Source organism: Streptomyces flaveolus (genome assembly GCF_044765825.1).
Classification (GTDB): domain Bacteria; phylum Actinomycetota; class Actinomycetes; order Streptomycetales; family Streptomycetaceae; genus Streptomyces; species Streptomyces flaveolus.
The window spans coordinates 1-56340 of sequence record NZ_JBIWKU010000016.1 but is presented as its reverse complement, the minus strand read 5'-3'; the positions used below and the strand labels follow the sequence as shown (position 1 = coordinate 56340).

48 protein-coding genes (1 of these 48 only partly in view) are annotated in these 56340 nt (G+C 72.6%); 17 read left to right on the top strand and 31 right to left on the bottom strand.

Annotated features, from left to right (window positions below):
* The 3 genes in view from ACIRG6_RS34575 to ACIRG6_RS34565 are tightly spaced (at most 1 nt apart) and all read right to left on the bottom strand, a layout consistent with a single transcriptional unit that may run on beyond the window.
* Positions 1-416, bottom strand: partial view of a succinate dehydrogenase/fumarate reductase iron-sulfur subunit gene (locus ACIRG6_RS34575; RefSeq protein WP_239764826.1) — the 5' portion only. The gene continues 334 nt to the left of window position 1, outside the view; only the first 416 of its 750 coding nucleotides appear in the window; it begins with the start codon at positions 414-416; its stop codon lies off the left edge, out of view.
* Positions 413-2362, bottom strand: a complete 1950-nt coding sequence (locus ACIRG6_RS34570; RefSeq protein ID WP_364682321.1) for a fumarate reductase/succinate dehydrogenase flavoprotein subunit — start codon at positions 2360-2362, stop codon at positions 413-415. The genes ACIRG6_RS34575 and ACIRG6_RS34570 overlap by 4 nt, the downstream gene beginning before the upstream one ends.
* A gap of 1 nt (position 2363) precedes the next feature.
* Positions 2364-3035 (bottom strand): succinate dehydrogenase, encoded by a 672-nt coding sequence (locus tag ACIRG6_RS34565; protein ID WP_403325879.1) that lies wholly within the window; start codon positions 3033-3035, stop codon positions 2364-2366.
* Between the two features lie 130 nt (positions 3036-3165).
* Here ACIRG6_RS34565 and ACIRG6_RS34560 point away from each other — a divergent pair, with 130 nt between their 5' ends.
* The gene (locus ACIRG6_RS34560; RefSeq protein ID WP_239764824.1) at positions 3166-4050 is read left to right on the top strand and encodes a LysR family transcriptional regulator; all 885 of its coding nucleotides are present in this window, start codon (positions 3166-3168) and stop codon (positions 4048-4050) included.
* A 184-nt stretch (positions 4051-4234) separates the two neighbouring features.
* Here the strand turns inward: ACIRG6_RS34560 and ACIRG6_RS34555 are convergent, their stop codons facing one another.
* From ACIRG6_RS34555 to ACIRG6_RS34545, 3 genes are all read right to left on the bottom strand, one after another.
* The gene (locus ACIRG6_RS34555; protein WP_364682319.1) at positions 4235-4768 is read right to left on the bottom strand and encodes a 2'-5' RNA ligase family protein; all 534 of its coding nucleotides are present in this window, start codon (positions 4766-4768) and stop codon (positions 4235-4237) included.
* A gap of 153 nt (positions 4769-4921) precedes the next feature.
* A complete protein-coding gene (locus ACIRG6_RS34550) occupies positions 4922-5566 on the bottom strand; it encodes a GAP family protein (RefSeq protein WP_365023245.1) in 645 nt (214 codons plus the stop codon).
* Between the two features lie 213 nt (positions 5567-5779).
* Positions 5780-6670 carry an NAD(P)H-binding protein gene (locus ACIRG6_RS34545; RefSeq protein WP_364824521.1) on the bottom strand — a complete coding sequence of 297 codons (891 nt, stop codon included), beginning with the start codon at positions 6668-6670 and terminating at the stop codon, positions 5780-5782.
* 172 nt (positions 6671-6842) lie between these two features.
* Here ACIRG6_RS34545 and ACIRG6_RS34540 point away from each other — a divergent pair, with 172 nt between their 5' ends.
* Positions 6843-7679 (top strand): LysR family transcriptional regulator, encoded by an 837-nt coding sequence (locus ACIRG6_RS34540; RefSeq protein ID WP_403325660.1) that lies wholly within the window; start codon positions 6843-6845, stop codon positions 7677-7679.
* Positions 7680-7717: 38 nt separating this feature from the next.
* Here ACIRG6_RS34540 and rmdA read toward each other — a convergent pair whose 3' ends face one another.
* The 3 genes from rmdA to ACIRG6_RS34525 all read right to left on the bottom strand — a co-directional run bounded on the left by rmdA (position 7718) and on the right by ACIRG6_RS34525 (position 11819).
* Entirely contained in the window at positions 7718-9862 is a 2145-nt protein-coding gene (gene rmdA, locus ACIRG6_RS34535) for a cyclic Di-GMP phosphodiesterase RmdA (protein ID WP_364824523.1), read from the bottom strand.
* Positions 9859-10671 (bottom strand): SAM-dependent methyltransferase, encoded by an 813-nt coding sequence (locus ACIRG6_RS34530; protein WP_318215567.1) that lies wholly within the window; start codon positions 10669-10671, stop codon positions 9859-9861. The genes rmdA and ACIRG6_RS34530 overlap by 4 nt, the downstream gene beginning before the upstream one ends.
* Positions 10672-10874: 203 nt before the next feature.
* Positions 10875-11819 (bottom strand): SCO0930 family lipoprotein, encoded by a 945-nt coding sequence (locus ACIRG6_RS34525; protein WP_350721796.1) that lies wholly within the window; start codon positions 11817-11819, stop codon positions 10875-10877.
* 775 nt (positions 11820-12594) lie between these two features.
* Between ACIRG6_RS34525 and ACIRG6_RS34520 the strand changes: the two genes are divergently transcribed.
* Complete coding sequence (locus tag ACIRG6_RS34520) at positions 12595-12726, top strand: hypothetical protein (RefSeq protein ID WP_290439796.1); 132 nt, start codon at positions 12595-12597, stop codon at positions 12724-12726.
* 16 nt (positions 12727-12742) lie between these two features.
* Positions 12743-13507, top strand: coding sequence for a bestrophin-like domain (locus ACIRG6_RS34515; protein WP_364682310.1), 765 nt, complete (start codon positions 12743-12745; stop codon positions 13505-13507).
* Positions 13508-13764: 257 nt separating this feature from the next.
* Here ACIRG6_RS34515 and ACIRG6_RS34510 read toward each other — a convergent pair whose 3' ends face one another.
* Positions 13765-14211 (bottom strand): hypothetical protein, encoded by a 447-nt coding sequence (locus tag ACIRG6_RS34510; protein WP_364682308.1) that lies wholly within the window; start codon positions 14209-14211, stop codon positions 13765-13767.
* A gap of 330 nt (positions 14212-14541) precedes the next feature.
* Between ACIRG6_RS34510 and ACIRG6_RS34505 the strand changes: the two genes are divergently transcribed.
* Positions 14542-15210, top strand: a complete 669-nt coding sequence (locus tag ACIRG6_RS34505; RefSeq protein WP_364682306.1) for a class F sortase — start codon at positions 14542-14544, stop codon at positions 15208-15210.
* A gap of 30 nt (positions 15211-15240) precedes the next feature.
* On the opposite strand, the gene ACIRG6_RS34500 is transcribed toward ACIRG6_RS34505, so the two are convergent.
* On the bottom strand, positions 15241-16077 hold the full coding sequence (locus tag ACIRG6_RS34500) for a polysaccharide deacetylase family protein (protein ID WP_403325655.1): 837 nt from the start codon (positions 16075-16077) through the stop codon (positions 15241-15243).
* A gap of 164 nt (positions 16078-16241) precedes the next feature.
* Here ACIRG6_RS34500 and ACIRG6_RS34495 point away from each other — a divergent pair, with 164 nt between their 5' ends.
* Entirely contained in the window at positions 16242-16703 is a 462-nt protein-coding gene (locus ACIRG6_RS34495; protein WP_161166106.1) for a universal stress protein, read from the top strand.
* Between the two features lie 102 nt (positions 16704-16805).
* A complete protein-coding gene (locus tag ACIRG6_RS34490) occupies positions 16806-18218 on the top strand; it encodes an amino acid permease (protein ID WP_364682302.1) in 1413 nt (470 codons plus the stop codon).
* On the opposite strand, the gene ACIRG6_RS34485 is transcribed toward ACIRG6_RS34490, so the two are convergent.
* Entirely contained in the window at positions 18215-19030 is an 816-nt protein-coding gene (locus ACIRG6_RS34485) for an alpha/beta fold hydrolase (protein ID WP_318215561.1), read from the bottom strand. The two genes, ACIRG6_RS34490 and ACIRG6_RS34485, sit on opposite strands and share 4 nt — an antisense overlap.
* Before the next feature lie 57 nt (positions 19031-19087).
* On the opposite strand from ACIRG6_RS34485, the gene ACIRG6_RS34480 reads away from it, so the two are divergent.
* Positions 19088-19561 (top strand): MarR family winged helix-turn-helix transcriptional regulator, encoded by a 474-nt coding sequence (locus tag ACIRG6_RS34480; RefSeq protein WP_318215560.1) that lies wholly within the window; start codon positions 19088-19090, stop codon positions 19559-19561.
* Positions 19562-19585: 24 nt separating this feature from the next.
* On the opposite strand, the gene ACIRG6_RS34475 is transcribed toward ACIRG6_RS34480, so the two are convergent.
* Positions 19586-20740: a CapA family protein gene (locus ACIRG6_RS34475; protein ID WP_403325650.1), complete on the bottom strand. Its 1155-nt coding sequence runs from the start codon at positions 20738-20740 to the stop codon at positions 19586-19588.
* A gap of 243 nt (positions 20741-20983) precedes the next feature.
* Between ACIRG6_RS34475 and ACIRG6_RS34470 the strand changes: the two genes are divergently transcribed.
* From ACIRG6_RS34470 to ACIRG6_RS34460, 3 genes are all read left to right on the top strand, one after another.
* Positions 20984-21529, top strand: coding sequence for a sigma-70 family RNA polymerase sigma factor (locus ACIRG6_RS34470; RefSeq protein WP_318216402.1), 546 nt, complete (start codon positions 20984-20986; stop codon positions 21527-21529).
* A gap of 141 nt (positions 21530-21670) precedes the next feature.
* Positions 21671-22186: a hypothetical protein gene (locus ACIRG6_RS34465; protein WP_364682297.1), complete on the top strand. Its 516-nt coding sequence runs from the start codon at positions 21671-21673 to the stop codon at positions 22184-22186.
* A gap of 166 nt (positions 22187-22352) precedes the next feature.
* On the top strand, positions 22353-23003 hold the full coding sequence (locus ACIRG6_RS34460; RefSeq protein WP_364682295.1) for a zf-HC2 domain-containing protein: 651 nt from the start codon (positions 22353-22355) through the stop codon (positions 23001-23003).
* Between the two features lie 268 nt (positions 23004-23271).
* On the opposite strand, the gene ACIRG6_RS34455 is transcribed toward ACIRG6_RS34460, so the two are convergent.
* Positions 23272-24135 (bottom strand): Fpg/Nei family DNA glycosylase, encoded by an 864-nt coding sequence (locus ACIRG6_RS34455; protein WP_318215555.1) that lies wholly within the window; start codon positions 24133-24135, stop codon positions 23272-23274.
* A gap of 64 nt (positions 24136-24199) precedes the next feature.
* Positions 24200-26311 carry a SpoIIE family protein phosphatase gene (locus ACIRG6_RS34450; protein WP_365023254.1) on the bottom strand — a complete coding sequence of 704 codons (2112 nt, stop codon included), beginning with the start codon at positions 26309-26311 and terminating at the stop codon, positions 24200-24202.
* A gap of 117 nt (positions 26312-26428) precedes the next feature.
* Between ACIRG6_RS34450 and ACIRG6_RS34445 the strand changes: the two genes are divergently transcribed.
* Both ACIRG6_RS34445 and ACIRG6_RS34440 read left to right on the top strand, forming a co-directional pair.
* On the top strand, positions 26429-27850 hold the full coding sequence (locus ACIRG6_RS34445; RefSeq protein ID WP_364824533.1) for a lipase maturation factor family protein: 1422 nt from the start codon (positions 26429-26431) through the stop codon (positions 27848-27850).
* A 288-nt stretch (positions 27851-28138) separates the two neighbouring features.
* Complete coding sequence (locus ACIRG6_RS34440) at positions 28139-28840, top strand: FadR/GntR family transcriptional regulator (protein ID WP_364682288.1); 702 nt, start codon at positions 28139-28141, stop codon at positions 28838-28840.
* 19 nt (positions 28841-28859) lie between these two features.
* Here ACIRG6_RS34440 and ACIRG6_RS34435 read toward each other — a convergent pair whose 3' ends face one another.
* The 6 genes from ACIRG6_RS34435 to ACIRG6_RS34410 are packed head-to-tail and all read right to left on the bottom strand — an operon-like array spanning position 28860 to position 38422.
* Positions 28860-31880 (bottom strand): alpha-mannosidase, encoded by a 3021-nt coding sequence (locus tag ACIRG6_RS34435; protein WP_403325644.1) that lies wholly within the window; start codon positions 31878-31880, stop codon positions 28860-28862.
* A 32-nt stretch (positions 31881-31912) separates the two neighbouring features.
* Positions 31913-33949, bottom strand: a complete 2037-nt coding sequence (locus tag ACIRG6_RS34430) for an endo-beta-N-acetylglucosaminidase (RefSeq protein ID WP_403325641.1) — start codon at positions 33947-33949, stop codon at positions 31913-31915.
* Positions 33946-35232 carry a glycoside hydrolase 5 family protein gene (locus ACIRG6_RS34425; protein ID WP_364682282.1) on the bottom strand — a complete coding sequence of 429 codons (1287 nt, stop codon included), beginning with the start codon at positions 35230-35232 and terminating at the stop codon, positions 33946-33948. Before ACIRG6_RS34425 ends, ACIRG6_RS34430 begins: the two co-directional genes overlap by 4 nt.
* A gap of 59 nt (positions 35233-35291) precedes the next feature.
* Entirely contained in the window at positions 35292-36212 is a 921-nt protein-coding gene (locus ACIRG6_RS34420) for a carbohydrate ABC transporter permease (RefSeq protein ID WP_364682280.1), read from the bottom strand.
* A complete protein-coding gene (locus tag ACIRG6_RS34415) occupies positions 36209-37123 on the bottom strand; it encodes a carbohydrate ABC transporter permease (RefSeq protein ID WP_403325638.1) in 915 nt (304 codons plus the stop codon). Before ACIRG6_RS34415 ends, ACIRG6_RS34420 begins: the two co-directional genes overlap by 4 nt.
* 6 nt (positions 37124-37129) lie before the next feature.
* Positions 37130-38422, bottom strand: coding sequence for an ABC transporter substrate-binding protein (locus tag ACIRG6_RS34410; RefSeq protein ID WP_364682276.1), 1293 nt, complete (start codon positions 38420-38422; stop codon positions 37130-37132).
* 243 nt (positions 38423-38665) lie between these two features.
* On the opposite strand from ACIRG6_RS34410, the gene ACIRG6_RS34405 reads away from it, so the two are divergent.
* Together ACIRG6_RS34405 and ACIRG6_RS34400 are read left to right on the top strand one after the other, a co-directional pair.
* Positions 38666-39712, top strand: coding sequence for a LacI family DNA-binding transcriptional regulator (locus ACIRG6_RS34405; protein WP_351135540.1), 1047 nt, complete (start codon positions 38666-38668; stop codon positions 39710-39712).
* A 110-nt stretch (positions 39713-39822) separates the two neighbouring features.
* Positions 39823-41190 (top strand): amidase, encoded by a 1368-nt coding sequence (locus ACIRG6_RS34400; RefSeq protein WP_364682274.1) that lies wholly within the window; start codon positions 39823-39825, stop codon positions 41188-41190.
* A 28-nt stretch (positions 41191-41218) separates the two neighbouring features.
* Here ACIRG6_RS34400 and ACIRG6_RS34395 read toward each other — a convergent pair whose 3' ends face one another.
* A complete protein-coding gene (locus ACIRG6_RS34395) occupies positions 41219-41701 on the bottom strand; it encodes a GNAT family N-acetyltransferase (RefSeq protein WP_403325633.1) in 483 nt (160 codons plus the stop codon).
* Positions 41702-41739: 38 nt separating this feature from the next.
* Positions 41740-41916 (bottom strand): hypothetical protein, encoded by a 177-nt coding sequence (locus ACIRG6_RS34390; protein WP_239764780.1) that lies wholly within the window; start codon positions 41914-41916, stop codon positions 41740-41742.
* A gap of 475 nt (positions 41917-42391) precedes the next feature.
* Between ACIRG6_RS34390 and ACIRG6_RS34385 the strand changes: the two genes are divergently transcribed.
* Entirely contained in the window at positions 42392-42835 is a 444-nt protein-coding gene (locus ACIRG6_RS34385; RefSeq protein ID WP_364682272.1) for a hypothetical protein, read from the top strand.
* 214 nt (positions 42836-43049) lie between these two features.
* On the opposite strand, the gene ACIRG6_RS34380 is transcribed toward ACIRG6_RS34385, so the two are convergent.
* From ACIRG6_RS34380 to ACIRG6_RS34355, 6 genes are all read right to left on the bottom strand, one after another.
* Positions 43050-44552: an SDR family NAD(P)-dependent oxidoreductase gene (locus ACIRG6_RS34380; RefSeq protein ID WP_364824547.1), complete on the bottom strand. Its 1503-nt coding sequence runs from the start codon at positions 44550-44552 to the stop codon at positions 43050-43052.
* A gap of 288 nt (positions 44553-44840) precedes the next feature.
* Positions 44841-46181 carry a wax ester/triacylglycerol synthase family O-acyltransferase gene (locus ACIRG6_RS34375; protein WP_350721725.1) on the bottom strand — a complete coding sequence of 447 codons (1341 nt, stop codon included), beginning with the start codon at positions 46179-46181 and terminating at the stop codon, positions 44841-44843.
* 237 nt (positions 46182-46418) lie between these two features.
* Positions 46419-49028 carry a PA14 domain-containing protein gene (locus tag ACIRG6_RS34370; RefSeq protein ID WP_403325628.1) on the bottom strand — a complete coding sequence of 870 codons (2610 nt, stop codon included), beginning with the start codon at positions 49026-49028 and terminating at the stop codon, positions 46419-46421.
* Between the two features lie 165 nt (positions 49029-49193).
* Entirely contained in the window at positions 49194-50414 is a 1221-nt protein-coding gene (gene glgC, locus ACIRG6_RS34365; RefSeq protein WP_318215539.1) for a glucose-1-phosphate adenylyltransferase, read from the bottom strand.
* Positions 50415-50468: 54 nt separating this feature from the next.
* Positions 50469-51650, bottom strand: a complete 1182-nt coding sequence (gene glgA, locus ACIRG6_RS34360; protein WP_403325625.1) for a glycogen synthase — start codon at positions 51648-51650, stop codon at positions 50469-50471.
* A 38-nt stretch (positions 51651-51688) separates the two neighbouring features.
* Positions 51689-52486 carry a (2Fe-2S)-binding protein gene (locus ACIRG6_RS34355; protein ID WP_403325622.1) on the bottom strand — a complete coding sequence of 266 codons (798 nt, stop codon included), beginning with the start codon at positions 52484-52486 and terminating at the stop codon, positions 51689-51691.
* A gap of 227 nt (positions 52487-52713) precedes the next feature.
* Here ACIRG6_RS34355 and ACIRG6_RS34350 point away from each other — a divergent pair, with 227 nt between their 5' ends.
* Positions 52714-54042 (top strand): DMT family transporter, encoded by a 1329-nt coding sequence (locus tag ACIRG6_RS34350; RefSeq protein ID WP_403325619.1) that lies wholly within the window; start codon positions 52714-52716, stop codon positions 54040-54042.
* Here the strand turns inward: ACIRG6_RS34350 and ACIRG6_RS34345 are convergent.
* Together ACIRG6_RS34345 and ACIRG6_RS34340 are read right to left on the bottom strand one after the other, a co-directional pair.
* Positions 54032-55300: a transglycosylase family protein gene (locus ACIRG6_RS34345; protein WP_403325616.1), complete on the bottom strand. Its 1269-nt coding sequence runs from the start codon at positions 55298-55300 to the stop codon at positions 54032-54034. The genes ACIRG6_RS34350 and ACIRG6_RS34345 overlap by 11 nt on opposite strands.
* Before the next feature lie 218 nt (positions 55301-55518).
* On the bottom strand, positions 55519-56340 hold an 822-nt coding region (locus tag ACIRG6_RS34340; RefSeq protein ID WP_403325613.1), incomplete at its 5' end, for a 2-oxoacid:ferredoxin oxidoreductase subunit beta.

Genomic DNA, 56340 nt, shown 5'->3' with positions numbered 1-56340 from the left:
GCCTCCGGCGCGGCACCGGTCGGCGCGGTGATGTAGCCGCCGGCCTGGATGATGCGGTCGAAGGCCGAGCGGTCGACGACCAGGTCCTTCACGACCGGGAAGGCGGCGGCCCGCCACGGCTCGACGTCGATGGTGTCGCCGTCCTTGAAGGACCGCATGTGCAGCTGGCAGGTGGTGGTGCGCTCGGGGCCGTGGGCGTCGCCGTTGATGACCAGCGAGCAGGCGCCGCAGATGCCCTCGCGGCAGTCGTGGTCGAAGGCGACCGGGTCCTCGCCCTTGAGGATGAGTTCCTCGTTGAGGGTGTCGAGCATCTCCAGGAACGACATGTCCTGCGAGATCCCGTCCACCTCGTACGTGGACATGGCGCCTTCGGCGTCGGCGTTCTTCTGGCGCCAGACGCGCAGGGTGAGCTTCATGCGTAGCTCCGCTGGGTGGGGTGGACGTACTCGAAGACCAGGTCTTCCTTGTGCAGGGTGGGAGCCTCGCCGGTGCCGGTGAACTCCCAGGCGGCGGCGTACGCGAACTCGTCGTCCTTGCGGGCGGCCTCGCCGTCCGGGGTCTGGGACTCCTCACGGAAGTGGCCGCCGCAGGACTCGGACCGGTGCAGCGCGTCGAGGCACATCAGCTCGGCGAGCTCCAGGTAGTCGACGATGCGGTTGGCCTTCTCCAGCGACTGGTTGAACTCCTCGCCGGTGCCGGGGACCTTGATGCGCCGCCAGAACTCCTCGCGGATCTGCGGGATGCGCTCCAGGGCCTTGCGCAGTCCGGAGTCCGTGCGGGCCATGCCGCAGAACTCCCACATCAGCTCGCCGAGTTCGCGGTGGAAGGAGTCCGGGGTGCGGTCGCCGTCGACGGACAGCAGCAGGTTGAGCCGGTCCTCGGTCTCGGCCAGCACCTCCTGCACCACCGGGTGCCCGTTGTCGACCTCGTCCTTGTGCGGGTTGCGGGCGAGGTAGTCGTTGATGGTGGCCGGCAGGACGAAGTAGCCGTCCGCCAGGCCCTGCATCAGCGCCGAGGCGCCGAGCCGGTTGGCGCCGTGGTCGGAGAAGTTGGCCTCGCCGATCGCGAAGAGGCCCGGGACGGTGGTCTGGAGGTCGTAGTCGACCCACAGGCCGCCCATCGTGTAGTGCACGGCCGGGTAGATCCGCATGGGCACCCGGTACGGATCCTCGTCGGTGATCCGCTGGTACATGTCGAAGAGGTTGCCGTACTTGGCCTCGACGGCCTTGCGGCCCATGCGCTTGATCGCGTCGGCGAAGTCCAGGTACACGCCCTGCCCGCCGGGGCCCACACCCCTGCCCTCGTCGCAGACGTTCTTCGCGGCGCGGGAGGCGATGTCACGGGGCACGAGGTTGCCGAAGGACGGGTAGATGCGCTCCAGGTAGTAGTCGCGCTCGTCCTCGGGGATCTTGTTCGGCGGCCGGTCGTCGCCCTTGGCCTTCGGCACCCAGATCCGGCCGTCGTTGCGCAGCGACTCGCTCATCAGCGTCAGCTTGGACTGGTGGTCGCCGGTGCGCGGGATGCAGGTGGGGTGGATCTGCGTGAAGCAGGGGTTGGCGAAGTAGGCGCCGCGCCGGTGCGCCCGCCACACGGCGGTCGCGTTGGAGTTCATGGCGTTGGTCGACAGGTAGAAGACGTTGCCGTACCCGCCGCTGGCCAGGACCACGGCGTCCGCGAAGTAGGTGTCGATCTTCCCGGTGATCAGGTCCCGGGCGACGATGCCGCGCGCCCGGCCGTCCACGACGATCAGGTCGAGCATCTCGGTGCGCGGGTGCATCTCGATGTTGCCGGCCGCGATCTGCCTGCTGAGCGCCTGGTAGGCGCCGAGCAGCAACTGCTGGCCCGTCTGGCCGCGGGCGTAGAACGTGCGGGAGACCTGGACGCCGCCGAAGGAGCGGGTGTCGAGCAGACCGCCGTACTCGCGGGCGAAGGGCACGCCCTGGGCCACGCACTGGTCGATGATCTCGACGGAGATCTGCGCGAGCCGGTGCACGTTGGACTCGCGGGAGCGGAAGTCGCCGCCCTTGACGGTGTCGTAGAACAGCCGGTGGACGGAGTCCCCGTCGTTGCGGTAGTTCTTCGCCGCGTTGATGCCGCCCTGCGCGGCGATGGAGTGGGCGCGGCGCGGCGAGTCCTGGTAGCAGAACTGGACGACGCGGTAGCCCTGTTCGGCGAGGGTCGCGCCGGCCGAGCCGCCCGCGAGGCCGGTGCCGACGACGATGACGGTCTGCTTGCGCCGGTTGGCGGGGTTGACCAGCTTCGCCTCGAAACGGCGCGTGTCCCAGCGCTCGTGGACCGGCCCGGCGGGGGCCTTGGTGTCGGCGACCGGCTCTCCGGTCGTGTAGTCGGCGTAGGTTGTCATGTCAGCTCACCACTCCGGTCATGACGCCCACGGGTACGGCGACGAAGCCGACCGTGAGCAGCAGCGCGAGGACGTTCGCGGTCGTCTTCAGGGCGCGGTCGCGGGTACGGCTGCCGGCGCCGAGGGTCTGGGCGGCGGACCAGAAGCCGTGCCGGACGTGCAGGCCGAGGGCGAGCATCGCGACGATGTAGATGACGTTGCCGTACCAGGTGGAGAAGGTGTCCACGACGTTCTGGTAGGGCTTGCCGCTCTCGAAGCCGCCGGAGTGCACGGTGCCGGTGGTCAGGTCCAGGATGTGCCAGACGATGAACAGGCCGAGGATGATCCCGCCCCAGCGCATGGTGCGGGTCGCGTAGCTCGCCCGGGGCTTCTTGTGCACGTACTTGCTGGGCCGCGCCTTGATGTCGCGGCGGCTGAGCTGGTACGCGGACGTGGCGTGGGCGACGACGGCGACGACCAGCACGACGCGGATCAGCCACAGCGTCCACTCGTAGTGCATGAACGGCTCGCCGACCGTGCGCAGCCAGTGGGCGTAGTGGTTGAACTCGCTCGTCCCGAAGAAGATCTTCAGGTTACCGATCATGTGGGCGACCAGGTAGAGCAGCATGACGAGACCACTGATCGCCATCACTGTCTTCTTGCCGACGGACGAGTCCCACACGGTGCGCGCCATGGACGGCCGTCGGTCCGTCCGCGTTGCCAGAGCCATGTCACAGGACGCTACGCGGGCGAGGGGTCATCGGTCCAAGACATGGTCCGCCTCGTTTCCATAGGGTCTGCCTATCGCCGAGTATGCTTGCGGTATGCAGTTCCAGCAGCTCCAGTACTTCGTGGCGGTCGCCGAGACCAGGCACTTCACCCGGGCCGCCGAGACCGTCCACGTGGCGCAGCCGTCGCTGTCGCAGCAGATCAAGGCGCTGGAGCGGGAGCTGGGCGCGGATCTGTTCCTGCGGGCGCGGGGCAACATCACGCTGACGGACGCCGGGGAGGCGCTGCTGCCGCTGGCCCGGCGCATCCTGGCCGACGCGGACACCGCGCGGCACGAGGTGCTGGAGCTGGTGCAGCTGCGCAGCGGGCGGGTCCGGCTGGGCGCCACGCCGAGCCTGTGCACCGGCCTGCTCCCCGACGTGCTGCGCGCCTTCCACGACCGCTACCCCGGTGTCCGGCTGCTCATCGAGGAGGGCGGCTCGCACGACCTGGTGCGGGGGCTGGCCCGCGGCGCGCTCGATCTGGCGCTGGTGGTTTTGCCGCTGCCCACTGCGTCGCCGGCGCTGACCACGGTGGAGCTGCTGCGGGAGGACCTGGTGGTGGTGTCGTCGCCGGAGGCGCCCCGCCCGGGCGGCGGGCGGCGGGCGGTGCGGATCTCCGACCTGGAGGGTGAGCGGCTGGTGATGTTCCGGCACGGGTACGACCTGCGGGAACTGACGGTGGCCGCGTGCCGCTCCGCGGGGTTCGAGCCGGACTTCGCGGTGGAGGGCGGGGAGATGGACGCGGTGCTGGGGTTCGTGCGGGCGGGACTGGGCATGGCGGTCGTCCCCCGGATGGTCGCGGCCCGCTCCGGCCGCGGGCTGCGGGTGACACCCCTGTCCCGCCCGGGCCTGCACCGGACCATCGCCCTGGCCCACCGCAGCGACGTGGCTCCGCCGAGGGCCGCACGGGAGCTGCAGCGGATGCTGCTGGAGCGGTGAGGACTCGCGCGGCGGCGTCCCGGGTACCGGCCGGAGGAGAGGGGCGGCTTCCTGGGGACGGTCGGGCCTTTGCGCCGGGCGACGTCGACGGGCGTCGGTGCCGGCTTCCGTCCGTTCGGCACGTCCTGACGGCCACCACTGGCATGGCGGACGGCGCCGCCGGGCAGGTCGGGTCAGGGGCCTCTCAGGGGCGGGGCTCCAGTACCTCCAGGGCGCCGGTCTCGGTGTCGTAGCTGCGCAGGGTGATGAGCCGGGCCGACAGCGGCGGCGCCGGCAGCAGTCCGGGGACCCGCCGTCCGGCGAAGGCACCTGCCCGCCGGGTGCGGCCGAGGGTGACGTGCGGGCTCCAGCGCCCAGGTTCGTGAAACGGGCTGAGGGCCTGGGGCGGGCTGTCCGAGGCCACCGCCTCCCACACCCGGCGGTGCACGCCGGCCAGCGCGAGGTCGCAGTCCAGCGCCCAGGCCAGCACGGAGGTGGGCCGCTCGAAGCGGACCAGGCCGGTGAACCGCACCGGCAGCGGCAGGGCTGCGGCCACCTCGGCGAGCTCCCAGCGGATCGGCGCGGTCAGCTCCGGGCAGGCGGCCAGGGTGAGGTGCGGGCGGTTGGTCGGTGAGCGGTGACGCGCCTGACTGGGCAGCCCCGCGTCCGCGAGCCGTCGCCAGGCCTCCCGAACCGCCAGCTCCGCCGTCTCGTCCAACAGAAGCTCGACCGTGCGCACCACCGCAGCCTACCGGCGGCCGGTCCGGCGCGTCCGCGCCGCCCGTTCGGCGGACTCGTCGCGCTCACCGGCGGCTGGACCCCGCCGGCCGGCGCTGCGACGCACCGGCTGCGCCCAGCGGTCCCCGGAGCCCTTCCCGAAGGGTCCGCTGCCTCAGGCGACCAGCTCGACGACGCTCCGGGCCGTCAGCCACAGGCCGACCACCAGGGAGAGCCCGACGACCAGCCGTTCCTGGTGCTGCTCCAGCCGGCGCCGCAGGGCGTTCAAGCGGGCGTGCGCGACCGCGGGCGCCCGGACCGCGTAGATCTCCATGACGATGAGGCTGAGGGTGGCCAGCAGACAGTAGCCGCTCAGTGCGATCCAGGCGTCGAGGGCGGAGAGGTCCGCGTCGATGACGGTCGCGGCGCCGGCCGCGACCAGTCCCCAGGACTGCAGCAGCCATGCGAGCCCGGCTGCCGTGGCCGGGGACGCGTTGTCGATCCGGGCGGCCCAGCGCGGCGGGCCGTGCGGGCGGGGCGGCCGGCGGTGCCGGTGGGCGCCGTACAGCACCAGTGCCAGACCGATGGCGAGTTTCACGTCGAGCACGGCGGTCGAGGGCACGGTGTGACGGGCCGGGGGCCGGCCGCCGGTCAACAGCATGACGCAGGCGATCACCACGACCAGGTTGACCAGCCACGACACCAGGAAGGCCAGTCCCTGACGAACGCCGTGCCGCGAGGAGAGCAGCAGGATGAAGGCGCTGTTGTGCAAGGGCCCCAGGGAGATGGCGACACCGATCACGATCAGGTCGAGGACCATGGATCAGTCGCTCCTGGGTCTGGGACTGTCCGCCACCTGTCGTCGAGCGACCGGCCCGCAGGGGGGAAGGAGGCGTTGCTACGGCGCCGCAACCCGACTCTGCAAGCGGTGGTCCGGCCGGTCAAGCGGGCCACGCCCGTGAGCCTCGTCGGACCGTTCGGAAGGCGCATCGTCGGCGCTCATGTGCGTATCGGTTCCGACGAGGCCACGGAGTCAGGCGAGCACGGCCGGCCTGAGTGTCTCCTCGCACCAGCGGCGGAAGCTCGTGGGCGCCGTGTCCGGTGTGCTGGGTGCGGACGAGCCGTAGAAGCCCTGGGTGTCCATCGCGGAGGCCATGTCCGCCAGGCCCCGGGCGCCGTCCTCGCTCGCCCCGAAGCGCAGGGCCGCCGCCTCGTACTCCGCCGGGGTGGTCTCCCGCACCCGCACCGGGCGGTCCAGTACGTCGGACATGACCTTCGCCATGCCCTCCGGTGTGAGGTCGTCGGGGCCGACCAGCGGCACGTCGGCCCGGCCGGTCCAGGTGTCGTCGAGCAGCAGCCGGGCCGCCGTCGCGGCGATGTCGGCGGTGGCGCAGGTCCGCAGGACCCGGTCCGCGGCGTACGCCACCCGGAACTCGCCCGTGGAGCGGAGGGCAGCCGCCTGACCGAGCAGGTTCTCCATCAGGAAGGGCGGGCACAGCGCCCGGTAGTGCACGCCGGTGGCCGCGACGCGGTCGTCCATGGCGAGCGACGCGGAGATCGGCCCGGCGTTCTTCGCGACACCGCGCCCCAGGCTGGAGACGGCGACGACCCGCCGGACACCGTGCCGCCCGGTCACCTCGCACAGCGGCAGCGTGAAGTCGCGGAAGTGGCCCTCGACGCTGTCGGCGCCCGGCGCGGGCGGCACCAGCCAGAACACCTGGTCGGCGCCGTCGCAGGCCGCGCCGAGGAGTTCGGGGTCGGCGTGCGAGCCCTGGAACACCTCGGCCCTCTCACGTGCCCGGGGAGTCAGGCGGCCGGGGTCGCGGGCGATCACCCGGACCGAGGTCGCCCCGTCCAGGGCGTCGAGAACGTTGTCGAGGACCTGTCGGCCGATACCGCCGGTCGGGGTGGTGATGACGATCACGGAACACAACTCCGGTTCGGGGGAGGGAGGATGAAGGACCGCGCCGGGTCGCGGACCCGTCCCGTACGGGGCTCCGGCGCATGTTCATCCTGTGCCGCGGCCGGGCGGAACTGAAGGACCGTTCGGATCCCGGTTGTTACCCTGAGGGCAATACCGAAGGGAGGCGGAGAGCATGGAGTCCCGTTCCCTGCGCTATTTCGTCGCGGTCGCCGAGGAACTCAACTTCGCCCGCGCCGCCGAGCGGCTGGGCATCTCCCCGCCGCCCCTGTCCCGGGCGATCCGCCGGCTGGAGGCCGAGCTGGGCGTCACCCTGTTCGAGCGGACCACGCACCACGTGACCAGGACCCCGGCCGGGGACGTCCTGCTCACCGAGGCCCGGGTCGCGCTGGACGCCCTGGAGGCGGCCGGGCGCCGAGCCCGGCGCGCGGCGGAGGGACCGAAGCTGGTGCTGGCCGTGAAGGCCGACGGGGACGCGGGCCTGCTCGAACCGATCCTGACGCGCTACGCGTCCGAACCGGGGTCCGTACCGGTCGCCGTCCGGCTGTGCGGCTGGCAGGAACAGCCGGGGCTGCTGCGCGGCGGCGAGGCGGACGTCGCCCTGGTGCACGCGCCGTTCGACGGCACCGGCCTCGACAGCGAGACGCTGGTCGTCGAACCGCGCGTCGCCGTCCTCGCCTCGGACCACCCGCTGGCCGCACGCGACCGGTTGGAGCTGGCCGACCTCGGCTGGAGCTCCGGCACCGTGGAGCGGCACATCGACGAGGCCCGGCGCGGCCGGGGCGACCTGGCCCAGGTGCTCACGGCCGTCTCGCTCGGGGAGGTCGTCACCCTGCTGCCCGCCTCGGTCGCCGTACGCTATCCGCGCCCGGGCGTCGCCTACCGCCCGGTGACCGACGCGCCGCCGGTCGTCCTCGCCCTCGCCTGGCCCCAGGAGTCCCGCTCGACGGCCACCGCCGCACTCGTACGCGTGGCGGCCGAGATCGCCGGGACCGCCCGCGACGGAGCGTAGGCGGGCCGGGCAGCAGGCCCCAGGGCTTGGTGCCCCGCTCAGCCCGTGGCGTCCACCAGGGCCAGTTCGTGCAGGCGTTCCGGCGGGCCCGGGCGGGCGTAGTACCAGCCCTGGGCCGTGTCGCAGCCCAGGATGCGCAGTTGCTCGGCCTGCGCGCCGGTCTCCACGCCCTCCACGGTCACCGTGAGGTCCAGGCTGTGGGCCAGGGCCACGATACCCTCGACGATCTTGAGGTCGACGGGGTCCGCCGGGAACTGCTGCATGCTCTGGGTGAAGGAACGGTCCAGCTTGAGGACGCTCACCGGCAGCCGGCGCAGGTTGGCGAGGTTGGAGTAGCCGGTGCCGAAGTCGTCCAGGGCGATGTCCACGCCCATCTCGGCCAGCCGGCGCAGCGGCTTCAGCAGGTCGTCGTCCGCGCCGATCAGCGCGGACTCCGTCACCTCCAGGCAGAGTGCGTCGGGGGCGACGCCGGTGCGTTCCAGGATCTCGATGGTGTCCTGGACCAGCCCGGGGTGGGTGAGTTGGCAGGGCGAGAGGTTGACGTTGATCCGCAGCGGCCCCGCGGCGGTCGTCTCGCCGTAGCGCTCCCGCCACGCGCGGGCCTGCCGCACGGACTGCTCGAGCACCCAGCGGCCCAGCGGAACGATCAGCCCGGTGTGCTCGGCGAGCGGGATGAAACGGTCCGGGCCGAGCACACCGTGCTGCGGGTGCAGCCAGCGCACCAGGGCCTCGGCGCCGTGCACGCTGCCGTCGCCGAGGTGCACCAGCGGCTGGTACTCGATGAAGAACTCGCCCCGCTCCAGGGCCGCCGGCAGCGCGGTCGTCAGCCCGTGCCGGGTGATGACCCGGGCGTCGGCCTCCGGGTCGGCGAGCTCGAAGCGGTTGCCGCCCGCCGACTTGGCCCGGTACATGGTGATGTCGGCGCTGCGCAGCACCTCCGCCGGGCTGCGTTCGCCCGCCGGTCCCTCGACGATGCCGATGCTGCCGCGCACGGTCAGTTCACGGCCGTCGATGCTGATGGGCGCGAGCAGCGCGTTCATGATGCGCCCGGCGAGCTCGTCCACCTCGTGCCGGGTGTCCGGGCCGGTGGTCAGCGCCACGAACTCGTCGCCGCCGAGCCGGGCGACCATCTCACCGGGCGCGGTGGCGCAGGCCTGGAGCCGGTCGGCGACCTCCACGAGCAGCCGGTCGCCGGCCGCGTGGCCGAGGCTGTCGTTGACGGTCTTGAAGCCGTCGAGGTCGAGGTAGCACAGGCCGAACCGCTGGCCGGGGCCCGCGCCGAGTGCCTTCTCCAGGCGCTCGAAGAAGAAGCTGCGGTTGGGCAGACCGGTGAGCGCGTCGTGGGTGGCCTCGTAGCGCAGCCGCAGATTGAGCAGGCGGCGCTCGGTGGTGTCCTCCATCAGCGCGAGCTGGTACTGCGGGCTGCCGTCGGCGTCGCGCAGCAGGGAGACGGTCAGGTTGGTCCACAGGACCGTGCCGTCGGGGCGGTAGAAGGCCTTCTCGCAGTGGTAGGCCTCGCGTTCGCCGCGCACCAGCTCCTGGTAGAGCCGCCAGGTCTGGGGCGCGTCGTCGGGGTGCGTCCACTCCATGACGTTGCGGCCGCGCAGCGAGGGGTCGGTCAGGCCGAACATGCGGGTCAGGGCACCGTTGACCTGGAGGATGTTGCCCTCGAGGTCCGCGATGCCGATGCCTATGGCGGCGCCCTCGAAGACCGCGCGGAAGCGGGCCTCGCTGGCGTGCAGCGCCTCGGCCACCACGCCCTGCGCCTTCAGGGCGGCCTGCGCGATGGCCTCCTGCTCGGCGAGCGTCCGGCCGCGCAGCGCCCCGGCGAACCCGGCCGCCATGGCGTGCTGGATCCGTGCCGAACGCGCCCGCAGGGCCTCGGCGTCGCCGTCCTCGCCGCAGTACAGCACCAGGTAGGCGTCCACGCAGTCCAGCGTGCGGGCGAGCGCGTCGGGGTCGGTGCAGTGCACGTCGACGAGTGCCGCGCCGACCGCCTTCGCCTCCTCGGTGTCGAGGCTCCGGGCCCGCAGCAGCCCGCTCAGCCGGCGGGCCAGCGGCATCAGTTCTTCCTCGAACTCGGGCCGGGTCGACGACGTCGAAGTCACCGGGAACACCGCGCGGCTCCAGATCGTCGCGAATCGTCGGAGTCTGTCCTCCGGCCCGCCCGGCTCCGCGGTCACGCCGTACGCCCCACGCCCGCGAAGCCGGAGAAGGCATACGGGTCCTCGTCCTCCGGCGCCGTCTCGGGCCGCCAGCGCGGCATAGGAACCAGTCCGGGTTCCACCATGTCGTACCCCTCGAAGAACCGGGCGATCTCGTCGCGCGAACGCATGATCAGCGGATTGCGGATGTCCTTGTACACGTCCACCGCGCCCCCGGCCCGCTCGGCGGGCAGCGGGATCCCCTCGTACGAGGCGTGCGTGAGGACGAGGAGGCTGCCGGGTGCGAGCGCGTCGCTCAGCTCGGCCACCGCCGCGTAGGGGTCGTCCGCGTCTTCCACGAAGTGCAGTATGGCAACGAGCAGGAGGGCCACCGGCCGATTCAGGTCGATCAGCCGCTCCACCTGGGGGCTGGTGAGGATGTCCTGCGGCTTGAGCAGGTCGGCGGCCACGACGTCCGCGTCCTCGGCGCCCTCCAGGACCGCCTGGCTGTGCGCCACCGCGACCGGGTCGTGGTCGACGTACACCACGCGGGCGCCGGGCCGGGCCGCCCGGGCCACCTCGTGGACGTTGCCGTAGGTGGGGATGCCGGAGCCGATGTCCAGGAACTGGTCGATGCCCTCCTGGGCCGCGAAGCGCACGGCGCGGCGCATGAACGCCCGGTTCGCCTGCATGATCTTGGGGAGCCCCGGCAGGAACTCCAAGGCCCTGCGGGCCGCTTCGCGGTCGACCTCGAAGTTGTGCGAACCGCCCAGGTAGAAGTCGTAGATGCGGGACACGCTCGGCACCGAGATGTCGATGCTCCGTGGGGCCCAGGCGGGACGCTCCATCTATCTCTCCAAGGCTCGGGCGATCCGGTGTTCGAGCTGAGGCTACTGATCGCCCGCCGAACGGGCGAGCCCGAGCGGAGATTGACCGTCCGTTCCCGGTCACTGCCTGCGGCACGTGCCGGGCGCCAAGGCACGCCAAAGCGCGCGAATGGGGCCGCCCCCTCCGCCTGGACACGGAGGGGACGGCCCTGGGGAGGGTGCCGTCACTTCTCGGGCGCGCCGACCGGCTTTCCGTCGGGTGCGACGGCGTACCAGGTGCCGCCGACGCCCTGGCCATTGGTGTCGCCGGCCTTCTTGTCACCCGCGAAGGTGTAGATCGGCCAGCAGTTGACCGTCTGCTGCGCGGCGCCGTCGGGCCGGGTGAAGCTCATCAGGCCCTTCTTCACGACGCCCTTGGTGTCGTTCGCCTCCACGGGGGCCACGACCGGCCACTTCTCCAGGCAGGCCCCGGTGCACGCGGAGACCGGCTTCGGCCACGCCTCGTCCTTCATGAAGCGGTAGACGGTCATGCCGTTCTTGTCGACGACGATCTCGCCGAGCTGGGGATCGTTGCGGGTGGACAGTCCCGCCAGGTCGGCGGCCTTGGCCTTCTTGCCGTCGGGGGCGAGCGCGTACCACTTGCCGCCGACGCCCTGACCCTTGACCTCCCCGACGGCGTCCTTGGCGTAGCGGTACGCCGGCCAGCCGCCGATGGTCAGCTGCTTGGTGCCGTCGGCGCGGGTGACCTCGCCGAGCAGCGACTTGTCGATGCCCTCGCCGGCGATGGCGTCGTCCGCGGCCACCGGCGGCCAGGCCGTGGCGCAGTCGGCCTCGCACGTCGTCTTGGGCGGCTGGGCGGTGTCCTGGTCGAACCGGTAGAGGGTGCGGCCGCTGCCGTCGGTCACGAGCTCGCCGAGTTCGGCGTTCGCGGAGACGGACAACTTGCCGGCGGAGACGGGCGGAGCCGCGGAGGCCTGGCCGCCCTTCGCGCCGAGGCCGTCGCCGAGCCCGGCTCCGGCGCCGATGGTGCTGAGGTCTCCGGGGGCGGCCGTGGCACCCACGTTCTGGCTGCCCGTGGCGCTGCCGCCGTCCTGACCGCAGGCCGTCGTCAGCGCCAGCACCGCCGCAGCGCTCGCCACGAGTGAGGCGCTCCGCCAGGAGGTCTTCATCGTCAATCCCCGATCATCGCAAAGGTGTTGCGGCGCCCTGCTGCGCCGCCGCACGACACTGGGTACGCACGCCGACGCGGGTTGTGTTCAACCGGGGCGCGGAATTCTTTCCGGCCAGGGCCCGGCCGTCGTGGGAGAGGACAGTCCGCCCCACGCCTCCTCGTACTCGCGTACGGATCCGCGTGCGGGCGACGTGCCGCTGGTCAAACCGCCTGCCGGCCCATATCCCTCGTTCGGGGCAATCACCGGCTTCTCCCGCGTGGCACCGCGCGCCAAGCCCGATGATCTCGTCGTGCATGGACCCGAACCGACCCGATCCGCCGTAGCCGGCCGGGTGTTGGCCCTGGTGACGCTGACGTTCACCCTCGTCGGCACACCAGTAGGCACGGCACAGGCCGACGCCTGTGCGTGGGCCTCGACCGGCCCGGACGGCACCGAGGCGGTGGCGGTCGCCGGGAGCGTCTCCTGGACCGACTTCCCACCGTGCCCGGAGCCCACGCCCCCGCCTCCGCCTCCACCCACGCCCGCCCCGACGCCACCGCCGCCTCCCCCACCGCCACCGCCTCCGAAGCCCACGCCCCCACCACCGCCCGCGCCGAAACCCCCGCCACCACCCGCCCCGAAACCCGAGCCGCCGCCTCCGCCGCCCCCGCGCCCGGCACCGGCCCGTCCGACGCCCGCACCGACGCCCACACCGACGCCGCCGCCGGTCCGGCCCGCGGCTCCCGCGCCGGCCCCGTCGGCGACTCCGGCGCCCCGCCCGTCACTGACCCCGGTGCACTACCCGCGGTACCGCACCGCCCGGGTGCAGCAGCGGTCCTCCCGCGGGGCCACCTCACCCCTCGTCTTCGTCCTGCTCATCACGGTGCCCGCGGTGGTGGCCGTCGCCGCGCTGCGCGCGCGCTGATCCCTGGAGGCTTCCCTTGCCGGAATGGCTTGTTCTCATCCTCGCGATGCTGGCCGCGTGCGCCGTCGTCGTCATCGTCACCCTCCTGCGGCACCGCACAGCGTCCGACGACGAGGACCCCAGCGAGACACCGGACGTCATCGAGTACATGACGATGTGGATCGGTGTGGTGTACGCCATCGTCCTGGGCCTGGCCATCGCCGGTGTCTGGGAGGCGCGCAGCGCCGCCCAGGACCACGTGCAGGCGGAGGCCGTCGCGCTGCACGAGGTCTCCGAGCGTGTCCGGGTCTATCCGCCCGATGTCCGCGACCGCATCCGGGAGGATGTCAACGCCTATGTCGGACACGTCGTCACGACCGAGTGGAAGTCCATGGCCGACGACGGCCAGGTCACCGAGCGCGGCACCGAGCTCCTCGACAAGGTCCGCGCGGACGTCACCGACTACGAACCGAGGTCGGACTTCGAGGCCCAGGCCTACCAGCCGCTCGTCGACCAGGTGGCCGCCGCGGACCAGGCCCGTACCTCCCGGGCGGAGTCGACGGGGGCCACGATGCCGGGCGTGGTGTGGTTCGGGCTCATCGCCGGTGCCGTCGTCACCATCGGCATGGTCTTCGCCCTGCAGATCCGGCGCACCACACGGGAACTGGTCCTCGCCGGGCTGTTCTCCGCGCTGATCGCCTTCCTGCTCTTCCTGATCTGGGACTTCGACGCGCCCTACAGCCGCGGGGTCGCGGCGTCGACGGAGCCGTTCCTGAGCCTCTTCCCGGGTATCAAGGGCTGACGGGCCCCGCACGGGCCGCCCCCGCCGCCGGTACACGGGGGCGGCCCTCGTCCGTGCCGACACGCCGTCACCGTTTCCCGGCCGCCGCGGCGCCGTCCCCCGGGCGGCCCACACCCCCCCATTTCGCGCGACTGAGATCGCGCCCACGAGCAGGGCCTCCGGTCCCGGTCGACCCGCGCCTGCGCCGACAGGTGCGTGCGCGAGCAGGCCCGGCACGGTGTACCAGGTGTCGTTCACCTGTGCTCGGTGGAGGCGGGTCAGATCCGGCGCTCGGACCGGCGGCGCATCCAGAACAGGCCTGCGCCGGTGACGGCCGCGGTCACGAGCCCGCTGCCGATCGCGGTGTCCGTCGGCGTGGCCCCGCTCGAGCTGCTGCCGCCGAGACCGCCGTGGACACCGCCGATGGGGCGGGTCGGCGTCCGGCCCGAGCAGGTGTCCGTGATGTCGCAGGACCCGGGCCGGGCGTGGTTCCCGCTGGTGGCGGTGCCCCTGGAGGTCTCGCCGAACTCGTCCGAGGTCGTCGTCCCGTCCTGCGGGCAGCCGTCGACCGTGACGGTCATCTGCCCGCCGCGCGCGATGACGCTGGGCAGGGCGCCGATGTTGCTCAGCGTGTTGTGGTCGCCGCCGGCGGTGGCCGCGGGGGCGGCCATCCCGAGAACGGCGACCGCGGCACCCGCGGCCGCCAGGGCACGAAAGTTGCGCATGTCATCCTCCGCGGAAGACGCCCCGGGACCCGTGCCCGGTCGATCGGCGAGAAAGCGCCTCCCTGAAAGACCATCAGTTACCGTGCCCACAAGCGCATTTCGGGAATGGTCCGTCCTGGTGAGAGGGCATACCGGGCCGGAACCGGCGAGTGGACGTCGCCGCAGGTCACGGACCGTCAGAAAATTCGGCCCGGCGTGTCCCGGATGGCTCACCGACGGGTGCGGGCGCCACCCGTTCGCATGCGCCCCGTCGCCGCTCGGAGGCACCGCGCTTAGCGTGCTCGTATGCGCGAATGACGCGGCGACGGCCGGGTCGAGAGGGGATGGCGAATGTACGGGTCCGAGGAACTGGCCGAAGAGGAGGAGCGGCGGAGGAAGCGCGCTCCCTGGGGTGTGCTGGCGCTGATTCTGCTGACCGGGCTCGCGCTCATTCGCAACGGCTCGGGGGAGTTCGACGTGGGCCCGCCGCAACCCGCTTCGGCGGCCGCCTCGGACACCCGCGTCGCCGGTGGGGAGAACGCCGTCGTGGGCCCCGCCCCGCTGGCGTACGCGGTCCCCGACCGGGTCGCGATCCCCGCGATCCAGGTCGACGCGCCGATCATGCCGGTCGGTCTGGACGCGGACGGCTGGGTCGCGGCGCCGCCGCCCGAGGACCCGGATCTGGCCGGCTGGTTCACCGGCGCGGTGTCCCCCGGGGAAAAGGGCACCGCGGTGGTGGTCGGCCATGTCGACAACACCCAGGGCCCGGCCGTCTTCTACGGGCTCGGGGCGCTGAAAAAGGGAAACAGGATCGAGGTGTCCCGCCAGGACGGAAAGACCGCGGTGTTCGAGATCTACGGCATCGAGGTGTTCGAGAAGGACGATTTCCCCGGCGACCGGGTCTACGCCTCCAAGGGCACTCCCGAATTGCGGGTCATCACCTGCGGCGGCGGTTTCACCAAGCAGAACGGCTACGACGGGAACGTCGTCGCTTTCGCCCGCCTGGTCGAGGTCCGCTGAACGGACCCGGCCGGGCGGGCGCGGCGCGCGTCACACGTGCTGCCGCCGGGGGACGGTGAGGTGGTAGCCGGAGTCCAGCAGCTGCGGCAGATAGGAACGCAGGGCGCGCACGGTCTGCGAACGGTTGCCCCCGGCGTCGTGCGAGAGCACCACGACGCCGGGGGCGGCGCCGTCCTCGACCCGGTCGATGATCGTGGCGGTGCCGGGGGTGGTCCAGTCGAGGGAGTCGACGGTCCAGGCGAGGGGTTCCATGCCGAGTTCGGCGCCGAGCTGGAAGGCCGCGCGGTTCCACGCCCCGTAGGGCGCGCGGAACCAGCGGGGCGCCTCGCCGTAGGCCTTCTCGATGATCTCGCAGGTGCGTTCCATCTCGGTGCGGATGCGGCTCCGGTTGAGCTTGGTCAGCAGGGGGTGGGACCAGGTGTGGTTGCCGACCACGTGCCCCTCGTCGGCCATCCGGGACAGCAGGTCCTTGTTGTGGTCGGCCATCTCCCCGCACACGAAGAACGTCGCGCGTACGTCGTACTCCGCCAGCGTGTCCAGGATGCTGGGCGTGTAGTGGGCGTCGGGTCCGTCGTCGAAGGTGAGCATCATGGTGCGACCCCGGCCGGACATGCGCAGGATCGGCTCGCTGCGCACCGCGGGCCGCTGGGGTCCGGCCACGGGCGTGCCGTATCCGGTCAGGGGCTGGAGGCGGTAGGCGGAGGGCATGAGCGGGCGCCGCGCCTGGGCGCCCGCGGCGGGAGCGGCCGGCCGGGCCGGCCCGTGGTCCCGGCCCACCGCGAGCACTCCGGCCGTACCGGCCGCTCCGACCGCCGCGGCACCGGCGAGCAGGGCGCGGCGCCGCGTGAGCAACTGATCCTTCTTCATGACTCATCACTCGCCCGGACAGGGGCCGACGCCCCTGAACGACACCGGTGCGGCGGCACGGAACCACCCGACCGGCCCAGTGCGCGCGCCTGGTCGCGCCGCTCGCCCCGGGACGGGGAGCGGCCGGGGACGGACGGATCCGGGGGTTCCGATAACCTCGCCGCGTGACGCAACAGCACTCCCATCAGTTCGAACGGGGCACGGACGGACCGAAGGTCATCGTGGTCGGGGTGGACGGCTCCGACTCCTCGCTCCGCGCGGCGGCCTACGCCGGCGGTCTGGCCCGGCGGCAGCGTGCGCTGCTCGCCGTGGTGTACGTGCAGCCGGTGCTGGCGGCGGGGGCGGCGCTGGGCGCGCCGGTGGCGGACACGACCGACGAGATCGCCGAGGACCTGGTGGCCCAGATCCGGGCGGCGACGGAGCGGTCCAAGGGGATATTCGACGTGCGCTGGGAGTTCCACACCTTCCGCGGCGATCCCTACAACGGCCTGGTGAAGGCGGCCGACGAGCTGCGGGCGGACGCCGTGGTCGTGGGGGCGTCCGAGCAGGCCGGGCACCGGATCGTCGGCTCGGTCGCGGTGCGGCTGGTGAAGGCGGGGCGCTGGCCGGTGACCGTGGTGCCGTGACACCGGTCGGCCCGGTGCGTGCGTCGTGCCTTCCGTCGGGGACGTGAGTGAGCCATCATGATCCACCGTCAGCCGTTTGCCGATCACAAAGAGGTGAGGCGCATGGCCGGATTCCGCATGGGCGAGGGCGTTCTCCGCCGCAAACCCATCGAGCACATCGAGGACACCGAGGCCGGGCAGGGCCCCGGCCTGGAGCGGAGCCTGGGGTTGTGGCAGCTGACGGCCATCGGCGTGGGCGGCATCATCGGTGCCGGCATCTTCACGCTGGCCGGCACCGTGGCCAACGGCACCGCGGGCCCGGCGGTCCTGATCTCGTTCCTCATCGCGGGCGTCGCGAGCGCGGCGGCGGCGCTGTCGTACGCGGAGTTCGCCGGGCTGATCCCGAAGGCGGGTTCGGCCTACACCTACGGCTACGCGGTGCTCGGCGAGCTGGTCGGCTGGTTCATCGGCTGGGACCTGCTGCTGGAGTACACGGCGATCGTGGCGGTCGTCGCGATCGGCATCTCCGGCTACTTCAGCTTCCTGATCGGCGAGATGGGGGCCGACCTGCCGAACTGGATGCTGGGGGCGCCGGGCACCGGCGACGGGCACAAGGTCGACCTGTTCGCGGCGGTGCTGTGCCTGCTGATCGCCTACCTGCTGACGCTCGGCATCAAGAACGCGGCCCGCTTCGAGATGGTCGTGGTCGTGCTGAAGGTGCTGGTGGTCCTGCTGGTCATCGGCGTCGGCGTCTTCCACATCAACACCGCGAACTACCACCCGTTCTTCCCGTTCGGGGTCGGCGGGGCCTTCACGGGCGCGGCGACGGTGTTCTTCGCGGTCTTCGGGTACGACGCCATGTCGACGGCGGCCGAGGAGTCGAAGGACGCCCAGCGGCACATGCCGAAGGCGATCATCTATTCGCTGATCATCTCGATGGTGCTGTACGTGGCGGCCTGTCTGGTGCTGACCGGCATGCAGAACTACAAGGACATCGACCCCGAGAGCGGCTTCTCGACGGCGTTCAAGTCAGTGGGGCTCAGTGGTCTGGCCGACGTCATCGCGGTGGGCGCGATCATCGGCATCCTCACGGTCATGTTCACCTTCATGCTGGGTGTCACCCGCGTGTGGTTCAGCATGAGCCGGGACGGGCTGCTGCCCAAGTGGTTCGCCAAGACGCACCCGACGCGGCACGTGCCGACCCGGGTCACCTGGATCGTCGGGGCCGCGTCGGCCTTGATCGCCGGGTTCCTGCCGATCGGCGAGGCGGCCGAGCTGACCAACATCGGCATCCTGCTGGCGTTCGTGGTCGTGTGCGCGGCGGTGATCGTGCTGCGCTACCGGCAGCCGGACCTGCCGCGCACCTTCCGTACGCCCTGGATGCCGTTCGTGCCGGCGCTGGGCATCGTCTTCTCGATCTGGCTGATCACGTTCCTGCAGTGGCAGACCTGGGTGCGCTTCGCCGTGTGGTTCGTGATCGGCCTGGTGATCTACTTCGGCTACTCCTACCGGAGGTCGGAGCTGGCGGGCCGTTAGAGTCCGCGCAGGAAGCCGAGCAGGATCCGGTTGAACTCCTCGGGGCGTTCCATGTTCGGGTAGTGCGCGGTGCCCTCGACGGTCACGGAACGGCCGTCCCGTACCGTGCGGGCGAACCGTTCCGCCTCCGCGATCAGGTCCGGGGCGTCGAGGGCGCCGTTGACGGTGAGGACCGGGACGTCGATCTTCGGGACGCGGGCCCAGGTGCCGGTCAGGGGGACGTGCCGGTTCTCCTCGTCGGGCGTGTGCTTGGCGAGGGTGCCGAGGGCCATCTCCCGGATCCGGCGCAGGATGTCCGGGTCGACGTCCTCGCTCGTGCGGTGCTCGCCGGGTACGAAGCGCAGGAACGCGGTGAGCCAGCCCTCGATGTCACCGGCGGCGAGGGCCCTGCCCTGCTCGGCCTGGACTGCGCGGACCCAGGGGTCGGTGTACGCGAACTCGCTGGTGGCCGCTCCGCACGCGACGACCGCGCGGACCAGCTCCGGGTACTCCAGCACGGTGTCGGTGGCGATGGCCCCGCCCATCGAGACGCCGACGAGCACCGCGGGGCCCGTGTCGAGGTGGCGGAGCAGGGCGGCGAGGTCGTCGGCCCAGCGGAACGGCTCGGTGGCGTTGGCCGAGGAGCCGTGGCCGCGGACGTCGGGCGCGATCACACGGTGGGTGGCGGCCAGGGCCGGGATCTGGGCGTCGAAGACCCGGTGGTCGGCGAATCCGGAGTGCAGCAGGACGACCGGGTCGCCCGTGCCGGTGTCGCGGTAGGCGAGGTCGCCGTCGGCGGAGGTGAAGAAGCGCAGATCTGAAGCACCAATCATGACAACCAAGGTGTCATTCTGGCCGAGATTTGGCAACCAGGGTGTCATCATGGCGGGATGGACGACACCGCCGCTCCCCTCCCTCCGGACGACCTCGGCCACCGCCTGACCGAGGTCTACGACCTGGTCGGCCCCCTCTACCGGCGTGCCCAGCGCAGCGTCGAGCAGGGCCTGGCCCACGACGGCGTCTCCGTCGGCGTCCGCGCCGTACTGACCCTGCTGCACCGGGGCGGGCCGATGACCGTGCCGCAGATGGGCCGGGCGCAGGCGATCAGCCGCCAGTTCGTGCAGCGCATGGTGAACGACGCGGTGGCCCGCGGCCTGGTGGAGAGCATCCCGAACCCCGCCCACCGCCGGTCGTCACTGATCCGGCTCACCGAGGCGGGCCGGAGCACGATCACCGACGTCCTCGACCGAGAGCACGCCGTGCTCCGCGCGGTCGGCGGCGGCCTCACGGCGGCCGACGTGACGGCCTGCCTGCGCGTACTCGGCGAGATGCTGCACGCCCTCGACCACGTCGACGTCGGCTGACCCCACGGGGGTGACCGGCCGGCGCTACTCCCCCATCACCAGCCCGTCCTCGGCGGCGCCCCGGCTGAGCACGACGTCCCGGATGCGGTCGCGCACGGCACGCACCTCGGCGCCCTTCTCCAGGGCCCGGTTGAGGTTCACCACCCGGCCGGCGTCGACGTCGAAGAGCTGGGGGACGAACTCGGCCTTCGTGACCCGCCAGCGCTCGCCGGGACGGGCGGGCGGGGCGAAGGTGAAGCGGCCGATGCTCGACTGGTTGCCGCGCGGATCGCGCTCGCCGTCGTTGTTGATCATCTCATTGGCGATCTGGTCGCCCATCCCGTAGATCACCCAGGTGCCGTTGACCTTCTCGTACGCCTGCGGGACATGGGCGTGGGTGCCGAGGATCAGGTCGATGGCGGGGCGGTCGCCGCTGCGGGCGGCGGTCAGGCTGTCGGCCAGGGCCACCTGCTCGTCGTCGGGCTCGTCCTGCCACTCGGTGCCCCAGTGCAGGGACACGACGACGACGTCGGCGCCGGCCTTCCGGGCGACCCGCGCGTCCGTGACGATCCGGTCCTCGTCGATCAGCTGGACCGCCCACGGCTGCCCCTGCGGCGCCGGGCGGCCGTTGGTGTCGAAGGTGTAGGCGAGGTGGGCGACCCGGGCCCCGCCCGCGCGCAGGATCGTCGTGGTGCGTGCCTCGTCCTCGGTGCGGGCGGACCCGGCGTGCCGCACGCCGGCGCGGTCGAGCGCGTCCAGGGTGTGCCGGATGCCGTCCGCGCCGTCGTCGAAGGTGTGGTTGGAGGCGGTGGAGCAGCCGTCGTAGCCGGTGGCGGCCAGGCCCGCCGCCACCTCGGGCGGGGACTTGAACAGGGGGTAGCCGCTGTAGTCGCCGTTCGCGCCGTACACCGTCTCCATGTGGCACAGGGCGAGATCGGCCGGCGCGACGACGGGCTTCGCGCCGGCGAGCATGGGGCGGAAGTCGTAGCCGGTGCCGCCCGCGTCGAAGCGCGCCCGCTCGATGATCGCGTCGTGCGGCAGGACGTCACCGGAGGCGACGAACGTGAAGGAACCGGTGGGGGCGGCGGACGGGGCGGGGGCCGGTCGCGCCGGCGGCTCGTGATCGCGGGCCTGGCAGGCCGCGCCCGCGGTGAGGAGGACGGTCAGGGCCAGGGCCACCTGCCGACTGCGTGTGATCATCCGTTCACTCCGCTGTGGTCGCATGCACGAGGGAAAATCACATTTACACACAAATAGGTAGCGAGACGGATGCTGTCACAGCGGGCTCCGACACGCCCATTAGCCCGTCCGGTGTGCGCGAAAGGGTGGGCGAAGAGGGTGCGCCGACCGTTCGTCGGACCGTTCACCGACGCGATCGACCGTCCGTCGCAGACCCGTGCGCGCGCCCTGTCCCCGCACGGGACCCTGCGGTGCCATACGGCCATGACGGCCGGAATCACCCTCCCCGACGCGACGACCGCCGAGCACGAGCTCGCCGCACTCCAGCGCGAGCACGGCCGGCCGCTCTTCGCGCTGCTCCTGCGCCTCAGCGACGGCGACCGCCAGCGCGCCGAGGACCTCGTGCAGGAGACGCTGGTGCGCGCCTGGCAGCACCCCGAGGCACTGCGCGCCGATGCCTTCGACTCGGTACGGCCCTGGCTGCTCACCGTGGCCCGGCGGCTGGCGATCGACGCGCGCCGGGCCCGGCAGGCGCGGCCGGCCGAGGTCGGCGACGCGGTGCTGGAGAACGCGCCGGTCTGCGCCGACCACGCCGAACGGGCCGCCGCCGCCCTCGATGTGCGGGAGGCTGTGAAGACACTCACTCCGGAACACCGTGAAGTCCTGGTGCTGGTGTACTTCCAGGGGGCGAGTGTGGCGGAAGCCGCGACAGCCCTCGGCATCCCGCCCGGTACCGTGAAGTCCCGCGCGTACTACGCGCTGCGCGCCCTGCGCAGGGTGCTCCCGGGATACGCCGCCGACCTGCGGTGAAACCGGCCCATTGGTCAAGCCTCCGTAAAGCGCCTTGCCGTGGACCCCGGTTGAGTAATCGGCTGTCCTCATCCGTGTTCCGGACGGGGGCCCATGACCCGGGTCGGGCGACGCGCACGCACCGGAGGAAGGCAGGAAGGGATGCTGCACAGAGGTCAAGAGAGCACGGACGGCACGGGCGGCGGCGAACTGACCGTCCCGATGGCTTGGCTGTACGCCGAGTACATCGCCGACGAGCTGCTGCGGACCGGCGACCTGATGCCGCCGACATCCTTCGAGTTCCGCGCCGGACGCGACGCGCTGGCGCTGACCGTCTTCCTGTCCGACACCGAGAACGAGCTGAGCGGCATCCGGGTCGTCACCCGGCTGGAGACCTGGCTGTCCCTGACGGCGTACGACCAGCCGTGGCACGAGTGGGTGCGCGAGCGGCTGGCCGAGGTCACGGCCGACGCCGTCGCCGCCGGCCGGCACTCGCCGGACCTGGAGCTGGCCCGGGCGGCCTGGCGCTGGCTCCAGGAGACCGAACTGCTCGCCCCGGACCTGAACGCGGTGCCCGGCGGCGCCCCGGGCGCCGGCGAGGACGAGGGACCGAAGGTGTGGACCCCGGCCTGGCAACTGGGGCTGCCGCTCGGCCACCTCGCCATCCATCTCTTCTAGGCGTCACCTCGCGCAGTTTCCTCGCGCACGGACCAATCCACGGGCTCGGCCGCTCCGAACCCGTTGGTGGCGATTCCGTGTGTGGCTTGAGTGATTCGGCTGCCCGGTGCGTACCGGTGGGAGCAAGGAGTAACCCCACCCGCACCCGACGGCACGAGGATTCGGCATGAGGTCCCTGGAAAGGCATCGCGACGTCGGCGCCTACGCGCTCGGCGTGCTGGACGAGGCGGACGCGTTCCGCTTCGAGGACCACCTCATGGAATGCCCCCGGTGCGCGACGCAGGTGACGGAATTCGGCCCCGCCGCCCGCCAGTTGATGCTGTACCGGCAGGCGACGCCACGCCTCGTCCACCCCCTGACCCGGCCCGGACCCAAGCTGCTGGACCGCCTGCTGTCGGAGGTCGCGGCGCGCCACCGGGCCGGCCGCCGGCGACTGCTGTACGCCGTGGCCGCGGCCGTGGTGTGCGCCGTGGCCGGCCCCGCCCTCGCGCTCCACGCGCAGCAGGACGCGCCGGGTCTGCGCGTCACCGCGACCGACGAGCGGACGGGGGTGTGGGCGCAGCTCACGGCCGAGGACGAGGCCTGGGGCAGCGACGTGGAGCTCGAGGTCAAGGACGGGGCGGGACCGCGTTCCTGCCGGCTCGTCGCCGTCGGCCGCGACGGGACCGAGGAGACGGTCACCACCTGGAGCGTCCCGGGTCACGACGCCCGGCCGAACACCATGCGGGGCGGCGCGGCACTGCGTCCCGGCCAGACCGCCCGCTACGAGGTGCGGACCGTGGAAGGGGAGCACCTGGTGACCCTCCCCGTCGGATGAGCGCTCACCGCGCGGCGAGGGTCTCGTGCCGACGGGCGAAGGCGGCGGCTACGGCGTCCGGGGTGTCGAGTGCGGCGGTCCGGACGGGGGTGCGGTCGGGTACGGGCGGGCTGCGGCATCGGTCTGCATACGGCGGGCCTCCTCGCCGTGGGCTCGGTCACGTTCCCTCCGCCCTTCCGTGCCCACGCGCCCCGTGACGCCCTGCGGGACTTTCGTCCCTTTCAGTCGGGAATGTCGCGATGCACCCATTTCGCGCCTGCCGGGCCGGCTACTTGAGCAGCCTCGACAGCCTCCGGTCCGCGAGCGGTTTGCCGCCGGTCTGGCAGGTCGGGCAGTACTGGAGGGAGGAGTCGCTGAAGGAGACCTCCCGCACCGTGTCGCCGCAGACCGGGCAGGGCTCGCCGGTGCGGCCGTGGACGCGCAGACCGCTCTTCTTCTCGGCCTTGAGCCGGCCGGCCGCCAGCCCCCGGGAGCGTTCGACCGCCTCGGTCAGCGTGGTGCGCAGCGCCGTGTACAGCCGTGCGGTCTCCTCGTCGGTGAGCGACGCCGCCAGTTTGAAGGGCGACATCTTCGCGGCGTGCAGGATCTCGTCGCTGTACGCGTTGCCCACGCCCGCGATCAGGCTCTGGTCGCGCAGGGCGCCCTTGAGCTGTCGTCGCTCGCCGGCGAGGAGGGCGGCGAAGCGTGCCTCGTCGAAGTCGTCGGCGAGCGGGTCCGGGCCGAGCCGGGCCACGCCCGGCACCTGCTGCGGGTCGGACACGACGTACACCGCGAGCCGCTTCTGCGTGCCCGCCTCGGTCAGGTCGAAGCCCGCGCCGGTGTCCAGCGCGACGCGCAGGGCCAGGGGGCCCTTGCCGGGCCGGGGCATGCCGTCGGGGAGGCTGTCCTTCCAGTGCAGCCAGCCCGCCCGGGCCAGATGGGTCACCAGATGGAGGCCGCCGGCGGTCTCGATGCCGAGGAACTTGCCGTACCGGTGCACGGCGGCCACCTGGTGGCCCTCCAGGGCGGTGGGCGCAGGGTCGTACGTCTTCAGGACGCTGATCGCCACGGGCAGCACCCGGACGATCTCGCGGCCGTCGAGGTGCTCGGTCAGGAAGTCCCTGAGCGCCTCGACCTCGGGCAGTTCGGGCATGTGTCCAGAGTGCCACCCGGGACCGACGATGCCGGTCGTGGCACGCGCCCCGGACTGTGCGGCATCAGGCGTGATCACCCGTCGTCGGCCGTCGGCCGTGGGGCATCACGAACTCCGCCCACACGACCTTGCCGCTGCCGCGCGCCTCCACGCCCCACGCGTCCGCGAGGGTGTCGACCAGGCGCAGCCCCCGCCCGGAGACCCCGCAGTCCCCGGGGTCGCGGCGGCGCGGCAGGGCGCTGGAGGTGTCCTCGACCTCGACGCGCAGCCGGCGGTCGGTGCCGGAGAGGAACCGCAGGGTGACGATCGCGGAGCCCTCGGTGTGCATGAGGGCGTTGGTCATCAGCTCGTCGGCGACCAGTTCGATCGAGTCGGCGTGGTCCTCGTCGCCCCAGGCGCGGACCGCGGCACGGATCATGTGCCGGGCCTCGGTGAGGGCCTCGGGGTCGCCGGGGGCGACGTGCTGACGGACCCGGCCGCCGATGCGGGGCGTGTCCGGGGCGCGGCGGCGCAGCACGAGCAGGGCCACGTCGTCGTCGCCGCCGCGCTGCTCGGCCGCCTCGATCAGCCGGTCGGCGAGTTTCCGTACGTCCTGCGGACCGGCGGCGACCAGCTCGGTGAGGGCGCGCATCCCGTCGTCGAGGTCGGCGCCGGGCTCCTCGACCAGGCCGTCGGTGCACAGCAGCAGGGTGTTGCCCGGGTCCAGCTCGATGGTGCCGACTGGGTAGGCGAGGCGCCCGAACTCGGCGGACAGACCGAGCGGCAGCCCGCCCTCCACGGGTATGCGGCGGCACTTGCCGTCGCCGTGCCGCAGCAGCGGGTCGAGGTGCCCGGCGCGGACCACCTGGACCACTCCGGTGGTCAGGTCGGCCTCCGCGTACAGGCAGGTCGCGAAGCGGTCGGTGTCGAGCTCGTGGAGGAAGGCGGAGGCCCGCGCCATCACGGTGGCCGGGGGGTGGCCCTCGGCGGCGTAGGCGCGCAGCACGATGCGGAGCTGGCCCATGACGGCGGCGGCGTGCGTGTCGTGGCCCTGGACGTCGCCGATGACGGCGCCGACGCGTCCGCCGGGCAGCGGGATCAGGTCGTACCAGTCGCCGCCGATGTCGCGGCCGAAGGCGCCGCCGATGGTGGCGGCGCGGTAGCGGACGGCGACGTCGCAGCCGGGGACGCTGGGGATGGTGCGCGGCAGCAGGGCCTGCTGCAGGCTCTCGGCGAGGTCCATCTCCTGCTCGTAGAGCATGGCCCGCTGGAGGCTCTGCGCGATGCTGCTGCCGAGCGCGACGAGCACGTTGCGGTCCTCGGGCGAGAAGCCGTACCGGTCGCTGTAGAGCAGGCCGATGGCGCCGATCGGCTGGGCCTGTGCGATCAGCGGCAGATAGGCCGCCGAGGTGACGTGCAGACCGGTGAGGTGCGGCCACAGCACCGGATAGCGCTCCGCGAACTCCTGCGGTGACTCGATGAAGCGCGGGCTGAGCGTCCGGACGGCCTCGCTCATCGGGTAGTCCTCGCCGACGCCGGTGACGCGGGTGCCGTGGACGAAGCTGCCGTCCGGCCCCTCGGCGACCAGCAGGATGCGGTCGGCCTCCACCAGGCCCATGACGACGCTGGTGGCACCCAGATGGGTGAGGCCCTGGGTGTCCTTGAGGGCGTCGATGACCTCGTCCACGGTGCGCGCGTGCGCCAGGGCCGCCGTGGTGAGCTGCACGACGTTGGTCTGCTGCCGGCGGGCCTCGTCCAGGTCGGCCTGCTCGCGGCGGGCCTCGATGTCGCCGAGTTCCTGGGTCGCGTCGCGGAGGATGCCGATGATGCGGCGGGGGCGGCCGGTCTCGTCGCGGCGGATGTAGCCCTGGGTGTGGGCCCAGTGCAGGGTGCCGTCGCGGCGGCGCATGCGGAAGTAGGTGCCGTAGTTCTCGCTGCCGTCCTTCATCGCCTGGGCGACCAGGGCGTCCAGGCGGTGGCCCTCGGCCGTCGGGACGCGGACCGACAGGGACTCGGGGCGGCCGTCGTACTCGTCCGGGCGCAGGTCGAACACCTCGTGCGCCTGGGCGTCCATGTGGAACAGCCCGGAGTCCAGGTCCCAGTCGAAGCTCCCCATGCGGTTGAGCGCCAGGATCGGGTCCGGGTGGGCGGGCCAGTCGTCCGGGAGTGACAGGGCGCTCGCTCCCCGATCAACCATGCGCCCCACCTTGCCAGGATTTGCCCGATTATTCGACTCCGGATCCGCTGCCCGGAGGCCGGAAGGGACGCCGGGTGGCCGGGGTACCCGGAGCGAGGCACGAGAGGAGCGCGAGCCGTGGAGTGGTTCACCGCACCCGACTACTGGCTGACCCGGCTGGTCTTCCAGCGGGCCCTGGCCGTCATGTACCTGGTCGCCTTCTTGACGGCGGCCCTGCAGTTCCGCGCGCTGATCGGCGAGCGCGGCATGCTGCCGGTGCCCCGGTTCGTCGAGCGGGTCCCGTTCAAACGGGCGCCGAGCCTGTTCCAGCTGCGCTACTCGGACCGCTTCTTCGCGGGCTGCGTCTGGGCGGGCTGCGCGGTGTCGGCGGCGCTGGTGGCGGGCCTGGACTCGCTGCTGCCGCTGTGGGGGGCCATGCTCCTGTGGCTGGTGCCGTGGGCGCTGTACCTGTCGGTCGTCAACGTCGGGCAGACCTGGTACTCGTTCGGCTGGGAGTCGCTGCTGCTCGAAACGGGGTTCCTCGCCGTCTTCCTCGGCAACGAGGAGGTGGCCCCGCCGGTCGTCGTGCTGTTCCTGCTGCGCTGGCTGCTGTTCCGCGTCGAGTTCGGGGCGGGGCTGATCAAGATGCGCGGCGACGAGTGCTGGCGGAAGCTGACGTGTCTGGACCACCACCACGAGACCCAGCCGATGCCGGGCCCGCTGAGCTGGTTCTTCCACCACCTGCCCCGGCCGCTGCACCGCGTGGAGGTGGCCGCGAACCACGTCACGCAGTTGGTGGTGCCGTTCCTGCTGTTCACTCCGCAGCCCGTCGCGACGGCCGCCGCGGCACTCATGATCGTCACCCAGCTGTGGCTGGTGCTGTCGGGCAACTTCGCCTGGCTGAACTGGATCACCATCGTGCTGGCGCTGTCGGCGATCCGGTTCCCGGCGCATCCGCCGTCCGTGCCCGACGCTCCGCTGTGGTACGTGGTCGTGGTCCTCGCGGTGGCGGCGCTGCTGGTCTTCCTCAGCCACCGGCCGGTGCTCAACATGATCTCCCGCCGGCAGGTGATGAACCGGTCCTTCGACCCGCTCCACCTGGTCAACACCTACGGTGCCTTCGGCAGCGTCAGCCGGGTCCGCTACGAGGTGGTGATCGAGGGCACCGCCGACGAGGCCGCCCGCCAGGACTCGGACTGGCGGGAGTACGAGTTCAAGGGCAAGCCCGGTGATCCGCGGCACTGGCCGCGCCAGTTCGCGCCGTACCATCTGCGGCTGGACTGGCTGATGTGGTTCGCCGCGCTGTCGCCGTCGTACGCCGGGCCGTGGTTCGGCGTCCTGGTGGAACGGCTGCTGGAGAACGACCGGGCGACGCTGAAGCTGCTGCGCCGCTCCCCGTTCCCGCCCGACGCCCCGCCGCGTTTCGTGCGCGCCCGCCTCTTCCGCTACCGGTACACGACCTGGCGCGAGCTGCGGGAGACGGGCGCGTGCTGGGAGCGGACGTACGTCCGGGAGTTCCTGCCGCCGACCCGGCTGGTGGGAGTGACCCAGCGGGCGTAGGACCACCGTCACGACGGCTCCGCGGCCGGCACGGGTACATCCCGCGGGAGCAGACCGGTCTCCTTCAGCTCCTGCCGGAACGCGGCCGGCACCCCGTCCTCCAGCCGGTCGGGCGGAGGTCGGGGACACGCGGCTCCTCCAGGGCTGGGCGGGCCAGGTGTCGCCTATTTATCAGACCACTTGAGAGAGGAAACAGCCAACGGGCCGCGATTTCCGCACTCCGACTCATATTGGTCGGACCACAACGGTGATTAGACTGCGGCGCACCCCGGCGACTGGAGGAACGGCGTGGACGAGACGGCCCCGCGCAAGGGCACGGTGACCGCGCGCGCCATCGAGCGGATCAAGGCCATGATCGCGGAGGGCCTGCTGGAGCCGGGGCAGCGGCTGCCGACGGAACGGGAGCTCGCCGCGCAGTCGGGGATCTCCCGCAGTTCCATGCGGGAGGCGATCCGCGCGCTGACGGCGCTGGGCGTGCTGGAGGCCCGGCACGGCTCGGGCATCTACGTGACACGGCTGGAGGCCGGCGACCTGCTGGAGACGTTCGGCGTGGTGGCCGATCTGTCGCGCGGCACGCGGACGGTGGAGCTGCTGGAGGTCCGCCGGGTCCTGGAGTCGGCGGCGACGGCGCTGGCCGCGGCCCGGATCACACCGGAGCGGCTGGCCGAGGTCGAGAGGCATCTGCTGGCGATGGACGCCACCGACGACCCGGAGGAGCTCCTCGCCCACGATCTGGCCTTCCACCGGGAGATCGTCGCCGCGGCCGGCAACGAGACCATGGCCGCGATCCTGGAGGGCCTGTCCTCGCGCACCTTCCGGGACCGGGTCCGGCGGGGTCACCACGACGAGGGTGCCTTCGACCGCACCCGCCGCGAGCACGCCGCGATCCACCGCGCCCTGGCCGCCCGCGATCCGGAGGCGGCCAGGGCGGCGGCGGCAGCGCACGTCGGTGCGGTGGAGGAGTGGCTGCGGGCCCGGCTCGCGGAGTGAACCGGGCCCGCCGGTGCCGTCAGGCGCGCTTCAGCCGCAGGGTCATGAGCTCGAACGGCCGCAGCCGTACGGCGATCCTGCCGCCGTCCAGCCGGGGTGCCTGCGCATCCGCGAGCGGGCGCTCCAGCAGGTCGGTCACCTGGACGTCCGTGGCCGCGAACCCGGTGGTGAGCGTGGCGCGGGCCCGGCCGCCGTGGGCCTCGTGGAAACGGACGACCAGGTCCCCGCTGCCGTCGTCGGCCAGTTTGACGGCGGTCACCACGACCGCGTCCTGATCGACCGCCACCAGCGGCGCGACCTCCCCGGCACCGGTGGCGCGCCGCTCCGGCAGGTTGATCCGCCAGCCCTCGCGCACGGCGTCACCGATGTCCGCGCCGGGCACCAGCGCGTGCCGGAAGCGGTGCACGCCCTGGTCGGTCTCGGGGTCGGGGAAGCGCGGGGCGCGCAGCAGGGACACGCGGACCGTGGTGGTCGTACCGCGGTCGCCGTCGGTGCGGACGGTACGGGTCACGTCGTGGCCGTACGTCGAGTCGTTGACGACGGCGACGCCCCAGCCGGGCTCCTCCAGGTGGACGAAGCGGTGGTTGCAGGCCTCGAACTTGGCGGCCTCCCAGCTGGTGTTGGTGTGGGTGGGCCGGTGGAAGTGTCCGAACTGGGTCTCCGAGGCGTACCGTTCGGCGTGCACGTCGAGGGGGAAGGCGAGCTTGAGGAACTTCTCCGTCTCGTGCCAGTCGACCTCGGTGTCCACGTCCAGCCGCCGCTCCCCCGGCGCCAGCGTCAGTACCTGGATGACGCGGGAGGAGCCGAAGGAGCGGAAGATCCGCACCGAGGCGCCGTCGCCGCCGGGGGCGACCTCGTCCGCGTCGGTGAGGTCGGTGACCGTGTTGCGGTAGAACGCGTCGACGTCCCAGGCGTCCCACATGTTGGGGAAGTCGGGGTGGAGCTGGAGCAGGTTGCCCGCCCCGCCCGGCGCGATGGTCTCGCGGTCGGCGCCGAGGTCGTAGGCCGACACGATCAGGCCGCGTGCGTCGATCTCGACGCGCAGCAGGCCGTTGTCGAGGACGTGGCCGCCGTCGGGGCGGGGGGTGAGGTCGGTGCGGCCCTCGGTGGCGGGCGCGGCGGCGGCGCCGGCCGGGACGCCGGTGCGGGTGTGCGGGGCGGAGTTGAAGACGAGCGGGGTGTCGCCCTCGCCGGCGAGGGCGCGCTGGGCCGCTTCGACGATGTCGTTCAGCTCGGCGGCGACGCGGTCGTACGTGGCGCGTGCCTCGCGGTGCACCCAGGCGATGGAGGAGCCGGGCAGGATGTCGTGGAACTGGTGCAGCAGCACCGTCTTCCAGATGCGGTCCAGGTCCTCGTACGGGTAGGGGAATCCGGCGCGCACGGCGGCCGTGGCCGCCCACAGCTCGGCCTCTCGCAGAAGGTGTTCGCTGCGCCGGTTGCCCTGCTTGGTCTTGGCCTGGCTGGTGAGGGTGGCACGGTGGAGTTCGAGGTAGAGCTCGCCGACCCACACGGGCGGCTGCGGGTTCTCGGCCTCGGCCTTCTCGAAGAAGGCCCCCGGGGTCTCCCACTCGACCGTCGCCGAGCCTTCGAGGTCGCGCAGCCGGGCGGCCTTGGCGACCATCTCGCGGGTGGTGCCGCCGCCGCCGTCGCCCCAGCCGGTGGGGGCGAGCGAGTGCCGGGCGACTCCCTTGTCCTTGAAGTTGCGGGCGGCGTGTGCGATCTCGCTGCCCTTCATGGAGCAGTTGTAGGTGTCGACCGGCGGGAAGTGCGTGAAGATCCGGGTGCCGTCGATGCCCTCCCAGCGGAAGGTGTGGTGCGGGAACTTGTTCGTCTGCGACCAGGAGATCTTCTGCGTCAGCAGGTACTTGGCACCGGCCGCCTTGATGATCTGCGGCAGTCCGGCGGCGAAGCCGAAGGTGTCCGGGAGCCACGCCTCGTCGTTCTCGACGCCGAACTCGTCCAGGAAGAACCGCTTGCCGTGCACGAACTGCCGGGCCATCGCCTCCGAGCCGGGCATGTTGGTGTCCGACTCCACCCACATGCCGCCGGCCGGCACGAACCGCCCGTCCGCGACCGCCTTCTTGACCCGCGCCCACACCTCGGGCCGGTGGTCGCGCACCCACGCCCACTGCTGGGCCTGCGACATGGCGAAGACGAAGTCCGGCTCGTCCTCCAGGAGCGCCGTCATGTTGGAGGTGGTGCGGGCGACCTTGCGCACGGTCTCGCGCAGCGGCCACAGCCACGCCGAGTCGATGTGCGCGTGGCCGACGGCGCTGATGCGGTGCGCGGAGGGGACGGCGGGGGCGGACAGCACCCCGGTGAGGCGGGAACGGGCCTGTTCCGCCGTGCCGCCCACGTCCTGGAGGTCGATGGCGTCCAGGGCCTTGTCGACCGCGCGCAGGATCTCCCAGCGGCGCGGTGACTCCACGGGCAGCTCGGCCATCAGCTCGCCGAGCACCTCCAGGTCGAGCACGAGGTTCCACACCGTCTCGTCGAGGACGGCGAGGTCCATGCGGGCGAGGGTGTACTGCGGTTCGCTGCCCGCGGTGTCCTTGTCGCCGAGCCGCGTGGGCACGAAGGGGTGGTAGTCGAGGATGACGGGGTTGGAGGCGGCCTCGACGTGCAGGCGGACCTCCTCGCCGCCCTCGACGGGGGCGCCGATCCGCACCCACTGGTTGCGCGGGTTGAGGCCCTTCACCGGGGTGCCGTCGGGGCGGTAGACCAGGCCCTCGCACTGGAAGCCGGGCATGTTCTCGTCGAAGCCGAGGTCGAGGATCGCCTCGACGGTCTTCCCGGCCCACTCCTTCGGCACGGTGCCGGTGACCCGGAACCAGCTGGTGCCCCAGGGCGCGCCCCAGCGGGCGCCCACCTCGATGGGCTCGGGTGCGGCCGCGAGTCCCTCCTCGACCGGGACGGGCTCGCCGGGCGCGTGCCAGACCGCCACGTCCAGGGGCACGGACTCGGGGTACACGGCGGGGCGGACGCGCTCGTCGAGGACGCGCTTGAGCCGGGCTTCGACCAGGCTGCGGTCGTCATGCATGCGGGGTGCTCCGTGGTTGGTGGGGCGGGTGATTACCAGGGGTGGGTCACGGTGACGGGGGCGGACGTGGTGTACAGCTCCCCCACGGCGCGCACTTCGAACCGTGCGGTGCGCTCGCCCTGCTCGGGGGCGAGACCGCCGGCGAACCAGGCGCGCTGGCAGGTGCCGCCGAGGAAGCGGCGGGTGCCGTCGGGGAGCACGCGGTGGAGGGTGTAGTGGCGCACGTCGTCGCCGTGGGGGTGGTTCCAGGCGAACCGCAGGTCGCCGCCGTGCGCGGCGGTGATCCGCGGGGCGGTGGGAGCCGCGGGCGCCTTCGGTGCGGCCTTGCGGACGGCGAGGCCGCCCACCCGCCACCGCACGGGACTGTCGGACGCCGTGAGCCGCACGCCGATCGCGTGCAGCGTGCCGGACAGCCCGGTGAGGGGCACGGTCACCGTCTCCCAGCCGTTGACCGACTTCACAGCCCGCGCGGCCGTCACGGGTATCAGGCGGTACGGCGGTGCCGCGCCCGGTGCACCGGCCTCGGCGGTGGCGACGGCGAGTTCGAGGTTCACGGCGCCCGCGTCCGTGCGGTGCGTCAGCTCGACCACCGTGTCGGCGCCCAGCCGCAGCCGTGTCGCGTACAGGTCCAGCACGGCCGGTTGATCGAGTTCACCCTCGACCAGCACGCTGCTGCCGCCGCGCCACGCGTCGGCGAAGTCGAAGGTGACCGCCGGACGCGTGCCCTCCGTCCGCACCACCCAGCGCCGCGACGGCAGCCGGTCCTGGAGTCCGAGGTGGTTCCACGGCGTGTCCGAGGTGGCGGCGCCCCGCTCGTACCAGCGCAGGCCGTGCCCGGTGTTGAACGAGGTAGCGAACGGCAGCGACGTGACGGTGGACCGGTCGGCGACCGACACAGCGGGCGCCCGCCACGGATCCGCGCTGTCCGGCCGTGACGGGTCGAGCGACGCCCCCGTCCAGAAGCGGTCGTCGGCGGCGTGGAAGTCCCCCGGCGTCCGCTGGTCCTCGGGGAGGTGGTTGCGGGTCCACTCGGGCCGGTACAGGCCGACCGAGGTGACGTGCGCGCGGTCCCGCGGCACGATCGCGTCCCAGCTCTCGGACGTGTTCCAGCCGTTCGCCTCGACGTCCACCCCGGCCCACAGCTCGTACCGGCCGCGGCCCAGCGCCTCGGCCCGCGCCCCGGAGGAGGCGAGGCGGTCGGCCGTCCAGCGGAAGTCGACGAACATGTCGTCGGCGGCCTCGAAGAACGCCTGGTTCCGGTCGTTGAGCGCGCCCTGCCAGCTGACCGCGCCGTCCACGGTCATCGAGTCGTACCAGGTCACCCGCTGACCCTTGGCCGCGGCGAGGGCCTTGAGCTCCCGCAGGAAGCCCCGCATGTCCGCGCCGAGCGCGGCGTCCCCTCCTCCGGTCTCGGCGTTCACGAACCAGCCGTCGAAGCCGTACGCGTCGGCGACCGCGACCAGTTGCGCGGCGAGCGGGAAACGCCCGGCGGGGTCCTTCTGCACCAGGTCGCGGGTCCAGCGCAGCTGTCCGCCGTAGGCGACGGGCGGCAGGAAGACGTTGCCGAGGACGGGTACGCCGTGGCGGTGCGCGGCGTCGACGACCGGCGCGTTCGGGGCGAGGATCAGTCCTTCGCCCGAGGAGCCGCCCCAGAAGACGAGTTCGTCGACGTACGCCCAGTGGGTGAGGGCGTAGTGGTCGGCGGTGGCGGAGCCCTGTGAGGGGTTGCCCGCGGTCGGCCCGAAGGAGACCAGGGACTGGATGCGGGCCTGCCCGGCGCGGGCCGTGGCGTTCGCGGGCGTCGGCGTGAAGCGGTCGGCGAGCGGTACGGACGCGGTGTTGAAGGCGAGGTCGGGGTCGTCGGCCGCGCGCCACGCCTTCAGACTGCGCCAGGTGATGCCGTCGCCCGGGGTGCCGGCGGGCAGCGAGTCGGGGAACCAGTAGGCGGCGTACGGCTGGAGGGCCTCGGCGGCCTTCGGCGCGGCGGCCGCGGCACCGGTGGTGGGGAGGGCGGGCCACAGCGCGGCGGCGGCGCCGGCCAGCAGGACGGTGCGTCGGGTGGGGGTCACGAGCGGGTGCCTCCTTGGCGGACGTGGGGTCCGTGCGGGGTGGGGAGTACCTGGTCGGGAGTGACGACCTCGGTGATGCCGCGCGCCGCGAGGTGCCCGGTGTCGGCGGCGCGCGTGTCGAGGACGGTGGTGGGACGGGCGCCGTCGGCGACCAGCCGGAAGAAGGCGTCGAAGACGGCGCCGCCGGGGGCGCAGGCCGAGCGCGCGGAGGGGTCGGCCGGGACGGCCAGCGCGGTGGTGCGCGGGGCGGGGGCCGGGTGTGCTCCCTCGCGTGCCGCGAGGGCCGCACGGGCCAGCACCCGTGCGGTGTCCTTCGGGCGGCGGTCGTTGGTGAGCAGCCCGAGCCCGTACTCCAGCTCGGGGAAGTCGGCCAGCGCCCGGGACACGTCGTGGGAGCACCACCAGGTGACGCCCCACAGGTCCGGGCAGTCCAGGGCGTTGGTGACCGTGGCCTCGGTGAAGGCGGCGGCGTGCTCGGCGGGGACGAGGGGCGCGGGGGCGCCGACCTCCTGGAGCCAGACCGGGCGGTGCGGGTCGTCGGCCCACGCCTTGCTCAGCTCGATCAGGTAGGCGGCGTGGTGTTCGCTGGGCACGGAGGTGCGGCCGTGGCGCTGGGCGGTGCCGTTGAAGACCCAGGAGTGCACGGCCGTCACGCTGCCCCGCCGGGCGGCCTGGGCCGGGGTGAAGGGCTGGTCGTCCTGGTACCAGGTCGCGTCGTATTCGGCGTGCAGGTGCATACGGCCCGGGGCGCCCTCCTCGCAGGCGGCGAGCATCCGCTCCAGCCAGGCGTCGATCTGGTCGCCGGTGGCGCGGTCCGGGTCGGGGTGGGGTCCGGCGGAGAACTGGTTGACCTCGTTGCCGAGGGTCATGCCGAGGAAGTTGGACCGGCCGGCGAGCGCGGCGGCGAGGGTGCGCAGGTAGGCGGCCTGCCCGTCGAGGACCTCGGGGTCGGTGAACAGATTGCGGCGGTGCCAGGTGCGGGTCCAGGCCGGCAGGAAGTCGAAGCTGCTCAGGTGCCCTTGGAGGCCGTCCACGTTGACGTCGAGGCCGCGTTCGCCGGCCGCGTCGACCAGCTCCACCAGGTGCTCGACCGCGCGCTCGCGGATCAGGGCGCGGTTGGGCTGGAAGTAGGGCCACAGCGGGAAGACCCGGACGTGGTCCACGCCCAGTGCGGCGACGGAGTCGAGGTCGGCGCGCACGGAGTCGAGGTCGAAGTCGAGCCAGTGGTGGAACCATCCCTGGCTCGGGGTGTAGTTGACGCCGAAGCGCACGGCAGAAGGCATGCGGTGTCCTTGCTACGGGGACGTACGGGCAGGTGCGGGTTCGGTCCTCGGACGAGGGGTCAGCCCTTGACGGCGCCCTCGCCGACCCCGCGGAAGAAGTACCGCTGGAGGCAGGCGAAGAGGGCGATCAGCGGCGCCACGGCGATGATCGTGCCCGCCGCGACGAGCCGCTCGTCGTTGGCGAAGGTGCCGTGCAGGTAGTTGAGTCCGATGGTCAGCGTGAACTTGGACGGGTCGCTGAGCACGATCAGCGGCCACAGGAAGTCGTCCCAGGCGCCCATGAAGGCGAAGATCGCGACGACGGCGAGGGTGCCCTTCACCGACGGCAGCGCGATGCGGAGGAACCGCTGCCAGACGTTGGCGCCGTCCACGTAGGCGGCTTCCTCGATCTCGTAGGGGAGGTTGAGGAAGGCGTTGCGCATCAGCAGCACGTTGAGGGCACCGATGCAGCCGGGCAGCACCACGCCGACCAGGGTGTTGTTCAGGCCGAGTTCCCGCATGGTGGTGAACTGGGCGATGATGATGCCCTCCACGGGAACGAGCATCGCCAGGACGAACACCAGGGTGGCGACGCGCCGGCCGCGGTAGCGCAGGCGGGCCAGGGCGTAGCCGGCGAGGGCCGCGCCGACGCAGTTGGTGACCACGTTGGCCGCGGCGACCTTCAGCGAGTTCAGGGCGTAGTCCCAGACGGGGATGGTGTCGGCGACCCGCTCGTAGTTGTGCAGGGTGGGGTCGGAGGGCAGGAACTTCGGCGGGGAGCTGAAGATGTCCTCCGTCGGGCCCTTCAGCGAGGTCGACAGCTGCCACACGAAGGGCCCGACGGTCAGGGCGAGGACACCGAGCAGGAGCAGGTAGCGCAGGGCCAGTTCCCAGACGCGTACGCGGCGGCCGTGCTCGTCGGTGATCCGGGGTTCGCGTTCCCGTACCCGGGCGGTGGCCCGGGGCTCCTCGGCCGGCCGGGTCTTCTCGACGACGCTCACGACTCCTCCTTCCGGTCGGCACGCAGGACGAGCAGCATCAGGACGACGGTGACGACGAAGACGACCACGGAGAGGGCGGAGGCGTAGCCGACGCGGCCGGTCAGGCCGGTGCCGGTGCGCTGCACCAGCATGACGAGGGTGGTGTCCTCGCCGGCCGGGCCGCCGCTGGGGCCCGCCATCAGGTAGACCTCGGAGAACACCTTGAAGGCGGCGACCGAGGACAGGGCCGCGACCAGGACCATGGTGGAGCGCACGGCGGGCACGGTGACGGTGAGGAACCGGCGGACCGCGCCCGCTCCGTCCACGGCGGCGGCCTCGTGCAGTTCGCGGGGCACGTTGGCGAGCGCCGCCAGGTAGATGATCATGTAGTAGCCGAGGCCCTTCCAGACCGTGACGGCCATCGCGCTGAGCAGGATCAGCCACTGGTCGCTGAGGAAGCCGGCCGGACCGGCGCCGACCGTCTCCAGCAGGGAGTTGACCAGACCGCGCTCGTCCAGCAGCCAGACCCAGATCAGCCCGACGACGACGATCGAGGCGACGACCGGGGTGTAGAAGGCCGAGCGGAAGAGGGTGATGCCGGGGATGTTCTTCTGCACCAGCAGGGCGAGCAGCAGCGGCAGCAGGACGAGCGCGGGGACGACCCCGAGGACGTACAGGGTGCTGTTGCGCAGGCTGATCCAGAACATGTCGTCGTGGAGCAGCTCGCGGAAGTTGGCGAGGCCCACGAACTCGCCCGGGACCAGGGTGCGGCGGTCGGTGAAGGAGTTGGCGACCGTGGAGACGAACGGGTACAGGACGAACGCGCCGGTGATCAGCAGGCCCGGGGCGGCGAACAGCCAGGGGCTGGTGGGCAGCTGGCGCCGCACGCGCCGGGTGACGCGCCGGGGGCCGGTGAGGGTGGGACTCGCCATGACGCCTCAGCCCTGCTGCCGAAGGAGCCGGTCGCACGCCGTGACAGCGTTGTCGAGAGCTTCCTTCGGGCTCTGCTTGCCCTGGAGCGCCTTGGCCACCTCGTTGCGCAGTTCGGTCTTCATCTGCTCGCTGAAGAGCACGGGCGTGTAGTTGACGGCGGTCTTCAGCGACTTGGCGGCGGCGATGCGCACCCGGGTCTCGTCGGTCCCGTCCTCCTTGGTGAAGTACGGGTCGTCCAGCGAGCCGGCGGTGCTCGGGAAGATGGCGACCTGCTTGGCGAACGACATCTGGTGCGCGGCGTCGGTGACGTAGTGCGCGAAGGCGACCGCGGCGGGCTTGCGCTTGCTCTGTGCGTTCACCATCACGCCCATCACGTACATGTTGACGTGGCCGGTGCTGGTGATCTGGTCGGTGATGCCGATGTTCCTGTACAGGTTCGGCGCCTGCTTCTTGAAGTTGGCGAGGTCGAGGGCGCTGCCCGGGTTCATGGCGACGGCTCCGGTGAGGAACTTCTTGCCGGAGGACTCGGGGGTGGCGGTCAGGGCCTGCGGGTCGAGGGCCTTGGCGTCGTACAGCTCCTTGTACCGGGTGAGGAGTTCGACGCCCTTGGCGTCGTCGAAGGCGAAGGCGGTGCCCTCCTTGTTCATGAGGGGTACGCCGTAGCGGCCGAAGTCCTCGATGGTGGGCACGTTGGCGAGCGTGGCGACCTCGCCGCCGGTCTTGTCGGCGATCCTGGCGGCGGCGCCGAAGAGGTCGTCGTACGTCTTCGGCGGCTGCTCGGGGTCGAGTCCGGCCTTCTCGAAGAGGGACTTGTTGTAGAAGAGCGGGCCGGTGTTGAGGTACCAGGGGAAGGCGTACGTGCCTTCCATGCCCGGCACCTGGTGGCTGGCCCAGGCGCCGTCCAGGTACTCCTTCTCGTACTGGCCGGCGGCCTTGTCCAGGTCGAGTGCGAGGCCGGCCTTGGCGAGCGGGGCCACGAGGTCCGGGGAGACGTTGACGACGTCGGGCAGGGTGCCGCCCGCGGCGTCGGCGCTGATCTTGTCGGCGTAGCCCTCGCCGGGCTGGTCGACCCACTTGACGTGGGTGCCGGGGTACTTCTTCTCGAAGTCGGCGATCAGTCCCTCGAAGTAGGGCTTGAAGTTGGCCCGCAGGTTCCAGGTCTGGAAGGTGATGTCGCCCTCGACCTTGCCCGAGGCGTCGGTCGAGCCGCTCCCCTCGCCTCCGGAACCGCAGGCGCTGAGCGGCAGGACGAGGGCGGCTACGGCGGCGACGGCGAATGTTCTGCGCGAGGTGGGCACGGTGGCACGTCTCCCTGAAGACGTCGGCGGTGGGATGGCAGCGACCATGCACGGCGGGTCGGCGCGAAGTCAATGCATTCACCGGAACTAAAGAAATTGGAAGGGCATTAGTCCAGGTCATAGGGGCATCGGGCAGGCACTTGCCACGTTCTACTAATGCGCTTTAGAATCTCTCCACTCAAGCGCTTTAGTTCATGCATCCACCATGCGCTCAGGTTCCACGTTCCGAAGAAAGGAGCGCGCATGCCGGCCAAGCGGCCCGCCGCGCGCCGGCCGACGATGAAGGACATCGCGCGGCGGGCCGGGGTCTCCGAGAGCGCGGTCTCCTTCGCGCTGAACGACCGGCCGGGGGTCTCCGAGATCACCCGGGACCGGGTGCGCCGGGTCGCCGAGCAGCTGGGCTGGCGGCCCAGCACGGCGGCCCGCGCGCTGTCCGGCGAGGGCGCGGCGACGGTCGGCTTCGTGCTGGCCCGGCCCGCGCACACCCTGGGCGTGGACTCCTTCTTCCTGCAACTGGTCTCCGGCATCCAGGAGGTGCTGGCGCGGCGTCATCTGGGTCTTCTGTTCCAGGTGGCGCAGGACGTCGACGACGAGTGCGCGGTCTACCGGCGCTGGTGGGCCGAGCACCGGGTGGACGGTGTGCTGGTGGTCGACCCGCGCACCGACGACCCGCGTCCCGACCTGCTCGACGAACTCGGCCTGCCCGCCGTGGTGATCGGCGGAGCGCCGGACGAACGGCATCCGGGACTGTCGACGGTGTGGGCGGACGACGCCGGCGCGATGGCCGCGCTGGTGGACGGGCTGTACGCGCTCGGCCACCGGCGGATCGCGCACATCGCGGGGCTGCCGGGCCTCGCCCACACCGAGCGCCGGATCCGTGCCCTGCGCGCCGAGGCGGCGCGGCGCGGCCTCGACGAGGTGCAGTCGGTGCCCACCGACTACTCGGACGCGGAGGGAGCCGCCGTCACCCGCCGGGTGCTGGAGGCCGCCGCTCCCCCGACGGCCCTGATCTACGACAACGACGTGATGGCCGTCGCCGGGGTCGCCGCCGCGGCCGGACTCGGCTTCTCGGTGCCGGCGGACGTGTCCGTGGTGGCCTGGGAGGACTCGGCGCTGTGCCGCATGGTCAAGCCGTGGCTGTCCGCGCTGTCCCGGGACAGCGTGGAATTCGGCCGCACGGCGGCGACGGAACTGACCGCCCTGCTGGACGGCGGCCCGGCCCGCACGGTACGCGTGCCGGTGCCGCGGCTGATCGAGCGCGACAGCACCGGACCGGCCAGGCCGGCCTGAACGGGGCGGCCGGCGGGTCCCGGACTCTCGACGCGGCGGCGTCCTGGCGGGCAGAGTGCTGTCTGCGTACTCACCAGTAATCCCGTCCCCGCACGCACCGAGGAGCTCCCGTGACCGACTGGGCCGGCCGGACCGCCGCCGAGATCGCCGCCGCCGTACGTGAGAAGCGGGCCACGCCGCGCGAGGTGGTGGCGGAGCATCTCGCCCGGATCGAGCGCCTCGACGGCCGCGTCGGCGCCTTCCGGGCGGTACGCGCCGAAGCGGCCCTCGCGGAGGCCGAGGAGGTGGGCGCCCGGGGTGATCTGGCCGAACTGCCGTTGGCCGGCGTCCCGGTGGCCGTCAAGGACAACCTCGCGGTGCGCGGCGAGTCCACCCTGGTCGGTTCCGCCGCGACGCCGGACACGCCCGCCGCGGCCGACCACGTCACGGTGGCGCGGCTGCGCGCGGCGGGCGCGGTGGTCGTGGGGCTGACGAACGTGCCCGAACTGTGCGTGTTCGGCACCACCGAGGGCGTGCACGGCACCTCCCGCAACCCCTGGGACCCGGCGCGCACGGCGGGCGGGTCGTCGGGCGGCAGCGCCGCCGCGGTCGCCGCCGGGCTGGTGCCCCTCGCCCTGGGCAACGACGGCATGGGCTCGCTGCGCATCCCGGCGGCCAACTGCGGTCTGGTCACCATCAAGCCGGGCCACGGCGTGGTCCCGGCCGGCATCGGCGACGGCGACTGGTTCGGCATGTCCGAGAACGGGCCGCTGGCCACCACGGTCGAGGACGCCCGGCTGATGCTCTCGGTGCTCGCGGACGATCCCGACGGCGGCCCGGCGGACGCCGGACGGTTCCGCCGCGCGGATCCCGGCAGCCTCCGGGTCGCCGTCTCCCCGCGCAGCCCGCTCGCCGGTGTCACCGTCTCCCGCCCGTACGCGGACGCCGTCCGTGAAGCGGCCGGGGTGCTGATGCGGGCCGGGCACCAGGTGCGGCGGGCCGACCCGCCCTACCCGGCCTCACTGGGCCTGACCGCCGTGACCCACTGGACCGCGGGGACGTCGGTGGACGCACGCGGTCTCGACCCGCGCAAGCTGGCGCGGCGTACCCGGGTGCACGCGGGCATCGGGCGGCGCTTCGTGCGCACGGTGACCACCGGCGCGGGCCGGGAGCGGCTGCGCGAGCGCCTGGAGCCGTTCTTCGCCGAGTACGACGTACTGCTCACCCCGGCGCTGGCCCGCCGCTCGCCGAAGGCCGGCCCCTGGCACGAGCGGGGCTGGCTGCGCAACGTGGCGGCGAACTCGGCGTACTCCCCGTTCACCCCGCCGTGGAACCTGACCGGCTGGCCCGCGATGTCGGTGCCCTTCGGCACGCTGCCCTCGGGCGCCCCCTGTGCCGTCCAGCTGGTAGGGCGCCCGGGGTCGGAGGCGGCACTGCTGGAGCTGGCGGAGCGGATCGAGGCGCTGCGCCCGTGGCGGCGGACGGCGCCCCTGGACTGAACGGCCCCAGGGCCCGTCCGACGGTGCCCTACAGGGCGCGGTACATGATGTGCAGGCCGACCGGCCCGTGCCGCGGATGGTCGAAGGCCTCGGGGACCGTGCCGAGGATCGTGAAGCCGAGGGAGGTCCAGAGCCTGACGGCCGGGTTGGTCTCGACGACGGCGTTGAAGACCATGCCCCGGTACCCGTCGGCCTTGGCGGCTTCCAGGACGTACTCGGCGAGGGCCCGGCCGGTGCCGCGGCCGGCCCGTTCCGGGTCGACCATGAAACCCGCGTTGGCGATGCGGGCGGCGGGGCCGCCGTAGTTGGGGGTCACATAGGCGGAGGCGACGACGGCGCCGGTGTCGTCCTCGACGACGTGGACGCGTTTGGCCGGGTTCATCCACAGGGCCCGGGCCACGTCCTCGGGGGTGTCCGGGTCCCAGGCGTAGGTCTCGCCGGCCGCGACGATGCGGTGCCAGAAGGGCCAGATCTGCGGCCAGTCGGCGGCCGTCGCTTCCCTGATCAGCATGGGCGTGAGTCTCGCACGCCCACGCGTCCGGCGGCGGGTCAGTCCACGCTGGGCAGGATGTGCGGCTCGGCGAGGTCTTCCTCGTAGCCCGCGAGGCGGATGGGGGCGGAACGTGCCCACACGTCGAGGCTGCCGATCTCTCCGGGCCGGCGGCCCGCGCGCTCGGCGCGTTCCTTGGGGCGTTGCTCGGGGTTCGTCGTCGTCTCCGGTGTCACCGCGCACTCCTTATGTGTCGGGTCACCCTCGGGGCCTGCCGGCCGGTCTGCCGTCCGGCACCTGGCGCCCGCTCGGGTCTGAGTCGCATGCAGTTCGGACGCGGTGGCGCCGGTAACTCGTGCGGGAGCGGGCCGATGTGGACCGGCTCGTCCCATGACGGACCGTGGGTGTGGGTAGGCACCCGGTACTGCCTGTCCGTCCGCTCCAGATTAACCAAATGAGCGGGGGTGCGCTCTATGGGGCTCCAAAACATGGGGCAACCATTGCCCGCCGCCCCGCGCACAGTTGGGGACAGTCTGCCGCGATTCCTCACTTTTCGCCCGGCGCACGACTCACCCGTTCGGCCCACCTCACCGGCCGCACCTTCGCCTGTCGGCGGCGGAGGGCGGTGCCGTTCAGGTGCCGTTGGCCGCGTCGCAAGCTCGCCATGGTGCGCTGGCGGTCCGGGCGGCTGTCTCGTGGGAGGACCGGGGCATGGAACTGCGCAGCGTCGATGAGCTGATGGACCTGTTGTACGCCTGCCGGGGCGCACGGCCGTCCTCCGGTCACGGCGACGGCCCCGCGGATCCGCACGGGCACGCGCTCCGGACCGCCGCGCTGCTGCGCCGGCGGCGCCCCGCCGACAAGGAGCTCCAGGTGGCCGGCCTGGTGTCCGTGGTGGGGCCGCTGCTGTGGCCCGGCGCTCCGGCCGGCCGCACGGCCGACGCGGTACGGCCGCTGCTCGGCCCACGCGTCGCCCACCTGCTGCACGCCCTCGCCCTCCCGGACGCCCGCTGCCACGACGACGACCTGCTCAGCCTGCGCCAGGCAGGCGAGGAGGCCCGTACCTCCGCCTTCGACGCCGGGGTCCTGGAGGACTGGCGGACGGTGCTGGAACTGCTGGCGGCGCGCAACTCGCGGCTGGGAGCGGTCGACTGACCGGATCCACCGCGGGTGCGCGCCAGGCGTGCCCGAGATCAGGGTGGCCGCGCGGTGCCCCCCGACGGGGCGACAGGCCCACGGGTGGGCCTGCATGGGGTCGAACCACGAAGTACGCGGGGCCGGCGCACCGGGCACGCCGGCGCACACCCCACGGTAGGGCGACGCCCGGCGAACGGGCCAGCGGATTACGGCCGTCGGCCCGGCACCGCGGTCACCACTTGCCGGGCGCGTAGTCCTTGAGGAAGACGCCGTACAGGTCCTCGCCCGCCTCGCCGCGCACCACCGGGTCGTAGACGCGGGCGGCGCCGTCGACCAGGTCGAGGGGGGCGTGGAAGCCTGCCTCGGCCAGGCGCAGCTTGTCGTAGTGGGGGCGTTCGTCGGTGATCCAGCCGGTGTCGACCGAGGTCATCAGGATGCGGTCGGTGTCGAACATCTCCTGGGCGCTGGTCCGCGTCACCATGTTCATGGCGGCCTTGGCCGCGTTGGTGTTCGGGTGGCCCGCACCCTTGTAGCCGCGGGCGAACACGCCCTCCATCGCCGAGACGTTGACGACATAGGCGCGCCCGGAGGACGCCCTGCGCGCGGCCTCGGCCATCGCCGGCCGCAGCTTGCTGATGAGGATGAACGGAGACGTGTAGTTGCACAGCTGGGTCTCGAGCAGCTCCACCGGGGAGATCTGCTCGATGGTCTGCACCCAGGTGTTGCTGTCGACGACGTCGGGGAGCAGGCCGCCCGCGTCGATGGCGGTGCCCTCGCGGTGCCGCACCACACTGGCGTTGCCGGCGACCAGGGCGAGGTCGGCCACCTTCTGCGCGTCGAGCCCCGAGGCTCCGACGGGCAGCGCGGCCAGTCCGTCCACGGCACCGGAGCCGAAGGCGCCGATGACGTGGTGGGCGGGCAGCTCACCGGCCGGCAGCGGGGCGCTCTCGCCCTCGACGAGGGCGGCGTACGCGGAGGGCAGGCGGCGCACCGTCTGGGTGGCGTTGTTGATCAGGATGTCGAGCGGGCCCTGCTCGGTGACCTGGTCGGCCAGCGCCACGGCCTGGGCCGGGTCGCGCAGGTCGATGCCGACGACCTCCAGCCGGTGGATCCAGTCGGCGGAGTCGTCCATGGCCTTGAAGCGGCGGATGGCGTCCTTGGGGAAGCGGGTCGTGATCGTGGTGTGCGCGCCGTCCCGCAGCAGCCTGAGCGCGATGTACATGCCGATCTTGGCCCGGCCGCCGGTGAGCAGCGCGCGCTTGCCGGTGAGGTCGGCGCGGGCGTCGCGCCGGGCCCGGTTCTCGGCGGCGCAGGACTGGCAGAGCTGGTGGTAGAAGTAGTCGACCTCGACGTAGCGCTGCTTGCAGATGTAGCAGGAGCGCGGGCGCTGGAGTATCCCAGCGATCGCGCCCTCCTCGGTGCGGGAGGACGGCAGGATGCCCTCGGTCTCGTCGTCGATGCGCTCGGCGGACCCGGTGGCGGTGGCCTCGGTGACCGCCTTGTCGTGGGCGGTCTTGGCGGCCCGGCGCTCCTGGCGGCGGCGCTGCTTGACCATGCGGTAGATGTGCGAGGTTGCCCGGCGGACCGCGATCGCGTCGGGGTGGTCCACGTCCAGCTCGTCGAGTTCCGCCAGCACGCTCAGGCAGACGGAGAGCCGCTCCGGGTCGATGCCGGGGCCGTACGCGGAGGCGGCCGCCTCGTCCGTGGTCGCCGGGCCGTCCTGTGTCACCGTCATCGCCGCTGCCGTTCCCTGGGTCACCGTGGCGGCGCTCCGAGACGCGACCGCTGTTCGAACAGCGGATTTTATTCAGCCCGGGGCCCGGATCCAAAACGGCCGGGGGCAGGGCTGTCGTGTGGATCATCCCGGTCGCCACGGACGGTACCGCTGAACGCCGTGAGCCGGGCGGTGCGTGCAGCCGCAAGGCGGAGGAGGGCGACAGGGCGGAGCCCTGGCAGCCGACGACAACGCCGCAGATGCGCGTGCCACGCCCCGCGCCCCCTGGGACGATCCGGACGACAGCCCCTAAGGGCCGCAGGCAGTGAGCAACGTCTCCACCTCCTCGGACAGCGCCCGGGCGAGCCGGTCGAGGTCCGGCACGGCCTTCGCGTCGGCGACCAGCCCGTAGTGGACCCGTCCCCGGTACGTCGAGACGGCGACCGCCAGGGAGTGGCCGCGGGCCAGCGGGGCCAGCGGGTAGACCTCCGTGAGCGGATGCCCGCCGAGCCGCAGGCCGAGGCTCGGCAGCGGCACGCTGGTGACGAGGATGTCGAACCAGAGCCGGGCGGCCTGGCCGACCAGGGGGCCGCCGAGCCGGTGCCCGAGCGCCGGGACGTGGTCGGCGAGCAGGGCGACCGCGCCGGCGCCCCGCCCCGGCCCGGCGTCCTTGTTGCGGTCCATCGCGGCGCGCACCGTGCCGAGCCGGGACAGCGGGTCCGGGTCGCCGACCGGGAGCCGCATCAGGTAGCCCGAGAGCCGGTTGCCCTGCGGGTGCGCGCTGCGGGGGCGGCGCTGGGAGACGGGGATCAGGGCGCGGGGCGCGACGCCCTCGCTGCCTTCGCCGCGCTCGTCCAGCCAGCGGCGCAGGGCGCCGGCGACGACCGCGATCAGGACGTCGTTGACGGTGCCGCCGACGGTCTTGCGGATCCGGTGCACGTCGTCGAGGTCGACGGCCACCCCCGCGATGCGGCGGGTGCCGGAGGGCTCGGCGGTGAGCGCGGGCGAGGAGCGCACGTCGAGGGTGGACAGGGCCGCGGCGGCGCCGATGTCCAGGGCGCGTCCCGCGTCGGACAGGGCGCCGCGCACCAGGTCCGGCAGCGTGCGCACATCGGGCAGGAGACCGCGCCGGGGCGCCTCGGGCCGGGGGCGGGGCGCGGGCAGGTCCATCGGGTCGAGGACGCCCGCCGCGAGGGCCAGGGCCCGCAGTCCGTCGGCCAGGGCGTGGTGGAACTTGAACAGCACGGCGAAGGACTCACCGTCCACGCCGGGCAGCACATGGGCCTCCCAGGGCGGCCGGCCGCGCTCCAGCGGGCATTCCATCAGGCGGCCGGCCCGGGCGTGGAAGTCCGTCGTCGGGGCGTGCAGCCGGACGTGGTCGAGCGGGTCGAAGCCCGGGTCGGGCTCGCGGGTGGCGCCGCCGAAGGAGAAGGGCCGGCGCAGGGCCAGCGGCGGCTGCCAGGTGTCCCGGATCCGCATCCGCAGCCCGGGGACTCCCGGCGCGCGGGCCGCGAGCAGGTCCGCCGCGTGGGCGGCCGCGGTGGGCGAGTCAGCCGGGAAGACGCCGAGCGCCGCGAGGTGCATGGGGTGCTCGGCGGACTCGATGTTCCAGAACGCCAGGTCGAGAGGAGCGAGCAGATCGGAAGTCAAGGGCTTGCCTCGCAAGGACGACGGGTGGACAAGCAGTCAATCGCCCTCTGCCGATTACGGTCAAGTACGATCAAGCTACGCACAGTTAACAACGGATTAAAAGTCCGGCCCCTCGGGAAGGGGCCGGACTCCTGGGACTCATGGGGCGCTTGCGGTCACGTCGGCACCGGCGGCGCCGCCCGCCCCGCGCTTCCCCACCCGGACGGCTGCGGGCCGACCGGGGGCCGTGCCGGGTGCTCAGCCGGCCGGGCACCCCGCGGGGGCGGGCCGGGACGCGTCGCGGATCAGTGCCTCGTGGGCGGCCTTCATCCGCGCGACGTCCGGCTTGAGGACCTTGCGGTCATAGGTCGTCAGCCCGTTCAGCTCTCCCTCGACGTCGGTGATCTGGGTGTAGACGGCGCCGTTGCTCCCTTTGCAGACCAGGGCGCGGACCTCGTCGAGCTTGGTGAGGTAGTCGTCGGTGTACGTCGCCGGGTCCACGTCGACGTACGACTGCTGCACCGACCAGGCGTGGCCCGGCACCGCGAGTCCCAGGCCGCCGTACTCGCCGCTGACCAGGGCACGTTCGCCGTCCGGCCGGGGCGGCAGGGCGGGGCTCGGGTAGCCGTGCTCGTCCATGATGTCGCCGGCGCCTCCGTCGGCCCCCAGGTTCAGGCCCGACTGATTGTTGACGAGGCGGGTCGGGTCCCAGGCCTTGGCCTGCGCGGCGACGCGGCCGATGTCGTACTGGCCCCAGCCCTCGTTGAAGGTGACCCACATGACGATCGACGGGCTGCTGATGTGCTCGTCGATCATCTCCTTCATCTCGCGCTCGTACTCGGCGCGCGCGGCCGTGCCGGGGTTCACGCCGGCGGTCATGGCGGGCATGTCCTGCCACACCAGCAGGCCCAGCCGGTCGGCCCAGTAGAACCAGCGGTCGGGCTCGACCTTGATGTGCTTGCGCACCGAGTTGAAGCCGAGCTCCTTGTGCAGCTTCAGGTCGTACGCGAGGGCCTCGTCGGTGGGCGCGGTGTGCAGGCCGTCCGGCCAGAACCCCTGGTCGAGGGTGGCCATCATGAAGACGGGCTCACCGTTGAGGACGGTGCGGGGCACGCCGTTCACCTTCTCCACGGCGACGGAACGCATCCCGAAGTAGCTCTGGACACGGTCGGTGCCGACGGTGACCTTCAGGTCGTACAGGAACGGGTCGTCGGGCGACCACAGGCGCGGGTCGCGGATCCTCAGGGTGAGCGGCTCGCCGGTGCGTCCGCTCACGGTGGCGACCTTGCGGTGTCCGGCGTACGCCGTCGCGCTGATCCGTACGCCGTCGCGCACGCCCTCGGGCTCGACCGTGAGCGTGCCGGCGTCGACGTCCGGGGTGAGCTTCAGGGCGTCGACGTGGTCCCGGGCGACCGGCTCCATCCAGACCGTCTGCCAGATGCCGGAGCTGGGCGTGTACCAGATGCCGCTCGGGTCCAGGCGCTGCTTGCCGAGCGGCGGGTTCTCGCCGTTCGCCGCGTCGGTCGGGTCGTACACGCCGACGATCAGCTCCTGGGTGCTGCCGGGCTTCAGCGCGTCGGTGACGTCGGCGCTGAACTTGTCGTAGCCGCCCTTGTGCTCGGCGACCTTCGTGCCGTTGACGTACACCTCGGACTGCCAGTCGACGGCGCCGAAGTTGAGCCGCAGCCGCTGTCCGGAGCCGATGTGCCAGTCGCGGGGCACCGTGAAGGTGCGGCGGTACCACATGCGGTCCTCGTGCCGCTGGATGCCGGAGAGCTGGGACTCCACCGGGTACGGGACGACGATCCGCTCCTTCAGCCGCTTGCCCACCGGCGGCTGCTCGCCGGCCTCGGCGGCGGCGAACTGCCAGCGGCCGTTGAGGCTGCGCCAGGCGTCCCGCGTCAGCTGCGGGCGCGGGTACTCCGGGTGGGCGTTGTCCGGGTCCACGTCGTCGGCCCACTGGGTGCGCAGTTCGTAGGTGGAGTGGTTCGCGCCGCTGCTCCAGAACGTCTTGACAACGTTGCCGTCGGCACCGGTGAGGCCGCCCGCGCCGTCGTAGCGGACGTCGGCGGTGCCGGGCGCGGTGCCGGTCCTGTTGCCGACGACGGGTTCGCCGAGGGCGACGAGGAGCGTGCTGGGGTCGGCCGGGTCGACCGTGGCCTCGCCCAGCGGCCACCTGGCGCCGCCGATCACCGCTTCGAGGTGGTCGGCGAGGCCGGCCGGGGCGGCGGCGAGGGGCTGGGCGAAGTCCAGCGCGAGGGTGCGGCCGGTGGCGAGCACCGTGGTCGCCGTCGCACCGTCGTAGTCGAAGCCGTCGGGCAGGCGGAACGCCGAGTGCGGCACCGGCTCCTTGGTGCCGCCGGGCTCGGTCCAGCGCAGGTGCAGGTTGGAGCCTCCGTAGTGCTCGAAGTACTCCAGCTTGATGTCGTAGGACTGTCCGGCCGTGAGCTCGATGGGCTCGGCGGTCTGCTCGCGGTCCCAGTCGTCGACCCAGTGGTCGATGGCGAGCCTGCCGCCGATCCAGAGGCGGAAGCCGTTGTCGCCGGTGACCGAGAAGGTGTGGGCGCCGGTCTTCTCCGGCACCAGCTTGCCGGTCCAGCGGACGCTGACGTCGTCGGACCGGCCGGTGGCGAAGCTCAGACGCGGTTCCAGGGTGCCGAAGTCGATCTGCGGGTCGAAGCCCGTGGCCTTGAGCTCGTGGAAGTCGAAGGCGCCGGGGGCGGACTGGGTGTAGTACTCGCCCTTCAGACCGTGGATCTCGGCGGCGGCGTCGGCCGCGCTCGCGTCCGGTACGGCGGCGAGTCCCGCGACGCCCAGGGCGGCGGCGAGCAGTAACGCCAGTCTGTCTCTGAGTCGTTTGGTGCGCACTGGCCCTCTCCTCGAGAACGGGTGGTGGCTGGTGGCTCAGGACATCGATGTCATACATCGATGTAACAGCAGTGGCATGACAACATGGATTCCGCTTGGCGTCCAGGGACATGACAAAGGCCCCGGGGGCGGCGCGAGCCCCCGGAGCCGCGGCCGGCGCAGCCCCTACGGCACCCGCTGCCCCTTGCCCAGCGCGATCACGCCGCCCTTGGAGACGGTGTACAGCTCGGCGTCCCGCTCCGGGTTGACGCCGATCGTCGCGCCCGGCGGCACCTCGACGTTCTTGTCCAGCACCGCCCCGCGCACCACGGCGCCCCGGCCGATGTGGACGTTGTCGTGCAGCACCGAGCCCTGCACGACCGCCCCGGGGTCGACCACGACGCCGGGCGACAGCACGGACCGGGTGACCTGGCCGCGGATCAGACAGCCCGCGCTGATGATCGACTCGCTGGCCATGCCGCCGGCGTTGAACCGGGCCGGGGACAGCTGGGTGGAGTGGGTGTAGATCGGCCAGTCGCGGTTGTAGAGGTTGAAGGCGGGCCGCTCGGCGATCAGGTCCATGTGGGCGTCGTAGTACGCGTCGAGGGTGCCGACGTCCCGCCAGTAGCCCTGGTCGCGAGAGGTCTCCCCCGGCACGTGGTTGGCGCTGAAGTCGTAGAGCGCGGCCTCGCCCCGCTCGGTGAGCTGGGGCAGGATCGAGCCGCCCATGTCGTGCACGGAGTGCGGGTCCTCCGCGTCCCGGTGCAGGGCCTCGACGAGGGCCTTGGTGGTGAAGAGGTAGTTGCCCATCGAGGCGAAGACGCGGTCCGGGTCGTCGGCGAGTCCGGGCGGGTCGGCGGGCTTCTCCAGGAACCCGGTGACGGTGCGGCCGTCGGACCCCGGGGTGATCACGCCGAAGGACGACGACTCGGTGCGCGGCACCCGGATGCCGGCCACGGTCACGCCCGCGCCGGACTCGATGTGCTGGGTGAGCATCTGGCGGGGGTTCATCCGGTACACGTGATCGGCGCCGAACACCGCGACGTACTCGGGCTGCTCGTCGTACACCAGGTTCAGCGACTGGAGGATCGCGTCGGCGCTGCCCAGGTACCAGCGCGGGCCGAGGCGCTGCTGGGCGGGGACCGGCGTGACGTAGTTGCCGAGCAGGCTGGACATCCGCCAGGTGGTGGTGATGTGCCGGTCCAGCGAGTGCGACTTGTACTGCGTGAGGACGCAGATCCGCAGGATGTCGCCGTTGACCAGGTTGGACAGCACGAAGTCGACCAGGCGGTACGTACCGCCGAAGGTGACCGCGGGTTTGGCGCGGTCCGCGGTCAGGGGCATCAGACGCTTGCCCTCCCCGCCCGCCAGCACGATCCCGAGCACCGAAGGACCACCACGACGCATGGCCGCTCCCCTCACCCTCGTTGGTGGCCCATGCCTGCCCGTGGGCCCGACCGCCTAAGCCTGTTTGAGCATCTCCTCGTAGAGCCGGACCGTGCGGCGGGCGATCGCGTCCCAGCCGAACTCGTCCACCGCGCGCTCCCGTCCCGCCTCGCCCATGCGCCGGGCGGCCTCCGGGTCGCCCAGGACGGAGTCCAGTGCCCGGGTGAGGCCCTCCTCGAAGTCCTCGTCCCGCCGGCCGCTGCCGCTGTCGCCGTCGTCCTTGGACACGAGTACCCCCGTTTCGCCGTCCGCCACGACCTCGGGGATACCGCCGACGCGGGAGGCCACGACGGGCGTGCCGCAGGCCATCGCCTCCAGGTTGACGATGCCCAGGGGCTCGTACACCGAGGGGCACACGAACACGGCGGCGTGGGTCAGCAGCTGGATCACCTCCGGACGCGGCAGCATCCGCGGGATCCAGTGCACGCCCTCCCGGGCCCGGCTCAGTTCGGCGAAGAGGTCGCGGAACTCCTGGTCGATCTCGGGGGTGTCCGGGGCGCCCGCGCACAGCACGACCTGCGCGGCCGGGTCGATGCCGCGCACCGCCCGCAGCAGATGGGGCACGCCCTTCTGGCGGGTGATGCGGCCGACGAACAGGACGTACGGCCGGGAGCGGTCCACGCCGATGCGGTCCAGGGCGTCGGTGTTCGGGTCGGGCCGGTACAGGGTGGTGTCGATGCCGTTGTGGATGACGTGGACCCGGGACGCGTCCAGTGCCGGGTAGCAGGCGAGGATGTCCTCGCGCATGGCGCCGGACACCGCGACGACGGCGTCGGCGGACTCGACGGCGGAGCGTTCGGCCCAGCTGGACAGGGCGTAGCCGCCGCCGAGCTGCTCGGCCTTCCAGGGGCGCAGCGGCTCCAGGGAGTGGGCGGTCACGACGTGCGGGATGCCGTACAGCTGCTGGGCGAGCCGGCCGCCGAGGTTCGCGTACCAGGTGTGGGAGTGGACGAGCTCGCGGCCCTCCAGGGCGGCGGCCATGGCGAGGTCCACGGAGAAGGTGCGCAGCGCGTCGTTGGCGCCGTCGAGCGCGGACCACGGGCGGTGCCGCAGTACGCCGTCGGTGCGGCCCTCGCCCCAGCAGTGCACGTCCAGGTCGACGAGGCGGGCGAGCTCCCGGGCGAGGAACTCGACGTGCACGCCCGCGCCGCCGTACACGTCGGGCGGATACTCCCGGGTCAGCAGTCCCACACGCACCCGGAACCTCCCCTGTTCGGCGGCTGGTCCCTTCATGGTCACTCAGACGGGGCGCCCGGGGAAGAGCGCGGGGCCCTCGGAGAGCGAGGAGGCGGCGAAGAGCGCGACCGAGGGGGCAGGGAGAAGCAGCAGTCGCCGCAGACGTCCCCGCCGGGCACGCGGTAGTAGAGGCAGCAGCTACGACGACGGAAGGCGGTGCCCGTCAGGGTGCCGGTCCCGGCGAGGAGGGGGTGCACGAGCAGCCCGGCGGTCAGCGAGCGGGCGCGGGCGGCGGCATCGGTACGGCCGTGACGGCGGGCCCAGCGGTCCAGTTCGCGGGCGGCGCCGGCCAGGGCGGAGGCGGCGTTGCCCCACAGCAGTCCGGTCGCGGGGCGGTACCGGGCGCGCAGGGCCGCCGTCAGCGGTACCAGGTGGGTGTCGAGCACGACCTCCGCCACGGTGGCGGCGTCCGCCGGCCGGGCACGCGCCTCGGTGAGCCACAGGTCGTCGGGGGCGGTGGCGTCGGGGTCCCAGTGCAGCAGGCCGGGGTCCAGGTCGGGGACCCGGCCGTAGAGGGCGGCGCAGCCGAGCGTCACCGACCAGAGGCGGGCGGCGAGCCCCTGGTGCACCACGGAGGCGGCGATCCGGGTCTCGGGGGCGCGGAGGGCGGCGGCGACCTTCCGGACGCGGAAGGCGAGGGGGTCGTGCGGAAGGCCGCCGGCGGGGCCGTCCACGGGGTCCTCCCGCCATGCGTGCGCGAGGGTGGGGAGCGGCCGGTGCGGGAGCGGCCGGGAGGCGCGCAGCACGAAGAAGCCGCCGAGCGGGCGGAGGGCGGCGAGGCCGGGATCGAGGTCCACGGAGAGCAGTAGTATCAAGGCCCCCACGGGGCGCGGTCAGGGGTCCTCGACGAAGGACGCCCACCCTGGGGAGGACGGCACCGTCGTCGTACTCCATCGGTAGTAGGACCCAATGAGTGCTCAGGGACGACGACGGGAAGACCCTGAGACGGCATCGTGTTGTCCATGGAAGACGACCGTTCGCCGCGCCGGGCCGTGAGCCCCCGCCTCACGCAGAGGAGCCGCCGATGAGCGCCCTCGCGTTGTCCGTGCTGCTGTCGCTCGTCTCCGCCGTCGCGTACGCGGGCGGAGCGATCGTGCAGGAGCGGGTCGCGGCGTCCTCCACCGGTGTCCAGTACGCCCCCCTGCGCCGGCCCGCCTGGTGGGCGGCGGTCGGCCTCAACGGCCTCGGCGGTCTCCTGCACGTGGTGGCACTCGCCTACGGCCCGCTGAGCGTGGTGCAGCCGCTCGGGGCCCTCACCATCGTGTTCGCCCTGCCCATGGCGGCGCTGTTCGTGGGCCGCAGGGCCGGTGCGACGGCCTGGCGGGGCGCGATCATGGCGACGGTCGGTCTGGCGGGTCTGCTGTCCCTGGTCGGCGCGTCCGACGCCCGGTCGCTGGACACGGCGCAGCGCGTGACGGTGGCCGTGGTGACGGCCGGTGCGCTCGTGACGCTGATGATCGCCGGCCGGGCCGCGCAGCGGCATCCCGCGGTGCGCAGCGTGCTGTTGGCGACCGCGTCCGGCATCGCGTTCGGTATGTCCTCGGTGTTCACCAAGACGGTGGCGGTCGACTGGACCGGCGGTGTGTCGGCCGCCGACCTGCCCTCCCTGGCGGTGATCGGCGTACTCGCCACCGCCGGCATGCTGCTGTCGCAGGCCTCGTACCGGGGCGCCGGCCTCGCGGCCCCGCTGGCGGTGCTGACGGTCGCGAACCCGGTGGTGGCGGCCGTGGTCGGCATCACGATGTTCGGCGAGTCCTTCCGCTACGGCACGACCGGCACCGCGCTCGCCCTGAGCTGCGGTGTGGTGGCCGCGGGCGGACTGATCCTGCTGACGACGGAACGACTGGCGCGGGAGGCCGCGACGGGGGTCGACGCGGAGGCTGTGCCGGACGGTGCGGTGTCCGGGGGCGGGGCCGGGGCGGTCTCCGACGGCGTGGTCTCCGAGGCGGAGGCCGCCTGCGCGTCCGCCGCGGCACCGGCGGTCGGGGCCGTCCCTGGCCGGCCGGTGACGGGCCTGCCGGTGGCGATCGCGCCGGTCCTCCACGAGCCGGTGATCCCTGCCTCGGTCGAGGTTCAGGGGGTGACCGGCACGTCCGTGGCTGTCGCGGGGCCCGCCGAAGGCTCGCCGGCCGGCGGTGGGGGCGCGCAGCCGCTCGCCTCGCGCCCCGCCAAGGTGTTCCTCCCCCGCCCGGCGCCGGTGCCGGCGGCCGCGCCCGCCGGTGAGGCGTACGCGGCGCCGGAACCGGCCGTGCCCGCGGCCGAGGACCGGATCGTCTCCTACGGGCCCTTCTACGGCGGCCCGTACGTCCCGCTGCCCGTCCTCGGCCGGCGCCGGGTGCGGATCAGATCCTGACGCCGCCGGCCCGCAGATACGCCAGCGGGTCGACGTCCGAACCGAAACCGGGCCCCGTCCGCACCTCGAAGTGCAGATGCGGGCCCGTGACGTTCCCGGTGGAGCCCGACCGCCCGATGCGCTGGCCGGCGCCGACGGACTGGCCGTCCTTCACGGAGATCGCCGACAGGTGCGCGTACTGGGAGTAGCGGCCGTCCGCGTGCCGGACCACGACCTGGTACCCGTAGGAACCGCCCCACCCGGCGCTGACGACGTGGCCCGCGGCGACCGCCTTGACGGAGGTGCCGGTCGGGACGGGGAAGTCGACGCCGGTGTGGTAGCCCTTCGACCAGGACGAGCCCGCCTGGTGGTACGGCGTGCCGGTGGAGGCGTCGACGGGGGCCACGAGGGCGTGACCGCTCGTGGCCTTGTCCTTGCCGGTGTCCGAGGACGGCTTCCTGGGCTGCTTCTGCTTGGCCGGTTTCCGCTGCTGCTTCGGCTCGGCCGCCGGGGACGCCTTGTGCTCGGCGCGGGGCGCCGTTGCGGCACGCTGGCCGCGCAGCGCCAGTCGCTGGCCGGGCAGGATCAGGTCGGGGTCCGCTCCGATCGAGGTGCGGTTGGCCTCGTACAGGCCCTCCCAGCCGCCCGGCACCCGCTGGCTGTCGGCGATGCCGGACAGGGTGTCGCCGGTGACCACCGTGTACATGCGGGCCTTCCCGGCCCGGGACTGCGGGGTGGTCTGCGGCCGTACGTCGGGCGCCTTGCGGGACGTCCGGGCGGACTTCTCGGCCGCCTTCCCGGAGCCGCCGGGTGACGCCTTCCCGTCCCGCTTCGCAGCGGGTCTCTCCGCGCCCTTCTCGGACGCCGCGCCCCCGGCCGGGCGGATGTCGGGCGTCTCACCGCCCCGGCTCAGTCCGGCCCGTACCGAGCACACCGGCCAGGCGCCGGGTCCCTGCCCGTCCAGCACCTTCTCGGCGACGGCTATCTGCTGGTCCTTGGTGGCCAGATCCGCGCGCGGCGCGTACGCGGTCCCGCCGAACGCCGCCCAGGTGGACTGGGTGAACTGCAGGCCGCCGTAGTAACCGTTGCCGGTGTTGATGCCCCAGTCGTTGGTGGACTCGCAGGCGGCGACCTTGTCCCAGGTGTCCACGTCGGCGGCGTGAGCGGTACCGGTGCCGATGAGCGGGAGCGCGATGCCGGCGCCTCCCGCGGTGACGGTCAGTGAGGCCCGGTTGATCCTGTTCGGCTGGTACCGGCGGTGCCGGCCGCGTACGGCCATGGGAGTCCCCCTCGACATGCGTCAGGAGGGGCAAAAGTAAGCGCCGGTAACAGGCCATGACAAGACGGCAATCAGCCGGTTGGTCACACCAAGTGGCGGGGAAGCGACGCCCGTTGGCCGGACGGTGCGTCCGGGGGCATGCCGAATCGCCGCCGCCGCGAAGGCGCCGGCGACCGTCACGGGGTTCCGTGTGTCCGGGTCGGTCGGTCCCTCCCCCGTCAGCCGACGACGGTCCAGGTGTCGCCGCCGGCGAGCAGTGCCGCGAGGTCGCCCTTGCCGTTCTGCTCGACCGCGGTGTCGAGCTGGTCCGACATCAGCGTGTCGTAGACCGGCCGGCCGACGGAGCGCAGCACCCCGATGGGGGTGTGGTGCAGCGTGTCGGGGTCGGCGAGGCGGGACAGTGCGAACGCGGTGGTCGGTGACGCGGCGTGCGCGTCGTGGACCAGGATGTCGGCCTCGTTGTCCGCGGTGACCGCGACGACCTCGAGATCGCCGGTGGCCGGGTCGCGGACGACGCCCTTGGAGCCGTCGGCGCCGAAGCGGATCGGCCGGCCGTGTTCCAGCCGGATGACCGCTTCCTCGGCCTGCCGGCGGTCCTTGAGGGCGTCGAAGGCGCCGTCGTTGAAGATGTTGCAGTTCTGGTAGATCTCGACCAGCGCCGTGCCCGGGTGGCCGGCGGCCTGGCGCAGGACCTCGGTGAGGTGCTGGCGGTCGGAGTCGACGGTCCGGGCGACGAAGGACGCCTCCGCGCCCAGCGCCAGCGACACCGGGTTGAACGGCGCGTCCAGCGAGCCCATCGGCGTCGACTTGGTGATCTTGCCGACCTCGGAGGTCGGGGAGTACTGGCCCTTGGTCAGGCCGTAGATCCGGTTGTTGAACAGCAGGATCTTCAGGTTCACGTTGCGGCGCAGCGCGTGGATGAGGTGGTTGCCGCCGATGGACAGTGCGTCGCCGTCGCCGGTGACGACCCACACCGACAGGTCGCGGCGCGAGGCGGCCAGGCCGGTGGCGATGGCGGGGGCGCGGCCGTGGATGGAGTG

What these genes read in the sequence shown, in the direction of transcription:
- ACIRG6_RS34485 (WP_318215561.1), bottom strand. Translation starts at nt 19,030, where the DNA reads ATGATTGGTGCTTCAGATCTGCGCTTCTTCACCTCCGCCGACGGCGAC.
- ACIRG6_RS34560 (WP_239764824.1), top strand. Translation starts at nt 3,166, where the DNA reads ATGCAGTTCCAGCAGCTCCAGTACTTCGTGGCGGTCGCCGAGACCAGG.
- ACIRG6_RS34435 (WP_403325644.1), bottom strand. Translation starts at nt 31,880, where the DNA reads ATGCATGACGACCGCAGCCTGGTCGAAGCCCGGCTCAAGCGCGTCCTC.
- ACIRG6_RS34385 (WP_364682272.1), top strand. Translation starts at nt 42,392, where the DNA reads ATGGAACTGCGCAGCGTCGATGAGCTGATGGACCTGTTGTACGCCTGC.
- ACIRG6_RS34490 (WP_364682302.1), top strand. Translation starts at nt 16,806, where the DNA reads ATGGCCGGATTCCGCATGGGCGAGGGCGTTCTCCGCCGCAAACCCATC.
- ACIRG6_RS34525 (WP_350721796.1), bottom strand. Translation starts at nt 11,819, where the DNA reads ATGAAGACCTCCTGGCGGAGCGCCTCACTCGTGGCGAGCGCTGCGGCG.
- ACIRG6_RS34475 (WP_403325650.1), bottom strand. Translation starts at nt 20,740, where the DNA reads ATGATCACACGCAGTCGGCAGGTGGCCCTGGCCCTGACCGTCCTCCTC.
- ACIRG6_RS34565 (WP_403325879.1), bottom strand. Translation starts at nt 3,035, where the DNA reads ATGGCGCGCACCGTGTGGGACTCGTCCGTCGGCAAGAAGACAGTGATG.
- ACIRG6_RS34505 (WP_364682306.1), top strand. Translation starts at nt 14,542, where the DNA reads ATGTACGGGTCCGAGGAACTGGCCGAAGAGGAGGAGCGGCGGAGGAAG.
- ACIRG6_RS34415 (WP_403325638.1), bottom strand. Translation starts at nt 37,123, where the DNA reads ATGGCGAGTCCCACCCTCACCGGCCCCCGGCGCGTCACCCGGCGCGTG.
- ACIRG6_RS34510 (WP_364682308.1), bottom strand. Translation starts at nt 14,211, where the DNA reads ATGCGCAACTTTCGTGCCCTGGCGGCCGCGGGTGCCGCGGTCGCCGTT.
- ACIRG6_RS34405 (WP_351135540.1), top strand. Translation starts at nt 38,666, where the DNA reads ATGCCGGCCAAGCGGCCCGCCGCGCGCCGGCCGACGATGAAGGACATC.
- glgC (WP_318215539.1), bottom strand. Translation starts at nt 50,414, where the DNA reads ATGCGTCGTGGTGGTCCTTCGGTGCTCGGGATCGTGCTGGCGGGCGGG.
- ACIRG6_RS34450 (WP_365023254.1), bottom strand. Translation starts at nt 26,311, where the DNA reads ATGGTTGATCGGGGAGCGAGCGCCCTGTCACTCCCGGACGACTGGCCC.
- ACIRG6_RS34345 (WP_403325616.1), bottom strand. Translation starts at nt 55,300, where the DNA reads ATGGCCGTACGCGGCCGGCACCGCCGGTACCAGCCGAACAGGATCAAC.
- ACIRG6_RS34480 (WP_318215560.1), top strand. Translation starts at nt 19,088, where the DNA reads ATGGACGACACCGCCGCTCCCCTCCCTCCGGACGACCTCGGCCACCGC.
- ACIRG6_RS34395 (WP_403325633.1), bottom strand. Translation starts at nt 41,701, where the DNA reads ATGCTGATCAGGGAAGCGACGGCCGCCGACTGGCCGCAGATCTGGCCC.
- ACIRG6_RS34425 (WP_364682282.1), bottom strand. Translation starts at nt 35,232, where the DNA reads ATGCCTTCTGCCGTGCGCTTCGGCGTCAACTACACCCCGAGCCAGGGA.
- ACIRG6_RS34500 (WP_403325655.1), bottom strand. Translation starts at nt 16,077, where the DNA reads ATGAAGAAGGATCAGTTGCTCACGCGGCGCCGCGCCCTGCTCGCCGGT.
- ACIRG6_RS34470 (WP_318216402.1), top strand. Translation starts at nt 20,984, where the DNA reads ATGACGGCCGGAATCACCCTCCCCGACGCGACGACCGCCGAGCACGAG.
- ACIRG6_RS34350 (WP_403325619.1), top strand. Translation starts at nt 52,714, where the DNA reads ATGAGCGCCCTCGCGTTGTCCGTGCTGCTGTCGCTCGTCTCCGCCGTC.
- ACIRG6_RS34570 (WP_364682321.1), bottom strand. Translation starts at nt 2,362, where the DNA reads ATGACAACCTACGCCGACTACACGACCGGAGAGCCGGTCGCCGACACC.
- ACIRG6_RS34380 (WP_364824547.1), bottom strand. Translation starts at nt 44,552, where the DNA reads ATGACGGTGACACAGGACGGCCCGGCGACCACGGACGAGGCGGCCGCC.
- ACIRG6_RS34530 (WP_318215567.1), bottom strand. Translation starts at nt 10,671, where the DNA reads ATGGAGCGTCCCGCCTGGGCCCCACGGAGCATCGACATCTCGGTGCCG.
- ACIRG6_RS34550 (WP_365023245.1), bottom strand. Translation starts at nt 5,566, where the DNA reads ATGGTCCTCGACCTGATCGTGATCGGTGTCGCCATCTCCCTGGGGCCC.
- ACIRG6_RS34540 (WP_403325660.1), top strand. Translation starts at nt 6,843, where the DNA reads ATGGAGTCCCGTTCCCTGCGCTATTTCGTCGCGGTCGCCGAGGAACTC.
- ACIRG6_RS34455 (WP_318215555.1), bottom strand. Translation starts at nt 24,135, where the DNA reads ATGCCCGAACTGCCCGAGGTCGAGGCGCTCAGGGACTTCCTGACCGAG.
- ACIRG6_RS34460 (WP_364682295.1), top strand. Translation starts at nt 22,353, where the DNA reads ATGAGGTCCCTGGAAAGGCATCGCGACGTCGGCGCCTACGCGCTCGGC.
- ACIRG6_RS34465 (WP_364682297.1), top strand. Translation starts at nt 21,671, where the DNA reads ATGCTGCACAGAGGTCAAGAGAGCACGGACGGCACGGGCGGCGGCGAA.